This is a genomic window from Pseudalkalibacillus sp. SCS-8 (assembly GCF_040126055.1).
Classification (GTDB): Bacteria; Bacillota; Bacilli; order Bacillales; family Fictibacillaceae; genus Pseudalkalibacillus; species Pseudalkalibacillus nanhaiensis.
Genome location: NZ_CP143541.1, coordinates 3515092 through 3572762 on the forward strand (window position 1 = coordinate 3515092; position 57671 = coordinate 3572762).

Sequence of the window (57671 nt, forward strand, 5' to 3'; positions counted from 1 at the left end):
ACATAATTTTCTAAATATTAATGTAATATTTTTTATATTATGGTTAAATATTGGTGAAAGGCAGGTGAAAAATATGGTTAAAAAAATGCTTACCGTTATGTTTATGTTGTCTCTTATGACTGTAAGTGTGGCGACGATCAATCCTCCATCGGCAAGTGCTAAGGAATACACGGAAGCCTACTCAGGACCTACAAAGTATTGGAGAGAAAGTTCGTATTCTAATTATCAGGGAGAGTATGTATACTTTCAAGAAGCACGGTATGATGCAATCTATCGTGGATACTTATATTTTGATCAGGAATTTTATGGCCACTACAGGTATTCAGGCTATCTCTATCGTGAAGATCAGCCACTTCCAGCTCCTTAAATTCTCAGGTTAAATATTAGTGAAAGCAGGTAATAGATATGATTAAAAAAATGCTTACCGTTATGTTTATGTTGTCTCTTATGACAGTAAGTATGGCGACAGTTAACCCTCCATCAGCAAGTGCTAAGGAAGCTAAGGAATACTCTTCATCTTACTATGGACCTGAAAGGTTTTGGGCTGAAAGAAACTACCGTGGATCCCCTCAACCGTATGTATTTCATTCAGAAACAGCGTATGGAACAATTTATCGTGGGTACTTGTATTGGAAAACTGGTGCAATGAATGTACAAACATATGAGGGTTATCTCTATCGCGAAGATCAGCCATATCCAGTTCCATAAAACTTACATAAAAAGCATAGCCTTTGGCTATGCTTTTTTGCGCGCTGAAATGGGCTTTTTTACTATATATGGGAGGTATAGTTGAACTCATTTTTTCTTTTTATTCATCGGGATTCCATGTTTCTTTCCATGTGTAATAATCTTTTTAGCAAGTCGGTTCATGAGAGTTGAATCACTCCCTGTTATATCTTTTCGGAATATACGAATAAGCGATTTCGTAAAAGGGTAAACATCTATCATAAACGTCTTTATTTCCTTATACAGTATGGAGGTACTTATGCGATCCTTTCCAACTCCTAAAATCGTCGTTAGTAAATGTTTAGAATTCGATGCGTGCCGGTATAATGGCGACGTCTTGAAAGATATGACCGTGCAAACCCTCATGCCTTATGTCGAATTTATCCCCATCTGTCCGGAGGTCGAAATCGGTCTGGGGACACCAAGGGAAACGGTACGTCTTGTTTCGCAAGATGGAGAGACAAGAATGATCCAGCCCTCATCTAAAAAAGATCTGACAGAGGATATGAATACGTTTACCAAGGGCTTTTTAAAATCCATTCCGGACGTGGACGGATTCATTTTAAAGAATCGTTCACCTAGCTGCGGGACGCGGGATGTGCGGATCTATAGCGGGATTGAAAAAGCACCGGTCAAAGAGAAAGGAAGCGGACTGTTTGGAGGAATGGTCCTCGATCAGTTCGGTATGCTTGCTGTAGAGGAAGAAGGACGGCTGACGAATTTCACCATCAGAGAGCATTTCCTTACGAAGTTATATACCCTGGCTGCATTTCGGGAGTTAAAGAAAGAGCCAACAATCCAAAAACTGATTCAATTTCAGTCTGTAAATAAATATTTGTTCATGGCTTATAATCAGACACGCCTCAAGAATATGGGTCGGATCATCGCAAATCACAAAACGTACGATACCATCGACCAGGTGTATGAGGAGTATGAAACTGAACTCCATCGCATGTTCCAAAAAGCTGCACGGTACACATCCAACATCAACGTCTGTCAGCATATCATGGGCTACTTTTCAGATGATCTGAGTAAGAAGGAGAGAGATCATTTCCTACACTTGCTTGAACGGTATAAGTCCCGGAAGATTCCACTCAGCAATTTATTAAGTATATTAAAATCATGGGTACTACGATTTGATAATGACTATCTCCTGCAACAATCCTTTTTCGAGCCTTACCCCGAGGATCTCGTCGAAATGGCGGACTCAGGTAAAGGAAGAAGCTATGCCTGAGTAAACAAGAATGGTACCCCAGAAGCTCTAGGGCACCATTTTTTTGTGTTATTTTGTCTCCTCTTCAATCGGTGGAATTTCCCAATCGATTTCCTCAAGCCCCTGTTCACGTAAGAATTGGTTGATCCTTGAAAATGGTCTGCTTCCGAAAAAGCCTTTGTTTGCAGAAAAAGGACTAGGATGAGGAGATTTAAGAATCAGATGGTGATCATTCGTGATCAACTCTTCCTTCTGCTGAGCATGTCTTCCCCATAATAAGAAGACAAGTGGAGTTTCTCGTTCATTCAACGATTGGATGACTGTATTCGTGAACTGTTCCCATCCCAATCCTTTATGGGAATTCGGCTCCTTTTTCCGTACGGTGAGGACTGTGTTCAATAATAAGACCCCTTGCTTCGCCCAATGGACAAGTGATCCATGGTCAGGAATGTCATGCCCTAAATCGGATTGAAGCTCTTTAAAGATGTTCTTCAAAGACGGGGGCTGCTTGACGCCTGGCTGAACCGAAAAGCTGAGCCCGTGCGCCTGTCCAGGCCCATGGTAAGGATCCTGCCCGATTAAAACCACCTTGACGTCGTTGTAATCCGTATAATGGAGCGCATTGAAGATCTCATACATATCCGGAAATACAGTATGATTACCATACTCCACCTTCAGCTGTTCTCGTAAACGTTGATAATAGTCTTTTTCAAACTCACTGTTAAGGACATCTGCCCACTCATTTTTCAATATTTCCATGAATACTCACCCGTGTTATAACGTTTTTTCCACCCGTAGTATATCATAGAGATCATCTACTTCCGATCTTTGGAGATTTAATACCTATTAGATATTACTGTGTAACACCCTTAAAGATATAAAGAGCAATTTTTAGAATGACCAGACCTAACACTTATTGGACTAACATATAATTTAAAGAACTAAATTAAGGAGGTATTTCTTATGTACAGAATAAGTGAGCGATTAAGTTTAACAAATAAAGAATTTATATTGAATGGGCAAGATGAAGACAGGGAAAGGGACAAGGACAAAGACAAAGATAAAGATAAGGATAAGGATAAGGATAAAGAAAGGAAAAGAATGTGGTTACCTACTATGCCCCCTGAGGGGTGTTTTGCAGAAGACACCAAAGTACTTATGGAAAATGGTGAGACTAAACCCATTCAATCTCTAAAAATCTTTGATAATAATACAAAAACCGGAGATAGAGTTAAAGTCTTAGGTGGAACTTCAGCAACTGTTATAGATTTAATAAGGGGACCTGAAGAGATCCCAATGGTTAATTTAACTATAAAAGTATACGATGGTAAGAAATTTAAAGATGTATATATCAGTATAACTGAGAAGCACCCAGTCCTAGTACGTTTTAATTATCTAATCCAAGCCAGCTGGATTGAGCCCAACGAGGTTGTTCACACACAATGGGGACCAGGTACAGTTAAAAAAATTGAACGAAAAGAGACAAAAAAAGATGTATGGAATTTTGTTTTAGGTAGTGAAAAATTCCTAGAGCAGTCCTTATATGGAGACAGAGATTTACGCTTTGCTTTTTCAGCAAATAGTCTTCTTGGTTTACCTCCAAAAGATCATATAATTTTTGCTGAAGGGGTTGCTCTAGCAACCTGGTCTCTTCAAACTCAGTTATCTGCGGTTCTTAAAAACGGAATTAATATTAATGAATTTGTCTAAGGAGAGTATGTTATTGATGTGAAAATTTATTACTCATGCAAAAAACAGGTACAGAAGAATTCTGTGCCTGTTTTTCAATGATTTATAGGATATTATCAATCTTTGAGATAAATATCTTCGATTATGATAACTAATACTTTTACATGGAAAAGACTCTTGTATTCACTAGCCTTTACGACGGAATTCGACTTGAAAAGAATTTCCCAGAAAATATTCGTCATGATTCTACATGAAAAATTCCTTACGCTCACACCATGAACTTCTTAATGACACTTGATGAATCGGCTCGCAAATAACGGGAACGGCCGAGGTAGAGCGGTATGTCCAAAATATCAAAGTCTGGTAATCCTTTTTCATCAAAAAACGTATCGTCTCTGTAAAATTTCGTGATATCCGCTACGAACCAATCATGATCTCCATATGTATTCACATCGATCGTCTTACACTCATACGCGACATAGGCATCGTGCAGAATCGGTGCATCGGTTGTGATCCCTCTGTCGAACGACATGTTTCCAAGCTCGAACTTGTCTGTATTGCTTCCTGAATAGGTTCCGCATTGCTGAATGAACTCGGCATTCTCGTAAGACAAAAAATTGATGGCGAACGAACCCGCTTTTTTTACGAGCTTGTGGGTATGGCGTTCACGACCGATCGCAACGCCGTAAATTGCTGGATCATAGGATATGTAAGAGTGCCAGCCTGCCGCCATGACATTATCCTCTCCACCATAGGATACCGTCACAATGGCTACCATTCCAGGATAACTATGCATGACCATTTTATCTGTCGGTTTCCTCAACTTGTTTTCCCCCTTCTCTCTTTTCTTTTTTTATTATCACACGAAACCGATTGAATTGTCACAATTTTGTTATAATGGTTTCATCTGTTTATTTGTGAGGGGGGATCCCATGGAAATCAGAAGGTTGCCAGTTGAAGATATCAAATCCTTTATCGAGCTGGTGAGTCGTTCCTATCCAGGTATGAAGGTTCGTACTGAAGACGAAATACAGAAGATGGCGGACCGTTTCATTGAATTACAAGAAAGTGATAAGACGACTGCCCTGTATGGCGCTTATCAATCTGAGAAACTGGTCGGCGGAATGCGTCTTCATGATTTTGAAATGACGTTTTACGATCAAGCTGTGCCGGTGGGTGGAATCGGCATGGTAGCAGTCGATTTACTCCATAAGAAAGAACGGATTGCGAAAAGACTGCTTGAGTATTTTCATAATCACTACTTGATGCAAGGTACATACATGACCGCCCTTTATCCTTTCCGGCCGGACTTTTATCGGAAAATGGGATACGGGTATGGAGCGAAAAAGAACCGGTTCCGAGTGAAGCCGATGCACTTGCCAAAAGGCGGATCGAAATCCCACCTATCCTATCTTACGGTTGAGCATGCAGATGACCTTACTGCTTATTACAATAAAACGGCCTCTCATACACATGGGCTTTTTCTGCGGACGCCATCTGATTTTGAAAGGTCGATGAAACAGCCCGGCCATATTATGGTTGGTTTTATTGAGAACGAGGAAATCAGGGGATATGCCGGCTTTTCTTTTCATGCTGAACCGGAAGACAGCTTTCTTCAGAACGATATCATCGTCCATGAAATAATGTATGAAAATGATACGGTGCTTTCGGAATTGCTTACATTCTTCCATAGCCAACAGGATCAGGTGCGTTCCATTTATTTCGACACACAGGATGAACATTTCCATCACCTGCTTGAAAATCCCAGCAATGGTACAGAGCAGTTGATACCGCATGTCTTCCATGAGAGCAACACTCAGGGTGTCGGGGTCATGTATCGGCTTCTCGATGCTAAGAAATTCCTTGAGAAGGTGTCGGAGCATGATTTCAATAGGATGACTCTATCACTGGACATCAACCTGACAGACACCTTCCAGCCAACCAATCACAAGAAGTTTCAGATGAATGTGGTAGAGGGTCATCTGACCACAAAAATTGTCTCTGGAAAAACGACAGAGATTTCACTGGATGTGTCAGATTTCACCTCCATGCTGATGGGTGTCGTGCCTTTCGATGCGTTGCACACATATGGTAGGGCAACCATCTCCGATAAAGGTGATGTAGACACAGTAACAAAGCTGTTCCATACACATAAAAAACCGATCTGCATGACTCGGTTTTAAAGAAAGGCTATGTTAGCTTTTATTGTTGATATTTAAAGAAATAGAAGCGTAAGGCGGCGACTCCAGGAAAAGCAACAGCTGAAGACCCCGCAGAGTGAGGAATTAAGGTTCTTCGACTAACAACCACCACGTCCTGTGGTGAACGTCGAAGCCACCACATCCTGTGGAAGTGAGGAGGCTGAAGCGTTGCCCGCGGAAAGCGTCCGCCTGAAGCTGTTCAACATCAACAACATTCTTTAACTGAGCTTAAGAAAAAAAGATTTGAGGGTTTTAGATATGATTACGAAATCGTTACGTAAAGGGGAAAGAGTTTATTTAGGCCGTTTCACTGAGGAGGATTTGGATAAAGTATCTGAATGGTACCATGATGATGAGTATATGCGGTGCATGGATGCTGCCCCATCCTTTCCCTTATTGAAACGTGACTTCAAGGATTGGGTCGAATTGAAACCGAGAGAGCAGAAGTCCTATCTGTTTGCGATCCGGATGATCGAGGACGATCGTGTTGTCGGATGGGTCGATTTAGATGATATCCTTTGGCCCCACAGAAATGCATGGCTCGCAATTGGAATCGGAGAACGCAGCTTATGGGATCAAGGCCTCGGATACGAAACAATGGAGCTTGTTTTGAATTTCGCGTTCCTTGAACTGAATCTGCACCGGATACAGCTGACCGTTTTCAGCTACAACAAAAGAGCGATCAAACTATACGAACGTCTCGGCTTCCAATATGAAGGCGCACAGCGTGAATTCCTCCAACGGGATGGAGAACGCTATGACATGCTTATGTATGGCATTTTAAGCCGAGAGTGGAGTAATCGAACAACACAATAAATAATTAAGAGGGTGTTCTAATCAATGATGTCTGATTTAGGATCACCCTCTTTTTCTATAAGCATTTCATGAAACATCGTGTCCTATTTTTAGTACAATAGTAAATACTAGTGGTTACGTAGGAGGGATCTTGTTTTGGATTTGATTGATATCGCCAAGGTACAGCCGCTCATCGAACGGTTTACAGGAAAAGACGTCTATATCCATCTGGAGACGACCAACGGAGCTTATGCCTCTCATTTTAATGAGAAGACGTTCTCTGCTGGAGCATATATCCGGAACGGCAAAATACGCTATACACGTGGGAAGATTACTGGTGAGGGTCCATACAGAGTCGGTTTGAAAATGGATCTCGGGTGGATCTATGCAGAAGGAATTACCCATTGGGAGTTGGACGCGAGGAACCGTTTGTTAATGGCCGGTCATGATAGAGAAGGAAAGCTCGCTGTCGCTCTTCAAATCAGCGAAACACCTTTTGAATAAAAAGAATATCCTGTTCCAAGATGGAAGAAAGGAGAATAAAAAATGGAAAAGCACGTGTTGATTATTTTTCCTCATCCTGATGATGAAGCCTTCGGTGTTTCTGGTTCGATCGCGCAATTCACTGGAAGTGGAACACCGGTCACGTATATGTGTCTGACATTAGGAGAAATGGGACGGAATATGGGGAATCCGCCATTTGCGACACGGGAATCCCTGCCTGAAGTACGGAAACAGGAATTACTTAAGGCTGCTGATGTACTTGGAATTAAGGACCTGCGTATGATGGGACTTCGGGATAAAACAATCGAGTTTGAAGATCCTGAAAAGCTGGTAGGTATTTTTATAGATGCAATCAATGAGCTCGATCCATCGTTGATCATCACCTTTTATCCAGGGTACAGCGTCCATCCCGATCACGATGCGTGCGGGGCAGCTGTCATTGAAGCGGTCCGACGTCTTCCTGAATCGAAGCGTCCGAAAGTCGAGTGTGTTGCCTTCTCCCACAACTGTGAAGAGGAGCTCGGAAAGCCCGATGTCATCCGCGACGTCAGTAAATTCATGAATAAAAAGCTGGATACGTTGGATGCTCATAAAAGCCAAACCGCCGGATTGATGGCTGGAATGAAGAAAAGACTGCAGGCGAACGAGGAAGAATTGATGAATTGGATTCAATTTGAACGATTTTGGACTTATCCATTCGAAAATAACGATGAAAAAACGGGCTCCTGATGGTCAGGCCCGTTTTTTTACTGGTCTGGATGAGGCAGATGAACCTAGTTGCGAGATTATGAACCTATTTGAGGAATTATGAACCCAGATTTGAAATTATGAACCTAGTTCAATAATTTTGAACCTACTTGCTGAAATTATGCACCTCTCCCAGCAGACTAAACTAAAAAAGAGCCGCCCTCATCCGGGGCAGCTCTTCCTTCCTTTTATTCAAACAGTTGCTTGTACTCGCCGTATCCTTCTTTCTCTAAATCCTCTTTCGGAATGAAACGGAGTGCGGCTGAATTGATGCAGTACCTTAGGCCATCAGGACCTGGACCGTCGTTGAAGACATGACCAAGATGGGAATCGCCCTCTTGACTGCGTACTTCTGTACGGATCATGAAATGACTCAAGTCCTTCTTTTCCTTGATTCGTGAAACATGGATGGGCTTCGTAAAGCTCGGCCATCCGCAGCCCGCATCATATTGGTCTTTGGAACTGAATAATGGTTCCCCAGAAACGATGTCGACATAGATGCCTTCCCGCTCATTGTTCCAATATTCATTATTAAAAGCCGGTTCTGTACCATTTTTCTGGGTGACCTTATACTGCATGTCTGTCAGTGTCTCTCGCAGCTTTTTGTCATCCTTTTCAACGGTCCAGTTTTTCTCTTTGAAATCCTTACGACCGGAGCCTTTATAATACGCATTATAATGGCCAGGATGCTTTTTATAATATTTCTGATGATGCTCTTCTGCCGGATAGAATTCAGAAGCAGGCAAAATATCCGTGACGATCGGCTTGCTGAATTTTCCGCTCTCTTCTAATTCCTTCTTGGATGCTTCGGCTAGTTTCTTCTGCTCTTCATTGTGATAAAAGATTGCGGTTTTATAAATGTGGCCGCGGTCATAGAATTGCCCGCCAGCATCCGTCGGGTCGATTTGCGGCCAATAGATATCCAGTAATTTTTTATATGGAAAAATATCCGGATTGAACGTGATCTGGACGACTTCACGATGCTTATCTTGTTTTGCAACGATTTCTTCGTATGTCGGGTTTTCGAGCGTCCCGCCCATGTAGCCGGATACGACGTCTTCAATACCAGGCATTTCATCGAAAGGCTTTACCATACACCAGAAACACCCACCTGCAAAGGTCGCTTTCTGTAAGGGCGTGTTATTCTCAGCCATACTTCATCCCTCCAAAATACTCATCTCTCTTTTAACATATCCTGTTTTGAAAAGGACTTACAAAAATTTTGCTTAAGAGGCTTTCAGTTATTCCGATTTCCGAGCGACTAACGTGAATGTTTTTGGCAGCCCGATGTCATGGATCTTCTGATTGGGCTCTTCCTTCAGCAATTCAAGGACAAGACCTTGTTGAGCGACGGCTGTGACGACTTCACCTAGCGTCCATTTCCGCTGCAACACTTCTTCTGTCGTGTCATTCCGGTCTTGTGCATATTTTGAATAGGCGACTTGCCTTCCCTTGATCGTGGGATCAAAATAATTTCCGTCCACCTTATGCTTCTTACCCTTCGAGGTGATGAGTTTGGTTGAGACCGGGTGGAATTCTTGAAGGATGAACGTCCCTCCTGGCTGTAAAAGCTGATGAATGACCCGGAATAAGGGCTTCAAATCAATGAAATAATGAAGAACGCCTAACTCCATCACCACATAGTCGAATTGACCTTTATAATTCGTCTTTGTTTCCAGAGACAATACGTCTGCAACTTCATAGGTTAGTGGAACGTCAGATGCAGCAGCAACTTCCTTCGCAAAAGCGGCATTTTCTTGGGAGAAATCAACGACGGTCACGTCCGCTCCAAGTAGGGACATCGCCACGCCTTTAATTCCGTTTGATCCCATTAAATGGGCTATGCTCTTTCCTTTCAAGGGATCAAGGAAAGGATAAAGGGGACCAAGCCTTCCTTCCGGATAAGACTGGATTTTACGAGCCACTTGTTCAGGGGTACCATAACGGTTGATGAGTGCCTGGTAATTATTTTGGTTCCAGGCTGCTTGGTTCTGCATTGTCATTCGTTTTTGTTCCTCTAAGAGAAAATCGTCCACTTGAGCTGTGTACCGTTCTTCCTCCCGTATGCCATAAAGAGATTGGCACCACAGCTTTAGCCCATCCACTTCCATCTCAATTCGATAAGGATCGGTTCGTAAAGCCGTTTGATAGGTCCAGCTAATCGCTACTGACAAACCTTCCATCATGAACGCAAAAGACCCTTCACGATTGGTCTTTCTAATCTCACCCGGTCCGTAAGGTGTGAAAAGCTCATATGCTTTTTCATGGAGATCCCATTGAATTTCAACTTGAATGTCACTGACTTCTCCAATTCCTTGAAGATGAAGTGCCGTACCGCCGATGTATTGATAGGGAATTGCATGTTCGTCCAATATCGCTGTTAAATTGGTGATGTTCGTCCAAAATGTGTTCATGTTCGTTCCTCCGTCATCTGTCTACCTCATTTAAAGATGACAGAATTTCAGCGTAAATTCAAACGAGTAGAAGGAACATCTTCCACTCACCGATTTTCCATTGTTTCCAGGTGATCCAGAAGCAGATGAATCAACCTCTCATACGTGTAACATTCCTCTGCATCCTCACAATCCATCAACTCTCCTTTAAGATGATGGATCCAATTCCATATCACTTCAGGTGGTTGTGATACTGCTGTTCTCAATTCCACCCTGTCCAAAAGCTGATGTGCTTGTGATGCCGCAGCCTGTATTTCGACTTCATCATTAGCCTCATAGATCATGTCCCTCAGCATCTTCAATTGGTCCTTCTCTTTTTCAGTCATCACGATTGCATCCCCTCTTTTCAGCTCTGTTTAAGAGTACTTTACATGTATACGAAAAGACTGCAGATGAGTAGCATTCATCTACAGTCCTAACGTTATGTGTTTTTATAAGCTTGATGGATTAAGTCGTCTGTTCGGACATCGAGATCCGCTTGATTTCGGTCTCGATTCCAGCCTTGAGATCCTCTACTTTATTAAAATCCATCGCATCCACATAGTATTTCTCCAGTTGGTCATGATATCCTTTCGCATCTGCCAGATATCCGATCGCTTCTTTCATATAGGAGGAATAACGCCCTGTGATATCTAGAAGCTCTGTAGCATATTTTTCATCGGTTCCAGGTGTGATGGCGCGTTTATACATATCGACGATCTCATCGTTTTCCCGCTCCGGAAAATATTCGTGCGGAGCTGTACTGTCGAAGATCGCAATACCAAGCTCGCGGATGATGACCATATCGAGACTGTTCGGATCAAAGCCACAATGATAGATTTCCGTATCAAAGCCTTTTTCTTCTGATATCGCAGCGATTTTCTTAAGCATGGTCGACTTTCCTGAACCAGGCCTGCCTTTGATGAAGTAACGCTTATAGATGTCTTCCGTCAAATTCGGGACAAAATCAACTGCTCCCTTCGGTGTAGCTGCCCCTAAATAGCGATGACATACTTTCGCTTTCTTATGAAGGCACTTTCCAGCAAAGAATTCTTCAATAAGCTCTTGTGTCAATTGGTCGGCCTTTGAAAAATCCATATTTTCAATATAGATCGCTTCCCATTCATCATGGACAGCAAGAGCCTTGGCAAAGCAGCTGTAAGCTTCTTCATAAGCGCTCTGGATCTGGGCATTCAGCTTATAGATTTCTTCCCGATAGTCTGTGAGCTTCGTTGAATCCCAAGCTTCACCAAGGTTGACGTATTCCTCGATCACCCCTGGGTATTTCGGTTCAATGATCTGAGGATCCGTCCCGTTCACGATTCCGAATTTCAATGCCGGGATGATGACCCCATCAACGGATTGATTATCCCTAGGACAATGGAGGAATTCGACATCATAGCCTTTATCATTCCATTCGTAACCTATGGATTTCATTAATGAGGATTTCCCGCATCCGGGACCGCCTTTTAAGATATATAAACGATCCAATCCCTCAAGACATGAGTCATAAAAGCTATAAAAACCTTTGGCTGTGTTGCCGCCTGCATAATAATTGATGATTTTACCTGGCACACCACACACTCCCTCTTCAGATCTTCAGTATTTCCTAGCCTATGATATGCAGAGAGGCTTTTATAGGTGAATGCCTAAGTAAAATCAGACTTCTTGTAGAGCGTTTTCACAAAAAATACGCTGCGTGTTATACTATTTGTAACAAAATGTTCACAAATTCCGGCGCGAACTTTTTAAAAAGGAGTCGTTAAAGAATGAGCGTCTTTCTCGTTTATTTACTGGTAGCAACAGCGACCCCGTTATTTTTATGGCCAGAGCGTAAAAAGCTTGCCATCTTCCAAATCCCATTCATCTTGTGTATGTGGCTTTATGTCGTTTTATATTTATCATTTGAATTAAGCACGCTTGTCCATATCATCCTTGGATCGATCTTTGTCGCCAATGTCATCTTTGCGCACGTGGCAGCATTTCTGATCTTCAAATCACACGTTTTTGATAAAGTGAAAAAAATATAAGAAGGTGGCGATTTCGCCACCTTCTTTTTTTCATATTGATATCAGATTACCACGCATAAGGGTATGGATATGGGTACGGATAAGGATACGGGCGGAAAAGGGTGACACCTGCGATCGTTCCAAGACCTAATCCGATTAATCCAGCCCCAAGTAACGGAAAGAAACGCCCTTCCCTTTCTTCAAACGGCTGTAAATAAACCTTCTCCGAATCCACTCCTTTAATAACCCCGATATATACTTCTTTTTCATAGGTTGTGATCATGACCGGCTTTTCGATATGCGCGACACATTGATGGTGGATATATTTTTGCAACTAAGCCACCTCCCCAAAATCTTGTTATGACCTCTTTTTTATAGTATGTATGGGGCGGTGAATTGACAGAAACATTTCAAACCGTGGAAAAGATTAACTTTTCGCACCCGGTCCATTTAGTGTTATCGTAACCACTAGGCATGTTCATAGAATAAAGGATGATTTTAAATGAGTTGGATTGGACAATATGAGGGATTGATCTTCATGCTTACGAATTTTGTCGTATTCGTATTGCTCGTATTACTTGCCGTTTATGTGCTTTTCACAGAAGAGGGAAGAAGATTCCGAAAAGCAAAGAAAAACAGGGAGCCGATTAGAAAAGAGGAGTATCCATCGACGTTAAGGAAAGTGATTTTAGTGTTAGCTGGTGGCGTTGCTCCGTTGCTCTTTGTTCTTGGTATCCTTTCACATATGATGTAGGACTTCTTAATAAGGAGGGTGGCTGACTCGATCGTTCCAGTCACCCTCTTTGTCATGTTAATGGAAACCATACGAGACGACCCATAGGGTTCCGACGACGAGAACAACTGCAATGAACGCGGAATGGAGCATGATATGGGTCTGGTGTCTTCCGTTACTGCTTTCGGTCATGTGCATGAACATGAGCAGCTGGATGATGGCTTGAACAATTGCTAAACCGACGATGATCACGATGATCATTGTCATTGAAAATCCGGCGTATAAGGCTGCCCATAATGCAGCGAGTGTCAGCACGATCGATAGCAGGAAGCCGATTACATGCTGCCATGGAAATTGCGTACTCTTTTTAGCCATGATGTATCACCATCCCGTATAAATAAACGGCTGTGAAAATGAAGATCCAGACGACGTCTAGAAAGTGCCAGTACAAGCTTGCGACGAACACTTTACGGGTCGTTTGTTTCGTCAATCCTCTCTGGAACAATTGAATGATGATTAAGACGATCCAGGCGATTCCCATCGTGACATGAGCTCCATGCGTTCCGACAAGAACATAGAAGCCTGACCAGTACGCACTTGTGGTGAGGCTTGCTCCTTCATGGATGTAATGGATGAATTCATAAATCTCGAAGCTCAAGAATGCCACACCTAAGACGAGTGTAATGCCGAGCCAAGCAACCAACCCTTTTAGGCTGTGCCTGCGCATTTCATGTATCGCCAGTCCACATGTGAAGCTTGAGGTCAAAAGCAGGAACGTTTCAATCAAGACCCCTTTCACCTCGAACAATTCCCATGGAACAGGCCCGTCCGCATAACGGCCGATGAGAACGAGATATGTTGCAAATAGCGTTGCGAACAGCGCGATTTCTGCTCCTAAGAAAATCCAGAATCCTAAAATATTCAGCCTTCCTGTTTCAGACTGATATTCCAAGGGCGTGTCAGGAGCGTCGTGCTTATTTGCTTCAGATTGCACATATTCCATTGTTCACGCCTCCTTTATTTATACGCGTTCTCAATTCTTTCGATTTCCTCCACTTGAACGTAATAGCCCTCGTCATAATCAAATGATCTTAGCACCAATGTGACAAGAACCCCGATCAAGCCGATGATGGCGATCCACCACCACTTGAAAACAAGTCCGAACCCGCTTATAAAAAAAGCCGCAGACATGATGATCGGAAGTCCAGAGTAGCTTGGCATATGAATGGGTTTGTACGTTTTCTCCTGTTGCTCTCGGTCTTTTTTCATGATGATATAGGCATCAAGACCTTTTACCGTCGGAGTGATGGCGAAGTTATAGAACGGAACCGGCGTAGGGGTCGACCACTCCAATGTGCGACCATCCCATGGATCCCCTTCGTTTTCACGCTCTGCATGCCGGAAGCTCCAGTAGATGTTGTACACAAGTAGGACGAAACCGATTGCCATCCCAACACCGCCGATCGACGCAACGACATTCAGATTGAACCACCCGTCAGCCCATTCGTACGTGTAGATTCTTCTTGGCATCCCGGCGAGACCCAAGAAATACATCGGAAAAAAGGTGACATTGAAGCCGATCATGAAGAACCAGAAACCCCATTTTCCAAGTCGTTCATTCAGCTTATAGCCGAACATTTTCGGATACCAGAAAAACAAGCCAGCAAAACAGGCAAACACCGTACCTGAAATCAATACGTAATGGAAATGCGCCACGAGGAAATACGTATTGTGATACTGGTAATCCGCTGCAGCCATCGCGAGCATGACCCCTGTCACACCGCCAATCGTGAAGTTTGGGATGAAAGCCAAGGACCAGAGCATCGCCGTGGTCATTTTGATCCGGCCTTTATAAAGTGTGAACAGCCAGTTGAAAATTTTCACCCCAGTGGGAATGGCGATCATCATCGTTGTTATCGAGAAAAACGAATTAACGGCGGCATTCGCTCCCATCGTAAAAAAGTGGTGAACCCAAACGACGAAGCTGAGACCTGCAATCGCTACGATCGACCAGACCATCGCTTTATACCCGAATAACGTTTTTCGCGCAAATGTACTGATGATTTCAGAAAAGATTCCGAACGCCGGCAGAATGACGATATACACTTCCGGGTGACCCCATATCCAGAAAAGATTCGCCCAAAGCATCGGTAACCCGCCATCGGCTAACGTAAAGAAATGACTCCCGAACAAGCGATCAAATGTCATCAACGCAAGCGCTACGGTAAGCACCGGAAATGCAAAGATGATCAGAATCATCGTGATCAAGGTGGACCAGGTAAACATCGGCATCCTCATCCAGGTCATCCCAGGGGCCCGCATTTTCAGGATTGTGACGAGGAAATTGATCCCTGTAAGAAGGGTTCCGATTCCTGCAATTTGCAAGCCGATCAAGTAAAAGTTTTGTCCCGGGTCAGGGCTGAGCTCGTCTCCAGCTAAAGGAACATAGCTCGTCCACCCAGCAGACGGAGATCCTCCAATAATGAAAGATATATTGAAAAGCATCGCACCCATGAAGAACGTCCAAAAGCTGACGGCGTTCAAGAACGGATAAGCGACGTCTCGCGCTCCGATTTGAAGGGGAACGACAAAGTTGATCAATCCAATCAAGAAAGGCATCGCCATGAAGATAATCATGATGGTCCCATGGGTCGTGAAAATCTCATTGTAGTGCTGCCCTTCTAAGATTTTTGAATTTGGAACAGTAAGCTGCGCTCTCATGAGCAATGCATCCACACCCGCACGGAACAGCATCAGCAATGCAGCGAAGATGTACATGATCCCGATTTTTTTATGATCAACGGTCGTCAGCCACTCCCTCCACAGCCATTTCCACTTTTTGAAGTAGGTAAGGACGAAGATGATTGCAATGGTGGTCAGGACAATGGACACATCCGCTGCATAGATCAATGGCTCTCCCGTTACGAAAAATTCATCCCATTCCAGGTTCAACGCAATATCCCCCTTCCTCGATCAAAATGGTTCATCATGATCAGGGTTTAACTTCTCTCGTACCTTGATGGCGTAATCCGGCTGTTTCGCATGGTCGACCCACTCGAGGTGAGTTGAAGAAAATGTATGTTTTCCGGTATGCCCTTTCAGCATCAAACGGTCGTATTTTTCCTTAGTCAGCTTAGGAGCAGAGGCTTGGGTCTCTTCAACCCATTGCTCGAACTCTTCCTTTGTTTGCGCAGTAACCGTGAACTTCTGTTCTGCAAAACCTTCTCCCGTAAAATTGGCGTTCCGTCCCTTATAGGTTCCCGGTTCATCGGCTTGCAGATAAATTTCGGTCTCCATCCCTGCCATGTTGTATTCTTGACCCCCAAGACGCGGAATCCAAAGTGCCGCCATCGAATCTGCTGATGTGAGCTTGAACAGGATCGGCCGGTCTTCAGGAATGTGAAGATAATTGACCGTTTCAATCTCCTGTTCCGGATAAGTAAAGATCCATTTCCAATCAACGCTTGTCGCATGGATGACAAGCGGATCCTTATGGGAAGTCGCTTTTGGAGGCTCTTCCAATGCATAGATCGTTTTTACCGTCGGAACAGATAGCGCAATGACGATCAGAACAGGAACGACAGTCCATATAACCTCCAGCAGCTTGTTTCCTTCATCTTGAGGTGGTTCGTAGTCTTCATTTTCAGGACGTTCACGGTAACGGACGATAAAAAGGGTGAACAGCACGAACACCACCGTTACGATGAACAACATGAAGCCGATCGACCACATGATCAAGTCTTTTTGCTGCAAGGCTACGGGTCCCTTCGGATCTAAAACGGCCAGCTCACTGCAGCCTGTTAGGAATGCTATGGTCGTCATTATGAGAAGGCCTTTTAGCAGTGGTTTTAACTGTGTTGGCAACCAAGCCACCACCTTTTCCGCGTGTGTTTGTGTTCCTTTTACCCTTAGTTGCTCAACCGCAAAACGTTTCAACCAGCGTTTGGCACAAGTGTTATCAGAATGTAAAAAACGAAAAGAAGCTGATCCGATTGGACAGCTTCTCCTTTTATATGGATTTATCTTGGCGTTCTGGAAATTATGACCTAAATGAACAATTTATGCGCACATTTTGAAAAAGATAGACCGATTTGAGAAATTATAGCCCGATTTCCCGAATTATAGACCGATTCCGCTGAAATATAGACCAATTGCAAATCAAGAGAGCAGCGTCGGATCAAACCTGCTTTTCTTTCATGAAGTGGATCGTCTGACGAAGCCCTTCTTCATAAGGCGTCATTGGCACAGGGCCTACCTTACTTTCAAACTTTTCACCAGATAACACCACTGGAACTTCATTCAAATACATCATTTCCGTCAATTCACGCATTTGCGGATTGAAGAGTCCGACGAAACGAATCATATTCTTTGTCACAACAGAGACCTTCTTCTCATAACCCGTTAAGGCCCTCACCAACCGGATGATCTCTTCCCCTGATATGGCCCCTGCAGAAGGAATGTTCCAATTCTGTCCATACGCTTCGTCTCTCAATGAAAGATCGACGATGGCTTTTGCACCGTCCGAAGTATAGAGAAACTCTCTCTTCACCTTCTTGTCTCCTACATAATTGGCCTTTTTGTTTTGCAACACGTCCTTTAAAAGGATGTGGAGATACGTATTTTCCGCGTTCGGTCCATAATAATCCGGAAAGTGCGCCACCAAAACAGGTACTTCGGCTTTAAAAGCGATCCGTTCCAACTCAAGGCGAATCTTCCCTTTTTTCGTGTGAGGCATTTTCTCTGTCTCCTCCGTTACAGGTCGACCATCCCCTCGTCCATAAGCATAAATGTTGTCAACGATTGCGAGCTTAGCCCTCGCTTTTTCTGCTGTTCCTACTATATTTCGGAGGAGCTGCGGCTGCTGCTTTTCCCAATGATGATATGGAAGATTGATGGCATGAAAAATGAGATCACAACCTTCCACTGCTCGGAGCAGATCATCCTTGTGAAAGACGTCCCCTGCGTGCGCCTCAACTCCCACCATGCCTCTGAAAAGACGGTCGAGTTTTTCCCGATTCCGCGCAAATGCGTTAACTCTAATCCCTCTTTGGACTAATTCACTTACGATTGCATACCCCATTCCTCCTGATGCACCTAAGACCAACGCTTTTTTCATCGTAACTCCTCCTTTTATTTAACCAATGGTCAATTAATGCACAATAAAATTATGCCGTTTGCTCGAGTGCTTTCAATATGAAAGAGACATGTGCTTCAGCTAAGGATTGGACCTCGTTATAAGGTGTCCCGTGTCTCCAATAATGAGCGACAAATCCATGAAGAGACAAAAAGATCGACCAAATCTGTTGGACCGTCGGAGACCCTTGACTTAACGTTGAGACAGCCTCGGCAAACTTCCGATAGCTTGTATCCGGTGCCGCTTGGACATGGTACTGGACCTCTTCATCCTTTATGAGAAACATGATTTCGTAATGACTCGGATGCGTCAATCCGAATTCAATGAAGCCGAGCAGAATTTCCTTCAATTTTTCCGAGCGTTCCAATGGGAGCGATAGGATCCGTTCGACTGTCAGGTCAAGTAAATGAAAATCTTGATCCACAAGGGCATAGAACAGCTCTGCTTTGTTTTGGAAATGATAATAGATTGCACCATGACTGTAATCCAATTCTTTGGCAATCTTTCTCATCGATACATTCTGATACCCTTCCTGCGAGAACAATTCACGAGCTGCATCCATTATCATTTCTCGAGTCAGTTCTTTCTCCACTTTCTTTCTAGGTGCCATGACAAAACGCCTCCAATTAATTGACCACCGTTTAATTAATACCATTATATTCCTACCATAACGGAATGACAACACAAATTCGTTAATTCATGGAAATGAATTGAAAAACTGATCTTATTATGTTACCTTATAGTCACATATAAAATACTAATTTTAAGAAAAAGGTGACGAGTATGATAAAAGTTGTCGTCAGCAATACGATTAACCGGCCTCATGATCAGGTTTTTTCTTACATCGCAAATTTTGAAAACAACCCGAAATGGCAAGGTGGAATGGTGGATGCAAGATTCACCTCACAAGGTCCATTAGGAGTTGGCTCAACCTATGAACAGGTCGCAACCTTTCTCGGAAAGGAAATTAAGACCACCTTCAAAGTCGTCGAATACGAAGAAAATAAAAGAATTAAAATTGAGAGCATAAAGAGTACGTTTCCCATTACAGTCACTCGGATCGTCGAGCCCCAAACAGAAGGAACAAAGGTAACGGCCATTGTCGAGGGAGATGCGAGCAAGGTCTTTAAAATTGCTCAGCCTTTCATGAAGCTGATGGTGAAACAATCGGTAAAATCCGACTATAAAAACCTTAAGAAACAATTGGAGCATTCGTAAAAATTACGAAGGTGATCCTCACAGTCAGGATCACCCTTTTTCATTCATTTGAATTTAACCTTCAAACGGTCTCTACTCCTGCTAGTGGGCGGTTCGTCCAATTGGGACGTACAATTCGGGCAGCGTGATGCCAGGCTCGAAATCGTCGAGTAACAGTAAGAACACGTCTTAAACCGCGTTTGTTCAATTGGCACATTGCGCATTTTATTCACTTGCGTAATAAAAAGATAAACAGCAAATGCGACGATAAGGAAATGGATCAGTGTTTCGATGAATAGACCAATGTTGATCGTCGCCGCACCTGCAGCTTGTGCTTCCTGCAAAGACGCATATTTCGTCTTACTTAAATTCAAATATAACTCAGAAAAGTCCGTGTGTTTCAGCAGCAGGCCGATCGGCGGCATGATAATATCCGAGACGAATGACTGGACGATCTTACTGAACGCCGTCCCGATGATAATACCAATTCCCATATCCACTACATTCCCACGTAAAAGGAACTCCTTCCATCCATACAAAAACCTCACAAGTTGTCCCCTCCCCCTTACTATCTATATGAACCTTTCAAAAAGTTATGTTTTTCTACAAAACTATTATTTTCCAAGTTGTTAGACCTCTTATGTCGTGTTATACTCGTAAAGGATTGAAATCGCTTTCATACCAATACTTTGAGGAGGTTCTTACTAATGAGCAAACCATTTATCCGCACATTGAATCTGAAAGATTACACACATGGAGATTCGCAATCTCGCAAAGCATTCTCAGAAGAGTTTGCAGCTGGATTGAAAGATATCGGATTCATCATCCTGGAAGGTCATGGTGTCGATCATAAGTTGATTGATAAGAACTATGAGCTTTGGGAAGAGCTATTCAGCCTTGACACTGAAACGAAGCAGAAATACGAAGGAATCGATGGAGGTCAACGCGGCTACACCGGTTTTGGTAAAGAGCACGCGAAAAACCGTTCTGTCGGAGACTTGAAAGAATTCTGGCATACCGGACAAGAGCTTCCTCAAGGTCACCCATTGACTTCCGAGTACCCTGCGAACGTATGGCCAGCTGAAGTTCCAGAGCTTCGCAAAAATGCATTGAACTTCTACCGTGAACTAGAGCGTGTTGCTCGTAACATGCTTGAAGCATTAGCGATGCACTTTGATCTTCGTCAAGATTTCTTCTCTGACATGATCAAGGACGGTAACAGCATCCTGCGTTCCATCCATTATCCAAAACTGGATGATTCTATGGATCCAAATGCAATCCGTGCAGCAGAGCATGAGGACATCAACCTTATCACATTGCTTGTCGAATCAACTGCTTCAGGCTTGGAGCTATTGACACGTGATGGCGAGTGGATGGAAGTTAAAGCTGAGAAGGGTCAAATCATCGTAGATGCTGGTGACATGCTTTCTCGTATCACAAACGAAGTCATCCCAGCGACGACTCACCGTGTAGTTAACCCTGTCGGTGAAAACACATCTCGTTATTCAATGCCATTCTTCGTACATCCATACAGCAGCTGTCTTCTTGAGACGATTCCTGCTTGTATTACAGAAGATAACCCTGAGCGCTACCCAGCGATCACAGCAGGTGACTTCCTGTACGAAAGACTCGTTGAAATCGGCTTGATCAAGGTTTAAAAACTTCATCTTGAAAATGAAAGAGGTAGCTGTATGCTACCTCTTTTGCTTATTAAGAAAAAAGATTTGTGGTTGGTTTTGAACAGCTTCAGGCGGACGCTTTTATTTATAAGTCAACAAAGCAAATATGTAATAAGCCGCTTAGCATTTCTTTCAAAATAGCTCTACAAAACTTTTGTTGATTGTAACGTAAAGGTGCGAGACTCCTGCGGGAAAAGCGAGCCAGGCAAGACCCCACAGTGAGCAATAATAGGATCTTCGACTAAAAGCCACCACGTCCTATGGTGAACGTCGAAGTCACCACCTCCTGCGCCTGCGGTTACTCGGCGCAAAACAGCATTGAAGTAATTGAAATCCGTAGTCTTGTGGAAGTGAGGAGGCTTGCGGATCGCCCGCGGAAAGCGAGCAACCTTGAAGTGAAAATCAACCACCAATAACATACTAAAAAGAGGTAGCGGCTGCTACCTCTTTTTTCAATCCATTTATAATTTACTTCCAACCAAATTCTTCGTATCCTTCTTTGTGATGTCTTTTCCGTTGTTCGGTGGCGTCAGACTTACCACAAGGTCGCCGATTTCAGGATTAAGTTCCTTTTCATCCGTATAGAACGATACTTTCCCTGATTTGACAATATAGAGCAGGATTGTATCTTCATTCCGTTCACTCAAATATTGTTTATACGTGTATTTTTCCGTAAGTTTGGTCTTCCGGATGACATGACCACACTCGACTCGCTTGTTCAACTCTTCCCATGTGGCTCCTTTTCGGAACAACGTCTTACCGCCAATCGTATGGACGAGATCCTCTAGGTCGTCTATATGGTCGTTGTGCAAGCAGAGCTGGTAAACATTACTCCTACCAAACTCCGGTACGAAATTCGTACATACAAGCGCATTGTACGAATCAATTTCGGTCGTCGCAAGCAATTGTTCATAAGGTGTGAAATCCAAATGGTATTCGGTATGACCAGATAGAATTTCCCCATGATAGGAGGAAACACCTGCTTTTCTAGCGGTTATCAGACGCTCCCATGAGGAATCGGCAATCATCGTCGAAATGTTAAGCTCCTCAAACGATTTTGCAAGAGCGGTGCTGAAGCTGCTTCCACCCACAATCAGGACTCCAGGCTTGCCTTCCACTGCGAGATCAAGCTTCTTCGCAAGTGGGACAATGGAAAATCCATGGACAACCACTGTTGCAAATACGAGAGCAAAGGTCAATGGGATCAACAGATTTGCATCTTCAAAGCCCTGTTCAAGCAAGACACTGGCAAAATAACCAGAAACCGTCAATGCAACAATTCCACGTGGCGCAATCCATCCGACGAGCACCTTTTCTTTAAACGTAAGCTCTGTACCCATCGTAGACAAGAAGATGGAAATCGGTCGTACGATGAAGAGCATCAGGACAACGAACAGGATGATCTTCCAGTTCAGGATATCCAATAGCGTTTCAGCCGTAAGAGATGCTGTCAACATGATGAAAATCGTTGAAATGAGCAGCACGGATATGTTTTCTTTGAAATTCCGCATGTCATCGATAGACGAAATGTGCATGTTCGCGAGGACAACCCCCATGACAGTAACAGCGAGAAGCCCCGTCTCATGCATGATTTCATCCGATATTGTAAAACATGCGATAACGACGGTAAACATGATCGGTGATTTCAGGAATTCCGGAACGTAACCCTTTTCGAACATCCAACCGACCAATTTTGCACAAAGCCAACCGAATATTGCGGCAAACAATGATCCTAAGAAGAAAAAGAATAGAATGTTTGCTGTAACTTCTTCAGATGAAAAGAATTTTATGATTTCAAAAGCAAATACGGCAAGCAAAGCCCCAATCGGGTCGACGATGATCCCTTCCCATTTCAGGATCTTGGCTGGTCTTGACTTCAATTTCGCCTGCCTTAATAAAGGCAGTATGACAGTAGGTCCTGTTACGATGAAGAGACCCCCGATGACGAACGCCACAGCCCATGAAAGTCCAGCTACATAATGTGCTGCAAATGATCCCAACAGCCATGCAACGAGTGCTCCACCCGTAACGATACGAAGCACCGAATGCTTCAACCCTCGTACTTCACGAATATCAAGATTCAAGCTTCCTTCGAATAAGATGATTGCGACCGCAATGGATATCGTTGGCCCGAACATATCTCCAAAATCCTCTTTCGGGTTGACGATTCCTAATATAGGACCGACGAGCAGTCCTACAAGGGACATCAATACAATTGCAGGGAAACGATAACGCCAGGCGATCCATTGGGATGCGATCCCTAACGTGATGGTCAACATAAGTAGAAATAATAATGAATCTAACATCCGTTTTCTCCTTTTAGGTCTTCTCTCTTTCAAAACATCATTGTGATCTGTCTGTACTTATCATTGTCTCTCACATGAGATGAGAATAACCGGCTTTAAGACCTTTTCATAAATAATAAACGTTTCAATGATACCGTCACTCTATTTTATCTTGTCGAAATCTAGAAATGCTATTAAATTCTCTTAAATTTCTTATGACTTTTTTTAAAACCTCTATAAAAATCAATCATATAATGTCAGTTCGCACACTGCAACTCATTTATTTCATATTGAAAAAGATTGACTCCAACGAGCCTGACGAAAAGTGCCAGGCTTCATCCATGGAATCAATCTTTTATCATCATGTTCTTACTTTTGTTCTTTTTATTTTGATATTTTTCGGATTCAATCCGTTTCCTAATGAGCCGAACAATGTTCCTTTATGAGGATCGATGAACTCCTTCTCATGATAATACACTCTTGGTGTCTTGAACAATGTAAGGAGAGCGCGTCCGAAAGGCATTTCATGATAACGCTCCGGCCACATCCTCTTGATTTGCTCTTTCACCATCGGATAATACTTAGGACTCATTCCTGGAAACAAGTGATGCTCTGTATGATACGAGAAATTGAAATGCAGAACATCCACCCATTTAGGCGTCGTAACTGTCAAGCTGTTCGCTAACGGGTCGTTGACAGGAACAAGTGGATTTAACCGATGGTTGGTTGAGATATAGGCCATCACGATGAAATTCGCAATCAATAGTGGAAGCAGGAAAGCAAAGAACCACTTTGCAAACCCGACCCAGAACAACAATCCAAGCCAAGTTGCCCATGGTAGTATCGCTTCCAGCCATACACTAGGTTGCTTTTTCGGGTTGAATTCCTTCACATAGACGGTGAACATCTTCAAAGAATGTAATGTAAATGTGACCGCAAGTGATGCAAAGCTTGCTAAAGCACGGATCGAAAACGGTACGCGGTACATCCAACGCATGAAACGACTCCGCTTGAACTTCTGTATGCTCGGCCATGCATCTGGGTCCTTTTCTTCATCCTGCGTGTGAACATGATGCGTCAGATTGTGCCACTTTCTCCATAGTTTAGGTCCTGTCGTCAATGGCCAAAAAGCAATAGCACCTAATAGATCACGTAGCCAAGGCTTCCTTACAACAGTCCCATGCAAAATTTCATGACCTAGAAAACCCATTCCTGCAAAGCTTGCCCCAAGAACGAGGCTGATCAAAAGGCTGAACCAAATATTTATGTCGAAAAATATAATCGTTCCTAAACCTGCAAGAGAAACAATCAAGTAGGCTAACCCACCTAATAGTCTTGAGGGTACCGGTTTAAAAGCTTTTTTTGGCAAGTGTGGTGATACACGGGCAGCATACCAACCAAACGAATGATATTCTTTCATAACCATCTTCCTTTCGTTGTCTTCACAAAGGTGTCAATCAGCAATTGATTGGTACGCATATCTCAGAAGTTTTCAACCTAAAGATATCCGCAACAAATAAATTGTTAGACTTCCTTCTATAACTCCATTAAACCTAACAGCCTCGTTGAAGGTTGTCAATCCGTATTTATTACCAGCTCATAATAACAGGTGGTTTCGGAAACGTTATGTAAAGAACATTTATTCTAGGAGGACGAACATGGCAAACAACCCGAATTTCCCTCAATTTCCGGAACCCATTTGGAACGAGGATCGTAAGCTTCCCTCTTTCCGACCTTTAAATGAAAATAAAACTGTGGATGTTGCCATTATTGGAGCAGGGATTACCGGTATCACCACGGGCTATATGCTAGCTAAGGAAGGATTGAACGTCGCCATTATTGATGCAGGTACGGTCGCCCATGGAACAACGGGTCACACGACAGCGAAGGTGACGGCTCAGCATGATATGATCTACGACGAATTCATCCAACATCTTGGAGAAGAGAAGGCAAAACGGTATTACGAAGCCAACCATGAAGCTTTGGAATTCATCAGTCGAACCGTCGATCAAAAAGGAATCGAATGTGGCTTTACACGTGAAGATGCTTATATCTATGCAACCACTGACAGTTCAAGCAAAATACTGCAAAAAGAATTTGAAGCCTATAAAAAGCTTGGAATCGACGGTGATCTCGTTGATTCGATACCATTCAGCTTTCCTGTTCAGTCTGCACTGGTGATGAGAAATCAGGCTCAATTCCATCCCCTTAAATATTTGCAGTCTCTCATTGATGATTTCACAGCTTCAGGTGGTTTGATTTATGAGAATACGACTGCAGTCGATGTCCAGACAAACAGCCAACAACCTGTCGTTGTGACGAAGCAGGGCTGGAAAATAACCTGCGATTACATCGTAACGAGTTCCCATTTCCCTTTTTTCGACGGGCGTGGTTTCTATTTTACAAGAATGCATGCAGAGAAGTCCTATGTCTTGGCAGTAAAGCCTCAAAAGGAATATCCAGGCGGGATGTATTTGAGCGTGGACAAGCCGACTCGCTCTCTGAGAGATACGGTCATCAACGGCGAAAAATACATTCTAGTCGGTGGTGAAAGCCATAAGACCGGCCAAGGGATCAATACGATCAAGCATTATGAAGCTCTTGAAGAATGGGCTGCGGAAACGCTTGGTATAAAGGAGGTTCCGTATCGGTGGTCGACACAGGACTTGATTACGATCGACAACCTTCCATATATCGGACGTATCAGTAGCAAGTATGACAATATCTTTGTCGCTACAGGCTACCGAAAATGGGGCATGACCACGAGTACCGTTGCTGCTCAATTGTTAACGGATCTTATTACAAAAAAGGAAAACCGATATGAAGACCTTTTCACCCCTTCACGGTTTTTAGCAGATCTCGGATTGAAAGATTTCATCGTTCAAAATTCAGACGTAGCAGCGCACTTTGTCGCAGGGAAGCTCGGAATGAAACATAAAAACGTTGAGGAATTGGCGAGTGACGAAGGAGCGGTGGTCAAAGTAAAGGGCAAACGCGCTGGAGCTTATAAAGATAAGAACGGGTACCTCCACCTGGTCGACACGACATGTACGCACCTAGGCTGTGAGTGTGAATGGAATAGCGGAGATCGTACATGGGATTGTCCTTGTCATGGCTCTCGCTTCTCCATTGATGGAAGTGTCATTGAAGGACCTGCAGACCGGCCCCTTAAGAAGATATCACTAGAAGACCCATCATAAGACAATCTTTAAAGAGAGGATTATTTCCTACTTGTTAGGGTATTAGTATAGATAGAAATTACTAAAAAAACGGAGGTCGTCCAGTGAAACAGGTATCGAGTGTTTTTTGGATTTCATTAGTCATCGCTGTCATTTTTGTCATCTGGGGCGCCATCATGCCTCAACATTTGATTGGAACGTTAGGTACGATTCAATCCTTTTTCATGAAAAGCTTTGGATGGTTCTATCAGTTATCAGCAACATTCTTCCTTATCTTTGCATTATTTCTCATTTTCAGCCGGTACGGCAAAATCAAACTCGGAAAGGATGACGATAAGCCAGAATTCAGTCGTCCGACTTGGTTCGCCATGCTTTTCAGTGCTGGAATGGGGATTGGTCTCTTATTCTTCGGTGTATCTGAGCCGATTTCTCACTTCTCCAAACCGCCGATCGGTGAAGGTGGTACGAGTGAAGCAGCAAAAACGGCCTTGCAGTATACGTATCTGCACTGGGGATTCCACGCATGGGCGATCTATGCAATTGTGGCGCTCGCTCTTGCCTATTACAAATTCAGAAAAGGGTATCCAGGTCTTGTAAGTGCGACATTATATCCGATTCTTGGTGAAAAGACGAAAGGGCCGATCGGAATCATCATCGACGTTGTTGCGGTCATCGCTACTCTGTTCGGTGTTGCAGCATCATTAGGATTAGGTGCAGCCCAGATTAATGGAGGGCTCAGCTACCTGACTGGGATTCCGAATAACTTTACGATCCAATTCGCAATCGTTGCGATCGTCACTATCCTCTTCCTGATTTCAGCTGCAACCGGAATCAAACGAGGAATCAAGTATCTTAGTAATGCAAACCTGGGTCTCGCTTTAATTTTGTTCATCGTATTCATTTTCCTGGCACCCACCATTTTCGTTTTGGATCTATTTACGACGACACTGGGGAGCTACCTACAGAATCTTCCGAGTATGGGCTTGAGGCTCGCTCCTTTTGATGAAGAAAATGCAACATGGTTACAATCATGGACCATCTTCTATTGGGCTTGGTGGATCGCCTGGGCACCATTTGTAGGAACCTTTATTGCACGTGTATCACGTGGGCGTACGATCAGGGAGTTCATTACAGCTGTCTTGATCATCCCTACGCTGGTCTGTGCGTTCTGGTTTGCTGTTTTTGGTGGAACAGGAATCTACATGGAATATGAATTGGGGCTCAACGTATCAGGACAAGCACTAGAAGCTGCATTGTTCTATGTCTATCAGCAGCTGCCATTCTCAATCATCCTTGTAGTTGTTACACTACTTCTGATTTTGACATTCTTTATTACATCCGCAGATTCAGCAACATTCGTACTCGGGATGCAAGCCACGTACGGCAGTATCGAACCGCCGAATATCGTCAAAATCGTGCTTGGCCTTGTCTTATCCGCTTCCGCGGTCGTATTGATGCTGACCGGGGGGTTGCAAGGCTTCCAGTCCGCGATTATCATCAGTGCCTTCCCATTAGGCGTCGTACTCTTGTTCACTTCGTATGCACTATTGAAGGCATTCAGTGCAGAATTAGCAGGTGAGAAGAAGCGGAAAAAGGAACGCACTCCTGGTAGGATCCGCGCAACTTTGAAACGTAGCCGCGTCCGCCCTAAAGGAAACAATTAATCCATTCAATTTCATACAACAATGAAAGTGACCCCAGATTTTCTATGCTTTGGGGTCACTTTTTTTACGTTTTCGGGTTATTCAGTCCAATCTACCTATTTTAGAAATTGGTTTCCTCCATCCTTTATTACTAAAGTTGCCATTCTAAAGATAGAAAAAAGGTTTTTTTTGGATAGAAAAAGAAATAGTTTAGGTAGAAGATCCATGAAAATGGAGAATCAAAAAGACGGTCATGTAAGAAAATCTCTATCTGACGAGGTTGATCTATGTGGATTATAGTTAAAGATATATTGGTCAATGTGCTTTTTATCCTGTTCCCTGCGCTGTTTTATATCGTGTTTCTTCGCGAGGACGATCGTATCCGCAGAAGGATCATCGCCTCAAGGTTTTTTTTCGTACTGTTCATTTCAATTATCCTTACAATGTCTTTACCGGCGGTTTATTCAGAGGAATTCAAATATGATTTAAGAATCATTCCGATTATCATCGCCTATTTGTATGGAGGGATCCGGCCAGGCTTATCCTTGACAGCTGCTATGTTAGGGCTGACTGCGTTTCTTTATCCGAGTGAAATTTTCACGACTTTCCTTAATTATTTAATTGTCTCGATCGTCTTACTTCTTATACATACGTATTACCACGGACGTTCTAAAAAAGGAAAAATCCTTATCGTGTCAGGAATATACCTTATCATTGCAATGGTAAGGGCTGTTTATATCACCGTTAACGGCTATACTGATCAAATTCTTGTAACGTTTTATCTTGTCTTGATTACCCTCATCACTTTGGTTTCTGTCATTGCCTTGATTGAAACCTTTAAGAGGCAGCTGAGCTTGCAGCGGGAAATCGAACATATCGAAAAGATGAATGCCATCAGTCAGCTGGCAGCATCCGTCGCACATGAAATCCGGAATCCGATGACGACTGTGCGAGGCTTTCTTCAAATTTTAAGCAACAGCAAGCATATACCAGAGTCAGACAGGTCATTCATCTCGATATCCATTGAGGAATTGGACCGTGCACAAACAATTATCAATGAATACCTTTCACTCTCAAAAAAGCAGGAGAGTGCTTATGAACGAATCGATCTGACGAGAGTCATCAACGATGCGACCCAGGTCATCTCCACATACGCTGTTATTCATAATGTCGAAATCACGACATCCATTGACGAAGATCTTGAGGTGAATTGCTATAAGCATGAAATCCAACAAGTGCTGATCAACATCATGAAAAATGGCATTGAGGCGATGCAGGAGAATGGCAAGATGCACATTTCTGCTACTCGCAAGGATCAATACATTGAAATCATCATTCAAGATAATGGGTGTGGAATCGATAAAGAGCATTTGAAGCGGCTTGGTACCCCTTATTTTTCGACAAAAGAAGAAGGTACAGGATTAGGACTGACGGTAAGCTTTGAAATCATAAAACGGATGAAGGGATCGATTGATGTCCAAAGTCAAATCGGGCAAGGAACAACCTTCATCATCTTACTTCCTGCTTCACCTGACCGACAGAATGACAAAATTTAAGATAGAGGTCCCGTTGGACGGTTCCTCTATCTTTTTTATGGGCTTTGTTAAAGATCGTTGTTAATTTGTTGAATCCGCTCTTTGATCTTTCTGATTTGGTTTTTCAGTTCCGTTTCATCCTCTACGTTCTCGGTTGACATTAAATTGGACAGCAGAAATTTCAATCGTTCCAATTCATTTTCCATCCCCTGCTGCTCAGGTGATACACGATCATGTGTCAGCCATTCCTTATAGGTTCCGCAATAATCATAGAACCCATCATTCAACGAAAGGACTCGGTTGGCGACTTGATCAAGAAGATAGGTGTCATGGGAAACCGTTACTACAGTGCCAGGATAGATCCTTAAGGCTTCTTCAATCCGTTCCCTCGTATCAATATCCAAATAATTCGTCGGTTCATCAAGCACAAGCAAGTTCGCCTCTGAAAAATAAAGCTTTACGAATGCAACCCGGCATTTTTCACCCATGCTTAAATGCTTGATTTGCTTATGCACATCATCCCGTCTGAATAAAAAACAAGCGAGAATGGTCCGCACTTCGGATTCACTCAGCTCTGAACTCTCCTGAATTTGTTGCAGAACGGATAAATCAGGATCCAGACCCTCAAGCTCTTGCATGAAATAGCCTGGAATCAGCTGAGGGTGCTGCTGGATGGTCCCCTCAACCGGATCCAAGTGGCCTGTGATCAGCTTCAATAAAGTCGTTTTCCCGGTTCCGTTCCGTCCGATGACAGCCATTCGATCTCCTCTTTCAACGGTAAACGAAACCTTATCAAATAATGGTGTATCTCGCTCATAGTGAAACGACATCTTTTCAACTCGAACGAGATGTTTACTTTCAAACGATCCTGTTCCAAACTCGACGTTAATGCGTAGTTGTTCTTCCGGCTTTTCCACCTTATTCTTTTTGATTCGTTCAAGGGCAGCTTCTTTCGCCTTGAACCTCGTTATATTTTTGTTCGCCTTTTTTTTCGCAAAAGGATCTCGCTCACTGGCGGCATTATGGGCCTTCTGGAACCATTGCTTATACGTCGTCACAGCCTCCTGCAGCTTTCGCTTTTCTGTTTGTTGCTTTTGATAGGCCGCTTCCTTCGTACGCCGTTCATGCTCCTTCTGTTTCTTATAGTCAGAATACCCACCTTGATATTTCTTCGTTCCGCCGGGGGTAAGTTCATAAGTAAAATGTGCGACCTGGTCAATAAAGGCACGTTCATGAGAGATGAAAAGTAATGTCCCCTTGAAATTTTGCAGCCAATTCCCCAGCCATTCCATCGTTTCGGCATCTAAATGATTTGTCGGTTCATCTAGAACGAGCAGGTCGGGCTCCGTGCGCATCACCCTTGCGAGCTTGGCGCGTGTCTTTTGGCCTCCACTCAGATGGGCAAAAGGTGTTTCCCAGACCGCTTCATGCAAACCCATACGTTTTAGAGATCTTTCAATTGAAGAGGACCACCCATATCCATCAAGGTCGATATACTTTTGCAATAACTCACTATACGTGGATAACTCTTTCTCCGTATACGTATTCTTCGCCATTTTCTTTTCGAAACTCGCTAAACGTTTTTTGAGGCTGTATCGTTCAGGTGATTCCATCTCTACAAATTCCCGTGCCGTGGTATCTCGATCAACCTGGTCGTATTGTAAAACAACCGCCCAATCTTCTTTTTTACGATAATGATGAACTTTACCTCGTGTACTTTCCACCTCACCCATTAGAACGTTTATAAAAGTCGTCTTCCCGACTCCATTCTTCCCAAGTAAAGCAATATGTTCACCTTTATGGATTTCAAAATCAGCATCTTCAAAAATGAGACGACCATCCCGTTCAACTGCAATATGTTCAGCTTTTAAAATCAGCATACACTTACTCCCTCCATGGATTCGTAAAGGCATAAAAAAACACAGGCCTATGCCTGTGAAAACAGAAAAGTGGATATATACGGTTTACTTCCGTCTTGTCGTAAACCAAACGAATCCCTGGATGATATAACGTATCCAATTCGACATACTTATCCCTTTGCTCTGAACACAGGCAGAGCCATTTTTCGTATTCAACTACGCGAAAAATGTCAGGGACTTCATGGCGTAAGTGTGGATACCTCCTTAGGTTTTGTTTTATCATTATACATAACATTCCTGATTATTCCAACAATTATGATAAAATGTTTCACATGGAACATCTACCTAAAGGAGGCAACGCACTTGCAACCATCGCCATTAGCAAACAACCAACGTATTACGACCATTGATATGTTAAGAGGATTTGCCCTTTTCGGCATTTTCCTTGTAAACATGCCTTCTTTTTTCAGTCCAGCCTTTCAATATGATTACTATTCCCTTCCGATTGCATATGAAGGGGTGGATCAATGGGTTCGGCTGTTCTTCGACTTGTTTGTTCAAGCTCGCTTTTACCCGATTTTTTCTTTCTTATTTGGATTCGGCTTTTTTATTTTTTTATCACGTGCGGAATTGAAATCGGACCATCCACGTAAATTGTTCGTCCGCAGATTGACCATCCTTTTGGTTATCGGTCTCCTGCATCTTGTTTTTCTCTGGTATGGAGACATTTTACATACGTACGCTTTGACAGGATTTCTCTTGTTCCTGTTTTACTCGCGTAAACCGCGGACAATCCTGATCTGGGCTTTTGCATTGCTCGTCTTATTTTATGGTTTGACGGCAGCCCAATTGCTCGTTCCTGACACCTTGATGAAACAGGTACAATACATGAACGAAACGGTCGGTAATAAGAAAGTGGAGGAATCGATCACGACTTATACGGAAGCAGGTTTTGGGGAATTGATTGCCTATCGTTTTTCTGAAGAGGTTCTTCCTATCTTGCAGCTTACAATCTTTAGCGTCCCCCTTATCCTTGCTTTATTCCTATTCGGACTTTATGTGGCAAAGAGAGGCATTATCGCTGATCCAGCCAAACATATACGTCTCATTAAAAAAGTCTGGATCACCAGCGGGGTATTCGCTGTACCATTTACATTGTGGCTTGGAGCCGTCCAATTGAACGTTGTGGATTATGGCTATAAGGAGGATACGGCTGAGTTTTTACTGCAACAGATCAGTGGCTTGTTCTTGGCAGCTTTCTATATTTCTTCCTTTGTCTTATTCGTGCAAAAGGTTCCGATTACAAAAGGATTACGTGCATTGGATGCAGCCGGAAGAATGGCACTGACGAATTATCTTCTGCAGACCTTTTTTGCGGTCATCCTTGCACTCGGGTTTGATTTGTTCAACCGCATCAGTCTTTCGATCGGACTATTGATATGTTTGGCCTTTTTCTCACTTCAGCTCATTTTCAGCCTGTATTGGCTGAAATACTTTCAATACGGACCGTTCGAGTGGGTATGGCGTTCGTTGACCTATCGACAAAAACAGCCATTCTGGAGGACAGATCGATTCGAAAAAACGGGTGACATGTAAAAGGCGCTCATGCCTTTTATACGTCACCCTTTTATTATCCATTCAGCCAATCAATCTCTTTTCTGAGCAGCTTTTGCGTCTCGGCCTCTTTACTTCCAGGCTGAGGCTGGAAGTTATACATCCAGCTCACTTCTGGCGGCAGGCTCATAAAGATCGACTCGATCCGCCCTCCTGAATCCAATCCGAATTTTGTTCCTCTGTCATAAATGAGATTGAACTCAACATACCGGCCTCTTCTAATCCGCTGCCATTGCTTCTCAGCTTCCTCATAGGGAAGATGACGGTTTGATTGGATGAGGGAGGTATAAATCGGTGCAAACGCCTCTCCCACCTCCTTGACGAAATCGAACCGCTCTTCAATCGTAAACGTATCATCTACCCCTAATCGATCAAAGAAAATGCCTCCTACCCCCCTCGTTTCATGACGATGTTTGATATAGAAATAGTCATCCGCCCACTTTTTGAAGGTTGGGTAATAGGAGGCGTGATGACGATCACAAATCCCTTTCAATTTTTGATGGAATCCTTTCGCTTGTGGCACATCAATATATATTGGAGTCAGGTCGATTCCTCCACCAAACCATTTTTCTCCGTTGGATACTTCAAAGTAACGAACGTTCATATGGATGATCGGTACCATCGGACTGATTGGATGCATGACGATGGAAACGCCAGTGGCAAAAAAAGTGCCTCCTCGCTGGATCTGCAACACATCCGCCATCTGATCAGAAAGAACACCATAGACCTCTGAAAAGTTGACGCCACCCTTTTCGATGACGGATCCATTTTCGATGATCCGTGTCCTCCCTCCACCTCCTGCTTCCCGGTGCCATAATTCCTCCTGAAACCGGCCTGTCCCATCACTTTCCTCAAGCTTTTTACAAATTTCGTCCTGAAGTGTCTTGAAGGTATCGCGAATATACGTTTTATCAACCGTACGTGATTGCGGTGAATGTATGCTGTTCATCGTAGATGCTGGTATTCGAGGGAATCCCCCGCCAGCAACGAGCCTCCTAACATGCCTTTACCGACCTAGAACTACCACTTTTGCGACCAGTAAAAGGGAATTTTTTCTACACAAACAAAAAGATACACCATATTCAGAATTTTGTAAAATTTACCCCTTAAAAGGTGAATGGGAGAAGGAACAACGTTTTAAAGGTCGTGAAAACGCGAAAAACTTGAAATGAGGACAGTGAAACACTGTTTATTTGCCCTGAAATCTCAAAAACTTGAGAATGAGGGCACAAAAACCATGTTTATTTGCCCTAATAACCCAAAACCTCGAAAATGAGGGCACTGAAACGATGTTTATTTACCCTCAAAACGCAAAATTACGATTATGAGGGCAAAAAAAGCCATCTATACTGTTACCAAAAGAAAAAAAGCTGTCGCCCCATCGAGGGGTGCGACAGCTTTCATTCCATCAGCCTTTTATCTTTTTAATGAATAGGACCTTCAAATAATCTCCTTCAGGGAATTCTGGTATCGTCTTGAAATCATCTGGTAAGGAATGTTCCTGAATGATCTTATAGGTTCCGTTCATTTCCTTAAAGGCCTTCTCCACGAACGACTTGAACTTTTTCATATTGAAGCCTGCATAATTGGTGGAAGCGACGATTATGCCATCATCCTCCGTAATCGCAATCGCTTCTTTTAGAAGATCTTTGTAGCCTTTTGCGACACTAAAGCGATGCTTTTTTGATCGGGCAAAACTCGGCGGGTCAAGAATGACCATATCGAACTTGATGTTCTTCCGTACCGCATATTTGAAGTAGTTAAACACATCCATAACGCGGATTTCATGTGCTTCATAATCGATTTCATTCAAACTGAATTGCTCGATGGTCTTGCTGTGGCTTCGGTTCGCAAGGTCTACACTCGTCGTTTTCGGTGCACCACCCAGGGCTGCGAAAACAGAGAAAGCTCCTGTATAGGAAAAGGTATTAAGGACGGTCTTTCCAGCAGCGAATTGATCACGGATACTCTTTCGTACCTCCCTTTGATCCAAGAACACACCGACCATCGCACCATCATTCAAGTAAATGGCGAAATGAACACCATTCTCCTGTACGACAATTGGAAATTGAGCCCGCTCCCCGAGTACAAAATCATCATCGTCTATGTATTGTCCTTTTTGATCGAAACGTTTCTTCTCATAGATTCCTTTGAATTCCAGGCTGTTCTTCAGCGCTTCAAGGATCGGCTCCTTGAACCGGAAGATCCCTTCGCTATACCAATTAATAAGCAGGTACCCATTGAAGTAATCGATTGTCACCCCGCCAATTCCATCGCCTTCCCCATTCACAAGGCGGAATGCATTCGTGTTCGGATCATCGAAAAAAGACTGACGAGCTTGGATGGCGCTTTTGATTTTTCGCTCAAAGAAAGAAAAATCGACTGGTTCATCCTTTCTTGTCAGCACCCATCCGTATCCTTTGTTCTGAATGCCGTAATAGCCTTTTCCAAGGAAGCGTCCTTTTTCATCCACCAGCTTTAATACAGTACCTTCCTCCTTCAGCTCATGGATGTTCACGATCGCTTCTTTCAACAAGAGGGGGTAGCCACCGTCTAAACGATTTGCATATTTCGATTTTATCGTCACTTTCTGTTCTTCCATCATTGCGTTCACATTCCTAACTTTACAGATTGTTCGTAACTCCTACCATCATATCATGTTCGCACTGCAGAATTCTAAATCATACATAGGCGGACTGTCTGCTGAAGCATGACAGGATCCTAAATCTCCTTACATTCAGCTATTCTCTCCATCCTCATCTTCATCATTATTTTGTTTGGGAACCGATGTACCAACAGCAGTAAAGACGGAACCTAATGCTTGAATCCAGCTTCCATTCACCCCTAAATTGGTGCTTGTTACCTGATCGCCTTGAAGGCCAAGGATCCCACCGATTGCCTGAAGCGAGTTCCCCCACGTTTGTAGGGTGTTCCCGAGAACGTTCAAGAACTCCTCTCGTAAATTCTGGATTTGTTCAAACACTGCCAACAGCGCACCCAAAGCCTGGAGCCAGTTTCCTGCGATTTGAAATTCTTGTTTCTTAACATCGGGGAGGTCGGCTACAATCCCGTAGATGACGGTCAGGTTTCCGACTACCTGGATGGAATTTCCTGTCGATTCTAAGGTGATGGTTGGGGAGCCTGCTGCTTGAATTGCATTCCCTAAAGCTTGGAGTGCATTTCCGACAATACGAAGCTGTTTGTTGACTTCCTTCGGCAGGTAGAAGCTTGGTGTACTGCCGATTGCCGCGAGAATCGTACCGACCGCTTGCGTCCAGGAACCGGATATCTCAATAATCTGCGTGCCCACCATCACCACCTGCCTCTCTCGAAGATCGTCTCTTCACATCGTATTCATGTCCGAAAGAGACCGTTCGAGTTCCAACAGGTATGAAAAAAGAGAGAGGCTTCTATACCTCCCTCAACCTATTTCTAGCTTGTTTTCATTTGAATTTCTTCGGGAATTGTTTGATGATACCTTCTGATAGTTCATCAGCCAGCATGATGATGTGGACTTCCCCTTTATCAAAGGCCTGGATGTCTGCCTCCCAGTTTTTCTCTAACCTTGCTACAGCTTCATCCAATGTGAGGACAAGGTGTTCATCGAGCAGCTCTTTCAAGGTCTTTTTCGACCAATTAGGGTTCGCCGAGCTTAAAAAAGTAGCAATATCATCTGCGTTACGGTACCATTCCTTGTTATATTTCTTAACGTTAGCCTGGTCGTTGTTTTTAGCAGCTTCAACGAGTTGACCTGCAATAACGATATGCTCCGTCAACAATTCAGCAAGCTTGTTGCCCGCCTTCTCGCCATAGTAAGGCTTGATTGCATTACCGATATCCTTCTGGTTTTGCAAAAGCCTCGCCAACGCGGCATCCTGATCCTCTGCACTTGCAATTGCACTGACGATATAATTTCGTGTCCAGATCGTATGATCGATCCATAGCTTTCGTAAATCGAATATCAGTTTTGCTTCCTTTTCTGTATAACTGTGTTGCGTTCGATCAGCTTTGGCCTCTGCCTGCAATGGTGAAGAAATGATAATTGCAGTGACGAAGACGAGAGCGATTCGGATTAGGATCTTTTTCATCCTGCTTGGTCTCCTTTATCGTAAATTCTCTTATTCTTGATTATTTTGGCTTTCTACCACTATTTCATTCGGTTTTTAATCATACTAAAAATGACATTCCTAAGAAGTCGAATCGTTTTTAAAAAAGACCCTGCTATGCTATAGTTTTTCGATGATGTTCGAAAAGAAGGAGCAAAATCATTATGAATCATCCAACAGAAAATCCATCTGTTACGTATAAACGCATTATTCTGATCCTCAGTATAGCGGTCTTGTTAGTTGTGATGAACACGACAATGTTCAATGTCGCTTTGCCTACTATTCTGAAGGATTTTGATTTGACCGCCTCAGAAGGGGCCTGGATCGTTTCCGGGTACTCGATCGTGCTTGCGATCTTTACGATCACATATACACGTCTTTCCGATTATCTGCCGATCCGCGGCTTACTCATAACTGGAATTGTGATATTCGGTCTTTCCTCTATCTTAGGATTCTTTGCGATGAACTTTGCATGGCTGATGGTTGCAAGGCTTTGTCAGGCAGCAGGTGCTGCAGCGATCCCGGGTCTTTCCATGGTATTTGCCGGGAGGTTCATTCCGAAGCGTAATCGGGGCCGTGCGATGGCCATGATCGCTTCAGCCGCTTCGTTCGGCTTCGGGTTAGGTCCTGTCACTGGAGGCTGGATTACAAACTCTCTCGATTGGAATTACTTATTTATCGTCACACTTTTTGTTTTGCTGGTCATTCCCGTTCTCTTTCGAAAGCTCCCGATTGAGGAATTTCGAAAAGGCCAGTTTGATGTGCTTGGGGGGATCCTGACAGGGCTCACGATTACCTCATTCCTCCTCTACATCTCAACAAGAGAATGGTATTATATCGGACTTTTCTTCATCCTTGCTTATGCACTATGGATGCGGATTACGCGGGTGAAGATTCCGTTCATCCAGCCGAATCTGCTTCAAAACAAAGGCTATCGAAAAATTTTATATATCAGCTTTTTAGGTTTTTGCACACACTTTGCCATTCTATTATTGATGCCGATTATGCTGGAACAAGTCTTTGAAAAATCGCCTTCGCTAGTCGGAATGATCATCTTCCCTGGTGCGATGTTCTCTGCCTTTGCCGCGATTTACGTAGGACGGTTGATCGATCGATATGGCAATATCCGCGTCATGGTCTGGGCGACCTTCTTACTCGGTTTGTCGACATTGATCTTCGGCTTCCTTTCGCCATTCAGCGCATACATGATCATGTTCGGGTATATGTTCACGAGCTTCGGATTTTCCAGTCTTTCATCAAGCTCAACGAATGAGGTTTCTCAAATTTTACCGAAGGAGCAAGTGGCAGCTGGCATCGGGATGAAGCAGCTGACCCAATTCGTAGGGAGTGCAACAGGAGCGGTCCTTGGTGGAATTCTATTGGAATTGAGTGGTGGTCCGTATACCGTATTCGACTTCCAATTTACGTTCTTTACAACCTCCGTACTTATGCTGATTGCATTCGCATTCTTATGGCTCTACCGGAAAAATGCTGTTCCAAATTAAATATTGACTCAAAAAAAGTGTGTGCCAACATCATGGCACACACTTTCTGTTTGTCTATTCGTTGACGACCTCAGCACGACTCGTTTGCGTATGAACAAGATCCGCATAGAAGCCGTTTTTGCGAAGTAATTCATCATGATTTCCTTTTTCAATGATACGTCCGTCGCTCAGTACGAGTATGCAGTCTGCATTACGGATCGTGTTCAGCCTATGAGCGATAACAAAGCTTGTGCGCCCTTCCATCAATGTATCGAGGGCATCCGTTATCTTCATTTCCGTCACCGTATCGATGCTGCTCGTCGCCTCATCCAAAATCAACAGTGCCGGATCGGCCAGCATTGCTCTTGCGATGGAGAGCAATTGTCTTTGGCCATGGCTAATCCCTTTTCCGTCAGAATCCAAAACAGTGTCATATCCATCAGGAAGCCGCATGATAAACTCATGCGCATGGGCAGCTTTAGCGACTTGTTCCACCTCGTCATCTGAGGCATCCAGTCTTCCATATCTTATGTTTTCACGAATGGTCGTATGGAAGAGGATCGAGTCCTGGAGCACGACGCCCATTTGTCGTCGCAAGCTTTCCCTCGTTATCGTACGGATGTCTTTCCCATCGACGAGAATGTCACCATTATCATGCTCGTAAAACCTTGAGAGTAAGGATAATATCGTCGTTTTTCCAGCTCCAGTGGGCCCGACGAGCGCGACTGTTTCCCCTTGTGAAGCATGAAAGCTGATGTCCCTTAGAATCGGCTGATCCTCTTCATAAGAAAAATTGACAGACTTGAAGGTTATATCTCCCTTGATCCGATTAAGGTCTTCCGCTTTTTCATCGTGAATTTTTTCATCTGCCTCGTCGAGGATTTGAAATACACGCTCTGCTCCAGCAACAGCAGATAAAATCATATTGTACTGGTTCGCTAAATCATTCAGTGGTCTTGTAAACTGCCTTGAATAAGTCGTGAACGTGACAATGATTCCAATTGAGACCAAGCCGTTCAATGCGAGCAGACCTCCAGCTCCGACTATGATTGCGAAGCTGACATTATTAAGCATGTTCATGAGCTTCGGGATGAACCCTGTGTACGTTTGTGCCCAGTAGCTGGCTTCCTTCAACGATTTATTTTTATGAGAGAATTCCTCGATTACACGTTTCTCTTGAGAATACATCGTGACAATTTGCTGTCCTGAAAACATTTCCTCGACATATCCGTTCATATCCCCTAGCTGCTTTTGCTGTTCTTTAAAGTACCGTCCCGTCCGTTTCGTAATCCATTTCATCCCGAAATACATGACAGGGACGATCGTTAGCGTTAGAAGGGTAAGAAGCGGACTTAACCAAAGCATCATCCCGACTGTACCGGCTATCGTCAGCATACTTGTCGTAAACTGGATGATGGCAGAGTTCAACGTCCTGCTGATGTTTTCGATATCATTCGTGTGCCTGCTCATCAACTCGCCTTGTTGGCGCTTTTGATAAAACAATAACGGCAATTGCTGCAGATGAGAAAACAAATGATTCCGGATAGCATAAACCGTGTTTTGTGAAATGTCGATCATCCAATAATTTTGTAGCCAGGAAGTTACGGAATGTAGGAGATAAACGGCTAACAGGATACTCACCATAAAAAAGAGCGTATCCCCAGCAGGGTCTGCAATGATCGAGTCAACTGCAACCCCAAGTAAATAAGGGCCTAACAACGACAAAGCAGAACTGATCACAACGATGGAAAGTATAAGGATGAAACGTTTCTTCTCACCCGCCATATACGTCCAAATCCGTTTCATCGTCGCTCCCATATTCTCTACCTTTGGTGGCTTTGCTCCAATCCCCCGATGACGCCGCGGAGGAGGCTGCGTTGACTGATTCTTTTCATTCAGGTCACGTTTCATCTAGATGACATCCTCCTCCATTTGGGACTGGTAGACACTTTGATAATACGGATGATTGTTCAGCAATGTACGATGGTTCCCCTCTCCGATCAGCTCCCCATCATGCAGGAGGAAAATCTGGTCCGCATTCTGAATTGAACTGATCTTTTGAGCTACAAGAAAGACCGTGCAATTTTGACGCCTTAAAGTACGTAGCAGCCTGGCCTCAGTATGGGCATCCAACGCACTCGTACTATCATCCAGGATCAGGATTCTCGGTTTCCGTATGAGTGCACGAGCAATGGACAAACGCTGTTTCTGTCCGCCTGAAAAAGTGATTCCCTTCTGCCCGAGTCTCGTCTCATATCCGTCAGGCAAACCCTTTATAAAATCATGGATTTGCGCATCCTTCGCAGCAGCAATGACTTCTTTCATGGAAGCATCATTTTTCCCCCATCGGATGTTTTCCGCTAAGCTTCCTGAAAACAGATGTGCTTCTTGGGGGACGACACTGATCTGGTTTCGTAAATGCTCGACATCCAAATCACTGATTGGGTGGTCATCGACATAAATTCGGCCTTCCGTTTCCATCAGTAACCGAGGGATTAGATTCAGGAGCGTCGACTTCCCTGATCCGGTTTCACCTAATATTCCAACCGTTTGGCCTGGTTGAACATTGAACGTAATATCATTCAGAACCTTTTGGTGTCCTTCATATTCAAAAGAAACATGTTCAAAGCGAATCCCACCTTTTATGTCTGGCCGGTAACTGTTCACGTTCTTTTCTATGGGAGCCGTATCGGCTTCTAAAACAGACGTGATTCTTGATGCAGAAGCACTCCCTCTTGAATAGTTCATGATGAGGAACGTGAATACAGAGAAAGTGAACATGATCTTTGTCGCGTAATTGATGATGGCTACAAGCTCACCAGCTTTAACAGTCTCCATATTCAGCTGCATGGCGCCTGCCCAAAGGATGATTAAAATGACGACATTCATCCCGAGCATGACAACAGGCATAGCAACCTCCATGATCCACAAAGCTTTTTTATTCTCATCCATCAACTCACGATTGACACCTTGAAACCGCTCGTTCTCATAGGAGCCGCGGTTGAAGCTTTTAATCAGACGAATGCCTGAGAGGTTTTCACGGATCACGGTGTTCATCCGATCTAATTTACTCTGGACCTTCCTGAAGAGAACGATTCCCTTTCTTAAAATCCATAACAGAAATAAAAGGAGGAATGGAACGGATAAAACAAGGATAGTGGCGAGACCCGGATGGACGATAAACGACATAACGATTCCACCGATGATAAACAATGGTGCACGGAGCGCAATTCGCATGAGCATGAACAATAAGCCTTGTACCTGCGTGACATCGTTGGTCATCCGCGTCACAAGTCCAGGAGTCGAGAACGATTGAAAGTGTTTCGTGGAAAATGCTTGAACCTTTTCAAATAGATCTCTCCGAAGATCATGCCCGACTCCCTGACTCGCATTCGCTGCAAAGAAGGAGTTGATGATGCCTGACGCAAAAGCGATTAAGGCAAGCCCGAGCAGCACACTGCCCCATACAGCTACAACGGTCATATCCCCCGCTACGATCCCTTCATCAATGATTTTTGCCATCAGCAAAGGCTGGATGAGCTCGACGATCAGCTCTAAGATCATCAAGAACAAAGCGACGCCAACAGAAATTTTGTATGTAGGTAAATAAGAAAATACTTTTCGCATGGTATCCACCGATCCATTCTGGGAGTTGGTACAATTATACAGGATATCGAAAAAAGAGCGAACCAATAAGGTCGCTCTTTTCAGTTTATTCAATGACGCCTGTTCCTATGTTTAAGTCTCTGTACAGCGGGAAACGCAAGTACCAAACAGAAAATATCCATCAACACCGATAAAGGAGTGTGTTCAATATGGAACAAGTTCTGTTCATTCAAACGGGTATGGGAATTGATGTCCATGGTCAAAATGTGACAAAAGCAGCTGTACGTGCAGTGGATAATGCGATTTATACGAATTCTATGCCGGGTATCAATGAATCCTTACCAGAAAAATCAACTGAAAATATGAAGGTGAATGTCAAACTAGCCGTTCCACGCGACCAAGACCAGATCGACAAGGACGAAATCAAAAACGCAATCCCTTATGGCACTGTATCCGTGGAAGTGATGGAAGGTGGCATGGCAACAACAAGTGGAATCGTATTAGAGGAGAAGGATGACAAAAACGACCTGATGTATATCGTCAATGCTTCAGTTGAGGTTGGGTATTAAGTGAATCCTTAAACGAATATAAAAACGCAGGGTTTAGCTAACCCTGCGTTTCTTATGGATATTTACAACGATCGCTTCAAGATGCTGTTCAATTTGGTTTTTTCCTATATGTCTCCCTTAGCGCCATACCGCGTGTAGAATGCCTAGAAGACAGAAAATGATCACGTGATCACCGACAGCAATCGCAAATACCTTTTTGGATGTCATACCGAAGACTGTATTTTTAAAGAGCCCTAGGAATAAGAGGATGCCCACTAAAGCTCCGATAAGAAGTCCAGATCCAACATCGTCTGCACCTGTCAAACCAACGATGAGAGCCATTACGAATGAACTTGCAAATGCGACGACCCCTGACCAGACGAAATTGATTGGTCTCATGCCTTCTTCTCCAATATTGTTCAATTGCCCCCATGTGTTTCCGAACAAAATCGGAGAATAGTAAAATGCACCAAATGCCATATACAAAAATCCACCTACAATGATTGCGAGTATGTTCAATTCCATAATTATCCCTTCCCCTTCTTTATTATTTTGGTTGGATCGGTAATCCGATTTTTATAATTTTCGGGTGGATGTCAAATGCCCCTCCGCTTGGTTTGATCTGGATGATTTCAATCGGACTGCTTAAGCATTTATAACCCTTTTTCGGCAGCCAATAGCTATACAACTCCGAATAGCACTCAATCAAGAAATTTCGTTCATTGAAGCTGATAGGCTCCTCTAGTTCATAAAAAACGTACTTCCCCTCTGCCAATTGTGTTGATTTAATCGGTGCTGTGATCTCAGCTTCCTTAGGAAGTGCTATACAGCAGTCATATCGGCACCGATCCGATGGCGTAAGATAGGGATTGTTATGGGGAATGCCGATCCACGTCGTATCGTCCGTTATCAAGTCCCTTGTTTCCGAGAATTGATACACCTTTTCCCACGTCTGTTCAATCGTATCGGTATAGGAGCCGATATGCTGGAGATAGGCAAGCTGCCGTTCAGGGAGTCTTTCCACCTTCACCCGTGATAAGTCGACCCACTGGAATTCATTATAGACGTTGTTATTCTCGGTTTCTTTCGGATTCGTGCTTTGTTGTTTCGATTTCTTGCTATCTAAGTATGCTCTTGGGAACTTTTCCAAATAAGCCCCTTCCCTCCATACTTTTGGGCTATGTTGATAATACGCCTTAAAGGCATATGTAAAGTAAGATAAGGTGGAAAAACCGCATGCCATAGCAATATCCGTCACAGATCGATTCGGCTCATAAATCAATAAATGAGCGGCTTCTTCCATTCTGATCCGTTTTACATAATCAGATGGTGTCTCCCCCATAATATCCGTGAACAAACGATGAAAGTGATAAGGTGAATAGGTCGACACTTCAGCTAATTTATCTAATGATAAATCGCATTCTAGGTTCTTTTTTATATAATCCAATACATTATAGATCTGTCTTTTTTGTTCATCTCGATCTGTCATTTAGGCATAACTCCTTACAGTCCTGATACGTTTATTATCGACGATGTAAGCAGATTTATAAAAGGATGGATGAAGGCCATAGGAAAAACCCAGGCGGCGACAAAGCCGTCCTGGGTTTTTGTTGTAAATTTAAAACTTTTTATGCATTGACGTGGGACTTGATGCCTGCCTTCAGCCCTTTGATGCAACCGATATGTTCGCTCTCGTGGAACAATGCGAATAGAAGCATTTCTCCAACTGTATGGAACTCAAATGGGCCACCCTTGAATGGTTCAGGCAACTTTTCGTCTAGACGTCCATCAAACGTTGCTCTTACTCGCCCCATCTGTTCGGATAATTGAGCTTTCAACACGTCGACTTTCGGTGGTTCAGTCGTCCAATCCTTTGGACTTGTACCTCTGCTGAACATTTCAGCATAACCTTCTGGAAGATTCATTTTCTCTCCAGCTTGGTGGAAAACCAGATACTCGACAGAGACAAGAATGTGTCCAAGCTGCCAACGAAGATTGTTCGGAAATCCTTCCGGAATGATATCTGCGTTCTCTTCTGTAATGTGTTCAGCACCCATCATCAAAAACTTTCGTCCCATTTCAAACTGATTAAAAATTAAATTCTGTTCCATTTTTTCATCAACCTTTCCCCATTAAAATTTTTTATGATTAAGCTAGATATGCTTTCAGACTGCCTTCAAGTGAGCTGCTCCAGCCTTGATTGTGTCCTTCTGCAGCTTCTTCGCTTGGAAGTTGTTCATGTGTGACTTTCACTTCAGTTGAACCATCTTGATCGACATATTGGATGGTAACCTTCGTTTCAGGAAATTGACTTTCTGGGTCATCCCATTTCCATGTGAAAACAAGCTTTTCATTTGGCACGATTTCCACATAACGTCCTACGAGAACCTTGGACTCTCCTTCAGGAGGCGTCATAATGAATTTATACTCTCCATCAACTTTTACATTCATCTTTTCAACCGTGGTTGTATATCCTTCCGGCCCCCACCATTTCGCAAGTTCCTCTGAGTTCGTCCATGCCTTATACATGCGGTCGACCTTTACTGGATAGACCTTGCTTACTTCCAGTTTGTAATTCTGTTCCGTTTGCATTGTAATCATGCATGTTCCTCCTTATTCATCTTCATCATCTAAACCTTCAAAATATGTTTCCAACCTTGACAATTGACTTTCCCAATACGTTTTCCAGTGGTTCATCCACTGAATGGCGCCATCCAGCGCTTCTGGTTTCAGGCTGTAGTACTTATAACGTCCCTCCTTTTTAAACGTTACTACACCGGCATTCTCAAGAATTTTCAGGTGTTTCGTAAAAGCCGGTAAGGACATGTCAAAAGGCTCTGCAAGGCTTTTGACTGTTTTTTCGCCTTTGGACAGCTCCTCTACAATCTTCCGCCTAGTTGGATCCGACAGTACGGAAAATACTTGATCAAGGTTATCCTTATAATAGTTAACCATATGGTTAACTATAAAATATTTTTTACAGGCCGTCAAGGTGATAGGTAGATCTTTTAGGATAAATAAAAAAGGCTGCTATCATGCAGCCTTTTTAAAACTAATTTATGAGAGTTAATACATATCCACCTAATGCTCCGATTAATACAACGAGCCACGGTGCGTATTTCCAGAAAAATAATAAGCCGAATAGTACGAGTGCCAGTATGAAATCCTGTGTCGTTTTGATTGAGCTCGTCCAAACTGGATCATAAAGTGCAGCCAGCAATAATCCGACGACAGCTGCATTAATTCCAGTTAATGCCGCTTGAAAACGCGGTCTTTTTCGAACTTCATTAAAGAACGGTAACGAACCGATGATTAAAAGAAATGATGGTAAAAAGATGCCAATCGTAGCAATAACAGCACCGCCAATTCCATTGATCATCGCACCGAGATAACTTGCGAACGTAAAGAGCGGCCCCGGTACAGCCTGTGCCATTCCATAACCAGCTAAGAACTCGTCTGTATTCACCCATCCAATAGGTACCACTTCACGTTCTAATAAAGGTAAGACGACATGACCACCACCGAATACAAGAGACCCAACACGGAAAAACGTATCGAACACATCAAAAGCGCCATTTTGAATGATCGGTCTCAAGAGCGGAAGCCCGATAAGCAGGGTGAAAAATAATCCCCAGGCAATAATCCCCGTCCTTTTGCTAATTGATACATCCATTTCCTGAATTTCCGGTACATCTTGTTTTCGGTATAGAGCCAAACCAGCCATGCTTGCTGCAAGGATGATTAAGATCTGCCCTAGAGCTGATGGCCATGCAAGTGTCATCACTGCTGCAACAATCGCAATTGTTATCCTCGGTTTATCTGGTGTGAGCTTCTGGCCCATTCCGATGACAGCTTGGGCAACAACAGCTACAGCGACAATTTTCAGCCCGTGAATCCACCCAGCCTCTCCTAGTGCTGTACTTTGATAAAAGAAGGCGAATAGGACAAGTGCAAGGATGGATGGTAAGGTGAATCCAATCCATGAAATGAGACCGCCGAGCAGTCCGCCTCGGAGCATTCCGATAGCAATCCCGACTTGACTGCTCGCGGGACCAGGGAGGAATTGACAGAGGGCGATAATGTCTGCATACGTTTTGTCATCCAGCCACTTCCGTTTATCAATATATTCATTCTTAAAATAACCAAGGTGGGCGACTGGTCCTCCAAAGGAAGTGAAGCCCAACTTTGTAGAAGCACTGAAAATTTCTAGCCATCTTTTTCGCTTTATACTTTTTGCCATGAATTTACCTCATCTATGATGTTTTTTATAACCTAAATGTAATAGAAAAACCCCCTTGTATACAAGAGGGCAAAAGGGTTATCTGTTCATACGGGAGAAGAAATCCCCAAGTGGGTCATCCTCTTCCTCAGGTTCCTCTTCTTCTGCATGCGTATGAATGTCATTTTTCAGTGTATCTAAGCTAATGTCATCCAAGTCCGCTTCGCTTGTCCAATTCCGCTCCTCTTCCACAGGTTCTTCTGTTGAAAGGTGTGGCATCGATGCAGCTTCTTCTTGGAGATAAAGGGCTTGGTCGATATCAACGGCGTTACTGTTCAGGGAAGCTAATAACGTTGTAGCCCGCATCGGGTCGTTCAGCAGCTGATAAACGATCGTTCCGATTAGAGCCTCAGAATGTTCATGCTTCATCCAATTCCGCTGTTCTTTTGACAACTGCTTTGGTAAGGGAATTGTTATGGTTTCTCGATCTTTTGCAAGGGAATCATTCACGCCTTGCAAAACAAACTGAGCGATTTTACTGGAAAAATTCCTTCTCTCAGTCTCTTTCAACTTTTGGAGTTGTTTTAAAAGATAATCAGGTGTATCTGATGGAACACGAAAGGTTATCGTTTGTCCACGTTCCACACCTTTTTTGGAATCTCTCATACAATCACCCTACTTAGCAGCGGTAGTCTCTTTCTCTTTCTTCTCAGACTTCGTTTCTTTTTCCATTTTACGGATATAATCGGAAATCAGCTTGTAATACGCATTCGCCATCATCCAAATACTTTCATTCTCATCTTCGAAGAATTCGATGTTGAACCCGTCTAAATTGTTGTTCAATGTTTTCAAATAATCCTTCAGGACAGCAGATCCGCCCCCGACGAAGTAGCAAATTTCAGATTGGGAGTTTCGTTGCCATACATTTCTGAGATAGCGATATTGTTTCTTCGCTAGCTCTAATAGAATTCGGTCTGTAATATCATGCACATTCGTACGGCTTCCTTTTACCATGATGTGATGACGATTATTCTTCCTAGTAATGATATCGACAACATCGCGACGGCTATCCAGTTCGACGCCATGCTTTGTAAGGATTTCGTCACGGATTTGTTCCAACGATTCAGCAACACCTAAGTTGAAGCCTTGTGCTTTATCATCGTCCACATTACGGTTACGGATTACTGCGATATCCGTAGATAAACCACCAATATCCTGGATGAGGATTTGTTTGTCGATCAATTCTTTATTGATGATATTGAGATCGTTATCCATAACCAGGTTCACATAAGCTGCGAAGCCTTCCGGATATACCTTCACTTCATCGAATTTAATGTTCACTTTCTTACCTTGGAATTGTGGTGTTACCAAGAACTCCACTTGATGGACGGATCCTAACAATTGTGAGCGGTAACCAACGTCCTTACCTTCTTTCACTTCTCTTAGTGGCAAGCCTGTCCCAAGTGTGTAGTTTGCCTCAACGACATTGTTAGCCGTTTTAAAGGATGTTGCTCCTTTATTGTAGCCAACTGCATCCAATGCAATCGCCGCAAACAACATGACGAGAGTTTGATCTTCTTCTGACTTATTGCTTCCTGGGTCCAACTCAGTGGAATTCGTCGTTTTCGTTGCTAGATTACCAACACGATAGATAACATTGTTTTCTTTTAGTGCTGGGGAGTGTACTCGAATATGTAGATTATCTAGTGGGTCTTTTTCATCTAATTCTTCAATACCGATAACAGGGCGGTCTTCCATATCACGTGCAATGACATTTGGAATATACAACTCATTTTCTAGTTTTCCGAAGTTTGCTTTAACAGCATCGTTCCCGACGTCCACTGCAGCAATTCTTGATTTTGTCATAATTCATTACCCCTCTCAGAGAATGTGTGTTACTAGATTAAAGGTATTAGAGAATGGATGAATAGTCAATGCGCCTTTCGATGTGTTCTTTTTCGTTTACATGTGTACAAATTGTAAACAGTTGATGCAACAGCATGTGTACGTATTTGTTTACATGTACACATCATTGAAAACATTTTGTTTACTTATTGTGTACATGTATATATTTTTGTTTACATCCTAATTATTGGGAATGTGCGCCTCTCCCCTACCCTGTTTTTAACATGTTCCACCCGTGTGTTTTTGTAAATGTTTGGTGGGTCCAGAGATTAATAAAACGTAGAATTACGAAAATCTGACAAGAGTAAGGTGAAGGAGTGAAGAGAAGGATTACGAAGAGAGAAAGGTTAGGCTGAGAACAAAAAGGGAGAGGGTTTATAAAATAAGCATCACAGGAGTAAAATACATTTGTTTTGGAGAAAGAAGGGTTTGGAAGAAGGAGTAGAAAATAAATGGAGGGCTATTCTCGTAAGAGCGATTTCTCTAGGGGTGAGCAGGAGCAGGTAAATGCATGAGATCCAATTGCACTCAATAAAAAGACCGTAGGAATCGCTCCCACTTAACAGCATTTAACGAAGATTACTGTCGAAAGGGGAAGAAGATTCCTACAGGTCGTTTACACAAGGTTACTTTGCAGATTGGAATTGCTCGGCTTCTGTCGAACCATTCAACGCAGTGGTAGAGGAGGTTCCACCTGAAATGACCTTCGCCACTTCATCAAAGTATCCTGTTCCTACTTCACGCTGATGGCGTGTAGCTGAATATCCGTATTGTTCACTCGCAAACTCTGCTTGCTGAAGCTCAGAGTATGCTGCCATTCCTCGGTCTTTATATTGCCTTGCAAGCTCGAACATGCTGTGATTTAACGCATGGAAGCCAGCTAGGGTAACGAATTGGAACTTATAGCCCATTTTTCCGAGTTCCTTTTGGAATTTAGCGATCGTCACATCATCGAGCTTCGCTTTCCAGTTGAACGATGGTGAGCAATTGTAAGCTAATAGTTTGCCAGGGTATTTCTCATGGATCGCATCCGCAAATTGCTTCGCTTCTTCTAAGTTCGGTTCAGATGTTTCACACCATACAAGGTCTGCATAAGGCGCATACGCAAGACCTCTAGCAATCGCTTGATCGATGCCTGCTTTTGTTCGGAAGAAGCCTTCTGCAGTCCGTTCACCAGTGATAAAGCTCGCATCCTCAGGATCGATGTCACTCGTAATAAGGTCGGCTGCATTCGCATCCGTTCGAGCGACGATGATTGTCGGTACGCCCATCACATCCGCTGCAAACCTTGCTGAAATCAAGTTCCGTACTGCCGTTTGGGTTGGAAGTAAGACCTTCCCTCCAAGGTGACCGCATTTCTTCTCAGAAGAAAGTTGATCCTCGAAATGCACACCTGCTGCACCAGCTTCAATCATGCCCTTCATCAGTTCAAAAACATTCAACTGTCCGCCAAATCCAGCTTCTGCATCAGCAACAATCGGCGCAAACCAATCGATGTCGCCTTTCCCCTCCATACACTGGATTTGATCGGCACGCTGTAAGGTCTGGTTAATCCGCTTAACGACTTGCGGCACACTGTTTGCAGGATATAAGCTTTGGTCAGGGTACATTTGACCGGACATATTCGCATCTGCAGCAACCTGCCAGCCACTTAAGTAAATCGCCTTCAGCCCTGCCTTCACTTGCTGCATCGCCTGGTTACCCGTCAACGCTCCAAGTGCGTTTACGTAATCCTCTTTATGCAAGAGATCCCATAGTTTTTCTGCTCCTCGGCGGGCTAATGTATACTCAATGTCAATCGATCCTCTTAATCGGATAACATCTTCAGGTGTATAAGGTCTCGTTACACCCTTCCATCTCTCATTTTGGTCCCAGTCCTTCTGAATTTTCATTGCTTTACCTTGTGTCATCTTATTTTCCTCCCTAACCCTTTTTATAATTTTTGATATGCTGGCAGTGTTAAAAATTCTTCAAAGTCGTCCTGTACGATCAAATCTTCAAACAGGATGCGTGCTTCATCAAAGCGTCCTTTTTCATATTGTTCCTTACCGAATTCAGATTTGATTTTCAACACTTCTTCCTCCAATAGTTCCTTGCATAGCTCCACCGTCACTTTACGTCCATCCTCTAAAATCCCTTTCGGATGCCGAATCCATTGCCAGACTTGTGCGCGAGAGATTTCAGCTGTTGCAGCATCCTCCATAAGGTTGTTGATCGGTACAGCGCCACGTCCGCACAACCATGCAGCAATATACCGGATCCCTACATTCAAATTCGTACGAACGCCTTGTTCTGTTATTTCTCCTTCTGGGACATGAAGCAGATCTTCTGCTGTAATCTCCACATCGTCTCTTTGTCGATGAATTTGATTGGCTGTCGGAAGGTGCTCATCAAACACATCCATCGCAATTTGAATCATTCCTGGATGGGCAATCCATGTACCATCATGGCCATCCTTCACTTCCCTTTCTTTATCTGCACGTACTTTTTCGAACGCTGCCTCATTGGCTTTAGGATTGTTTTTGACAGGGATCTGAGCCGCCATACCCCCAATCGCCGGAGCGTTCCGTTTGTGACACGTTTGAATAGCCAATAAGGAATACGCTCTCATATTCGGTACCGTCATCGTGACGAGCGAACGGTCTGGGAGGATGACTTCCGGTCGATTCTTGAACTTTTTTATAAAGCTGAAGATGTAGTCCCATCTCCCACAGTTCAACCCTGCTGAATGGTCCTTCAGCTCATAAAGGATTTCATCCATCTCGAAGGCTGCAAGAATCGTCTCAATCAACACCGTAGCCTTGATTGTTCCTTGAGGGATACCTAGCTCATGTTGGGCAAATACGAACACATCATTCCATAGTCGCGCTTCCAGATGATTTTCGAGCTTCGGTAAATAAAAATAAGGACCGCTTCCCTTTTCAATCAACGTTTTCGCGTTATGGAAGAAATATAATCCGAAATCGAACAAGCTGGCTGATATTGGTCGTCCATCGATATGTGCATGCCGCTCCTCCAGGTGCCAGCCTCTAGGTCTTACTTTAAGTACAGCAGGGCGATCATTCAGTTGATAGCGCTTTCCTTTTTCATTAACGAAGGAAATCGTACCTTTTATCGCATCCCGCAAATTGATTTGTCCTTCTATACAATTCTCCCACGTAGGTGAGTTTGCATCTTCAAAATCCGCCATGAATACCTTTGCACCGGAATTCAATGCATTGATGACCATTTTCCGGTCGACCGGCCCTGTAATCTCAACGCGTCGGTCCTGGAGATCTTCAGGAATAGGAGCAATCGTCCAGTCTCCTTGTCGAATATGTTCCCTTTCCGTTAAAAAATTCGGGTTTTTTCCAAGATCAATCTCATGTTGGATTTCAGTTCTCTTTTGCAATAATTGAAGTCTTTGTTCACCGAAACGGCGCTCCAGCTTTTCGACAAACTGTAGCGCTTCAGGGGTCAATATTTTTTCGAATTCACTCGTTACGGGTGCAAGGATTTGAATTCCTTTTGCATCTGTACGCATGTAACCGACACTTCCCTTCCATCTGTTCAGATCAAGCTTCCCTTATTTGTCCATAGAAAAAGACGAGGTCTCTCCCTCATCCTTTTACTCTTCTCTTTTCGCTAAGCATCTTTCACATTCCATGAAATAGGATTCAGCTTGCTCAACGATATGCTCCCCACACTCCGGGCACTTTTTCTTAGGCAGGTTTCTGAAAAACTTCATTGGGCTCTCCAACTTGCTCATTGTTCATCCTCCTTTTTGTAGAACACTCAATTAATCTTTGTTTCTGTTATAGTACAGTATACATAAAAACAAAACGAATGTGTACCCATTTTTTTAAAAATCTGAAAATTATACGTTTGTACGTGGTATGAACCTTGTAGTGACGGGGGTTTTTTACGAAATTCTGTACTAAAACAGACGTGTTGTAGTACAGAATGCATCTTTTGTTCTGTTTATGAGGTTCCGCCTGGTTGAAGTAGAAGTAATTAATGAAAAAACGTGGCCAAACTAATGTTTTTTACCTGATTTGTCGCTAATTATCTTTATTTTTAAGGAAAGACACTGAAATTTTCATTTTGAGGGCTGGATAATGGCTTGAATCCGAATTTATCTACGAAAAATGAGGATTTTTATACAAAAATTGAAAATTATCTACGAAAAATAAAAATTATCTACGAAAATAACGAATTATCTACAAAAACGAGAAATTATCTACAAAACTGAAAATGCAGGTCAGCAGGCTCAGGATCATCTACAGACCAACAAAAAAAAGACTGGCCACTGCCAGTCTTTCCAATAAACGGGTTATCCTTTTAAAATAAATTCATTTCCATCTTCATCAGTAAATTGAACGAACGTTCCCCATTGCATTTCTTTCGGCTCCTCCTTAAACGAGACGCCATTCTCCATCATCGTTTCATATGTTTTTATAACATCATCACATTCAAAAACAATGGATGCTTTCATCTGTTCATGCCCTTGCATCATCGCTTTCGGATAGAGCACTAAACGAGTCGGTGCATTTGCAGGGGCCACCTCTAGCCAAAATGTGTCTGGACCCATCGGCATCTCCTTCACTACCTCGAAACCGACTTTTTCCGTCCAAAAGGTTTTCGCTTTTTGTTGGTCTTCAACATAAACCGCTACAGTACCTAAATTTTTGATCATGATTATGGCTCCTTTTTCTGTTTGATTGGTCTTATCATACCATCGTCATTCAGGCTCATCATGTAAAAAAACGACGTCTTCCTTCGGTTTATTCGCTTTATCTAAAATCCACCTTTGATACTCCTTCGGTGTAAGGCCGAGACTTTCCTTGAACTCCTTGGAAAAGTGAGCATAATCAAAATAACCGAATTCATACATGCAATCATGAAGATCGACATCCGGATCAAAAAAGATCCTAAGCCTGACCTGGTTGAAGCGAGCAACCTTACTTAGCTTTTTCGGAGTAAGCCCTGTCCAATCACTGCATTTTCGTTCATACTGTCTTTTCGAATAGTGACTCTTCTCAACAACGGATTGGATATCTGTTCCCTTCGGATCCTCATAAATTTCTTCAAGAGTAGATAAGAAAACTGGATCAAGCTCGTTATGGGACAAACCTTTCAGTAAAAAGCTTTCTAAATGGGGAAGCCCTTCTTCAAATGAAGCGTGGGCGAGTTTTTGTTCGAGTTGATTGACCTTATCAGACCTAAATACATCCTTCAGGGCAATGAAGCCATCCTTTAACTCTTTTACATTCAAATCCTTAAAATATTTAAGTCCCCATGGCTTCAAGCGGATTCCAAACAGCTTGATGGTTCCCATTGCTTTTATAATGTGATAGTGAGTCAAAGTTCCGATCAAAAAGGAGGTCTCCATCGGTTTGCCTTTGACTTGATAGGATGCACCGAAATGAAAGATCATTTCAATACAGCCGTCCGGCCATAAAACTTCTTCATCGTCACGCTCGTCATATTCCCTATGAAGAAGCCAGAAGCATTTTACATAAGGCTCCAGCTCTTTTGGCGGCTTTCTCTCTTCATACTTCACACGCTTCACACCTATTTCTCATAATCGAAATTCCAGCTGCATATCTAATGGCTCTTTTTCATATATTCTTTGATTGATTTCCTCAGCATATGTACAACCTAGCGAACGGTAAAAGTGCTGGGTTTCAACTGCAGGGTGAGCACCAATGTATACTTTCTCCGCTCCTAAATCCGATGCTTTCTCGCAACATCGTTTAAACAATTCCTTACCTATACCGTGCTTACGGTACTCATTTGAAACATGGATGTAGGGAAGCTCAACATACTGATTCCTGGATCCGAACCTTTCGCCTTCCACATTTGCAAAACCAACCAACTTATCATCCGCAAATGCTCCTATTACCGCTCCACCTTTTTCGATACACCGTTTCAGGTCTTGAATGACTCTTGCTTTGTGCGTATCATCCCACTCATCAATGAAATGATCGTCTCTTACGGAGAAATTTCCTTCCTCCTTATGCCAGACCTGTTGCGTCACTTGATAACGATTGAAAACCTCCAATAGCCGGTTGTGCAAATCTTTTACCTGTAAGTCTTTATATCTAATTTTCAAACTGCTTTACCCCTTTTCTCAACTTGAATGGATCAACTTCTTCGACAAAGGATAGACACCCAGACTTTGAATGACTAATGAGAGGACAACTACTGAAAAGGATAAGGATAATAACAGATCCAAGTCACCCGTTGCCTTTTCATGCAGGCTGAGTATGAGGACGACGGACATCGTTCCGCGAATTCCTGACCACGTAATGAGAGCTGCCTTTTTCAAACCGATGTCCCGACGCCAAGGACCAAACATCTGAGTAGTGCCATAAATGACAACGAACCGTACGAGCATAGATAAGAGGAATATGATGAACGCGAGTCCCCAAAGATCCATATAGAGATGTTCCGTAGCCACGATACCGATCAGTAAAAACACTAACGATAAAATGGAAGGTTCAACAACATCCCAAAATCCTGAAAGTGCCTCCTGATAATGATCTTCCTTGTTCGTATGGTTGAACTCCCACGCTAACATCACGCCTGCAGCAACAGTTGCAAGAACACCGGAAAAGCCGAGATGCTCTGCAATATGAAATACACCATAGGCAATGATGATACTTAACATCACTTGATAATCCTTATGGTGGGTAATATGGATCGCCTTACTGAAAATCCAGCCGATCACGAGGCCAAGGACTGCACCGCCTACACCCATATATAAGAACTCACCGAGAAACGAAAGAAAATCGAATGATTTGTTCTCCATATATATTCCTGAAATGACACCGAAAAGGACGACACTTGTCCCATCGTTGATCATGGATTCCCCGTCTACGACATCCGCCACATTCGAATCATCAGAAGTCGCCTTTTTCAAAATCGACACAACCGAAACGGGATCTGTCGGTGTTAGAATTGCGGCGATGACAAGCGCTCCGACAAAGGAAATGCTCGTAAACAAGCCTCCTATGAAAGCGATCAAAGCACCTAAAAACAGTGTGGTTACGATGATGCCGATCGTACTCAACATCCCGATGATTCCTGCATTAGCCTTCAACGCCTTTGGGGAGAAGCTGTAGGCCGCTTTAAACAATAAACCAGGCAGGAAAATGCCATAAATGACTTCCTTAGTTACCTCTATACCAGAAAAGTAAGGGATGAACGATAAACCGATCCCGATCAATACGAGTAGAACTGGGACAGGAACGTTTTTTTGCTTTTTATCAATCGTGAAGACGATGTATCCGATGAGGAGTAATAGGATGACCTGCGAGACCGACATAGACTTGTCCTCCTGGTTGGCATAGGATGGGTAGTATATTTATACTCTATCCTTTCCTCTTCTCCACGAAACTCCCGCAATTAGAATTATTGGTGTAAAAGTACATTCAACTAATGCCTCGTTCATCTCCTCTTCATTATATACTTCGGCTAGCCGCCTCGCCTTTTTGAAAAATCCTAACAAGTTCCACCCCGCTCCTAAACGCTGCTTTCATCCAGTCGAAAGCGAACAACGAAATTTTTTCAGAAGGATATTCCATCTCACGAATATAATAGATAGACAAGGTTAAGGAATGACCATCGGACAGGAGGTAATCGGCTTGAATCTCAATTTTGAACGGTTGAAGAAGCGTATCGAAGCTGCCGGAAAACAAACGACCGCAGATTTGGTCATAAAAAATGGGAGAATTATCGATGTCTTTAACGGAGAAATCCTGCTTGGCGATGTTGCCATTACAGATGGGTTTATCGTCGGAATCGGAGAGTATGAAGGCAACCACATCATTGATGCTGCAGACCGCTATATTTGTCCCTCCTTCATAGATGGACATGTTCATATTGAATCCTCAATGGTAACCCCATCAGAGTATGCGAAAGTTGTTTTGCCTCACGGGGTAACGACTGTCATCACCGACCCTCATGAAATCGCCAATGTATCCGGTAAAGAGGGAATTGAGTTCATAATACAGGATTCTGAAGACATCCCGTTAGATGTCCTTCTCATGCTCCCCTCGTGTGTACCGGCTACACCCTTTGAAAACTCAGGTGCAACGTTAACAGCACAGGATCTTGAACCTTTCTTTGAACACAGACGTGTCTTAGGGTTGGCAGAAGTGATGGACTACCCTTCTCTTCACCAGGCGAAAAAAGAAATGCTAGATAAGCTTTTAACAACATGGAAGCACCGGAGTCATATCGATGGTCATCTAGCTGGTTTAGACCAAACCGCTATCAACACCTACAGAGCAGCTGGAATTTCGACGGATCATGAATGTACGACGGCTGCAGAAGCATTGGAACGGCTTCGGAGAGGCATGTACGTCCTCATACTGGAAGGATCCGCAGCCAAAAACCTGTCGGCACTCATCCCAGTCATAAACGAACAGAACGCGCGCAGATGCCTGTTCTGTACAGATGACAAGCATTTGGACGACCTAGTTGAAAACGGCAGCATCGACCATAACGTAAGGCTTGCCATTCAGAAAGGTATCCAACCAATTGTAGCGATTCAAATGGCCTCCCTAAATGCAGCAGAATGCTATGGCTTATCTACGAAAGGCGCGATTGCACCAGGTTATGAGGCTGACTTCCTTTTATTAGA

General features: G+C 43.3%; 57 protein-coding genes (1 of these 57 running past the window's edge). 19 read left to right on the top strand and 38 right to left on the bottom strand.

Annotated features, from left to right (window positions below):
- Positions 1-73 precede the first annotated feature (73 nt).
- The 3 genes from V1497_RS18140 to V1497_RS18150 all read left to right on the top strand — a co-directional run bounded on the left by V1497_RS18140 (position 74) and on the right by V1497_RS18150 (position 1960).
- A complete protein-coding gene (locus V1497_RS18140) occupies positions 74-367 on the top strand; it encodes a hypothetical protein (RefSeq protein WP_349408912.1) in 294 nt (97 codons plus the stop codon).
- Positions 368-405: 38 nt separating this feature from the next.
- A complete protein-coding gene (locus tag V1497_RS18145; RefSeq protein ID WP_349408913.1) occupies positions 406-708 on the top strand; it encodes a hypothetical protein in 303 nt (100 codons plus the stop codon).
- Positions 709-985: 277 nt separating this feature from the next.
- Complete coding sequence (locus V1497_RS18150) at positions 986-1960, top strand: DUF523 and DUF1722 domain-containing protein (RefSeq protein ID WP_349408914.1); 975 nt, start codon at positions 986-988, stop codon at positions 1958-1960.
- A gap of 48 nt (positions 1961-2008) precedes the next feature.
- Here V1497_RS18150 and V1497_RS18155 read toward each other — a convergent pair whose 3' ends face one another.
- Positions 2009-2698 (bottom strand): uracil-DNA glycosylase, encoded by a 690-nt coding sequence (locus V1497_RS18155; RefSeq protein WP_349408915.1) that lies wholly within the window; start codon positions 2696-2698, stop codon positions 2009-2011.
- 204 nt (positions 2699-2902) lie between these two features.
- On the opposite strand from V1497_RS18155, the gene V1497_RS18160 reads away from it, so the two are divergent.
- Positions 2903-3649, top strand: coding sequence for a Hint domain-containing protein (locus V1497_RS18160; protein WP_349408916.1), 747 nt, complete (start codon positions 2903-2905; stop codon positions 3647-3649).
- A gap of 247 nt (positions 3650-3896) precedes the next feature.
- Here V1497_RS18160 and V1497_RS18165 read toward each other — a convergent pair whose 3' ends face one another.
- Positions 3897-4451: a flavin reductase family protein gene (locus tag V1497_RS18165; RefSeq protein ID WP_349408917.1), complete on the bottom strand. Its 555-nt coding sequence runs from the start codon at positions 4449-4451 to the stop codon at positions 3897-3899.
- Between the two features lie 109 nt (positions 4452-4560).
- Here V1497_RS18165 and eis point away from each other — a divergent pair, with 109 nt between their 5' ends.
- The 4 genes from eis (at position 4561) to bshB2 (ending at position 7857) form a co-directional block, all read left to right on the top strand.
- Positions 4561-5811, top strand: a complete 1251-nt coding sequence (eis, locus tag V1497_RS18170) for an enhanced intracellular survival protein Eis (protein WP_349408918.1) — start codon at positions 4561-4563, stop codon at positions 5809-5811.
- A gap of 276 nt (positions 5812-6087) precedes the next feature.
- Positions 6088-6645 (top strand): GNAT family protein, encoded by a 558-nt coding sequence (locus tag V1497_RS18175; RefSeq protein ID WP_349408919.1) that lies wholly within the window; start codon positions 6088-6090, stop codon positions 6643-6645.
- Between the two features lie 135 nt (positions 6646-6780).
- Positions 6781-7128, top strand: coding sequence for a YojF family protein (locus V1497_RS18180; RefSeq protein WP_349408920.1), 348 nt, complete (start codon positions 6781-6783; stop codon positions 7126-7128).
- A 42-nt stretch (positions 7129-7170) separates the two neighbouring features.
- Positions 7171-7857 carry a bacillithiol biosynthesis deacetylase BshB2 gene (gene bshB2, locus V1497_RS18185; protein WP_349408921.1) on the top strand — a complete coding sequence of 229 codons (687 nt, stop codon included), beginning with the start codon at positions 7171-7173 and terminating at the stop codon, positions 7855-7857.
- Between the two features lie 206 nt (positions 7858-8063).
- Here bshB2 and msrB read toward each other — a convergent pair whose 3' ends face one another.
- The 4 genes from msrB to V1497_RS18205 form a co-directional block, all read right to left on the bottom strand.
- Complete coding sequence (msrB, locus tag V1497_RS18190; RefSeq protein WP_349408922.1) at positions 8064-9029, bottom strand: peptide-methionine (R)-S-oxide reductase MsrB; 966 nt, start codon at positions 9027-9029, stop codon at positions 8064-8066.
- Between the two features lie 87 nt (positions 9030-9116).
- On the bottom strand, positions 9117-10289 hold the full coding sequence (locus V1497_RS18195; RefSeq protein WP_349408923.1) for a class I SAM-dependent methyltransferase: 1173 nt from the start codon (positions 10287-10289) through the stop codon (positions 9117-9119).
- 86 nt (positions 10290-10375) lie between these two features.
- Positions 10376-10657 (bottom strand): hypothetical protein, encoded by a 282-nt coding sequence (locus V1497_RS18200; protein ID WP_349408924.1) that lies wholly within the window; start codon positions 10655-10657, stop codon positions 10376-10378.
- Positions 10658-10775: 118 nt separating this feature from the next.
- Positions 10776-11882 (bottom strand): PRK06851 family protein, encoded by a 1107-nt coding sequence (locus tag V1497_RS18205; RefSeq protein ID WP_349408925.1) that lies wholly within the window; start codon positions 11880-11882, stop codon positions 10776-10778.
- Between the two features lie 194 nt (positions 11883-12076).
- Here V1497_RS18205 and V1497_RS18210 point away from each other — a divergent pair, with 194 nt between their 5' ends.
- A complete protein-coding gene (locus tag V1497_RS18210; RefSeq protein ID WP_349408926.1) occupies positions 12077-12337 on the top strand; it encodes a spore morphogenesis/germination protein YwcE in 261 nt (86 codons plus the stop codon).
- A gap of 46 nt (positions 12338-12383) precedes the next feature.
- Here V1497_RS18210 and V1497_RS18215 read toward each other — a convergent pair whose 3' ends face one another.
- Positions 12384-12650, bottom strand: coding sequence for a hypothetical protein (locus V1497_RS18215; RefSeq protein ID WP_349408927.1), 267 nt, complete (start codon positions 12648-12650; stop codon positions 12384-12386).
- A 168-nt stretch (positions 12651-12818) separates the two neighbouring features.
- Between V1497_RS18215 and V1497_RS18220 the strand changes: the two genes are divergently transcribed.
- Entirely contained in the window at positions 12819-13070 is a 252-nt protein-coding gene (locus tag V1497_RS18220; protein ID WP_349408928.1) for a hypothetical protein, read from the top strand.
- A 57-nt stretch (positions 13071-13127) separates the two neighbouring features.
- Here the strand turns inward: V1497_RS18220 and qoxD are convergent, their stop codons facing one another.
- The 6 genes from qoxD to V1497_RS18250 all read right to left on the bottom strand — a co-directional run bounded on the left by qoxD (position 13128) and on the right by V1497_RS18250 (position 18793).
- Positions 13128-13424 carry a cytochrome aa3 quinol oxidase subunit IV gene (gene qoxD, locus V1497_RS18225; protein ID WP_349408929.1) on the bottom strand — a complete coding sequence of 99 codons (297 nt, stop codon included), beginning with the start codon at positions 13422-13424 and terminating at the stop codon, positions 13128-13130.
- Positions 13417-14052, bottom strand: coding sequence for a cytochrome aa3 quinol oxidase subunit III (gene qoxC / locus V1497_RS18230; RefSeq protein ID WP_349408930.1), 636 nt, complete (start codon positions 14050-14052; stop codon positions 13417-13419). The genes qoxD and qoxC overlap by 8 nt, the downstream gene beginning before the upstream one ends.
- A 14-nt stretch (positions 14053-14066) precedes the next feature.
- Positions 14067-16001, bottom strand: a complete 1935-nt coding sequence (gene qoxB / locus V1497_RS18235; RefSeq protein ID WP_349408931.1) for a cytochrome aa3 quinol oxidase subunit I — start codon at positions 15999-16001, stop codon at positions 14067-14069.
- 21 nt (positions 16002-16022) lie between these two features.
- Complete coding sequence (qoxA, locus tag V1497_RS18240; protein ID WP_349410881.1) at positions 16023-16871, bottom strand: cytochrome aa3 quinol oxidase subunit II; 849 nt, start codon at positions 16869-16871, stop codon at positions 16023-16025.
- Positions 16872-17226: 355 nt separating this feature from the next.
- Entirely contained in the window at positions 17227-18165 is a 939-nt protein-coding gene (locus V1497_RS18245; protein WP_349408932.1) for an SDR family NAD(P)-dependent oxidoreductase, read from the bottom strand.
- A 49-nt stretch (positions 18166-18214) separates the two neighbouring features.
- The gene (locus V1497_RS18250) at positions 18215-18793 is read right to left on the bottom strand and encodes a TetR/AcrR family transcriptional regulator (protein ID WP_349408933.1); all 579 of its coding nucleotides are present in this window, start codon (positions 18791-18793) and stop codon (positions 18215-18217) included.
- 173 nt (positions 18794-18966) lie between these two features.
- On the opposite strand from V1497_RS18250, the gene V1497_RS18255 reads away from it, so the two are divergent.
- Positions 18967-19401, top strand: coding sequence for an SRPBCC family protein (locus V1497_RS18255; protein ID WP_349408934.1), 435 nt, complete (start codon positions 18967-18969; stop codon positions 19399-19401).
- A 44-nt stretch (positions 19402-19445) separates the two neighbouring features.
- On the opposite strand, the gene mscL is transcribed toward V1497_RS18255, so the two are convergent.
- Entirely contained in the window at positions 19446-19928 is a 483-nt protein-coding gene (mscL, locus tag V1497_RS18260; protein WP_414703586.1) for a large conductance mechanosensitive channel protein MscL, read from the bottom strand.
- Between the two features lie 159 nt (positions 19929-20087).
- Between mscL and V1497_RS18265 the strand changes: the two genes are divergently transcribed.
- Positions 20088-21038 (top strand): isopenicillin N synthase family dioxygenase, encoded by a 951-nt coding sequence (locus V1497_RS18265; protein WP_349408935.1) that lies wholly within the window; start codon positions 20088-20090, stop codon positions 21036-21038.
- Between the two features lie 482 nt (positions 21039-21520).
- Here V1497_RS18265 and V1497_RS18270 read toward each other — a convergent pair whose 3' ends face one another.
- Both V1497_RS18270 and V1497_RS18275 read right to left on the bottom strand, forming a co-directional pair.
- Positions 21521-23365, bottom strand: a complete 1845-nt coding sequence (locus V1497_RS18270) for a sodium:proton antiporter (RefSeq protein ID WP_349408936.1) — start codon at positions 23363-23365, stop codon at positions 21521-21523.
- A gap of 340 nt (positions 23366-23705) precedes the next feature.
- Positions 23706-24764, bottom strand: a complete 1059-nt coding sequence (locus V1497_RS18275) for an acyl-CoA desaturase (protein ID WP_349408937.1) — start codon at positions 24762-24764, stop codon at positions 23706-23708.
- A gap of 238 nt (positions 24765-25002) precedes the next feature.
- Here V1497_RS18275 and V1497_RS18280 point away from each other — a divergent pair, with 238 nt between their 5' ends.
- The 3 genes from V1497_RS18280 (at position 25003) to V1497_RS18290 (ending at position 29722) form a co-directional block, all read left to right on the top strand.
- Positions 25003-26544 (top strand): FAD-dependent oxidoreductase, encoded by a 1542-nt coding sequence (locus tag V1497_RS18280; protein ID WP_349408938.1) that lies wholly within the window; start codon positions 25003-25005, stop codon positions 26542-26544.
- 83 nt (positions 26545-26627) lie between these two features.
- On the top strand, positions 26628-28187 hold the full coding sequence (locus V1497_RS18285; protein WP_349408939.1) for a glycine betaine uptake BCCT transporter: 1560 nt from the start codon (positions 26628-26630) through the stop codon (positions 28185-28187).
- A 266-nt stretch (positions 28188-28453) separates the two neighbouring features.
- A complete protein-coding gene (locus V1497_RS18290; protein WP_349408940.1) occupies positions 28454-29722 on the top strand; it encodes an ATP-binding protein in 1269 nt (422 codons plus the stop codon).
- Between the two features lie 47 nt (positions 29723-29769).
- On the opposite strand, the gene abc-f is transcribed toward V1497_RS18290, so the two are convergent.
- Positions 29770-31581 carry a ribosomal protection-like ABC-F family protein gene (gene abc-f, locus V1497_RS18295; protein ID WP_349408941.1) on the bottom strand — a complete coding sequence of 604 codons (1812 nt, stop codon included), beginning with the start codon at positions 31579-31581 and terminating at the stop codon, positions 29770-29772.
- Positions 31582-31923: 342 nt separating this feature from the next.
- Here abc-f and V1497_RS18300 point away from each other — a divergent pair, with 342 nt between their 5' ends.
- Positions 31924-33156 carry a DUF418 domain-containing protein gene (locus V1497_RS18300; RefSeq protein WP_349408942.1) on the top strand — a complete coding sequence of 411 codons (1233 nt, stop codon included), beginning with the start codon at positions 31924-31926 and terminating at the stop codon, positions 33154-33156.
- 34 nt (positions 33157-33190) lie between these two features.
- On the opposite strand, the gene hemF is transcribed toward V1497_RS18300, so the two are convergent.
- The 4 genes from hemF to V1497_RS18320 form a co-directional block, all read right to left on the bottom strand.
- Complete coding sequence (gene hemF, locus V1497_RS18305) at positions 33191-34123, bottom strand: oxygen-dependent coproporphyrinogen oxidase (protein ID WP_349408943.1); 933 nt, start codon at positions 34121-34123, stop codon at positions 33191-33193.
- 459 nt (positions 34124-34582) lie between these two features.
- Positions 34583-35779, bottom strand: coding sequence for a class I SAM-dependent rRNA methyltransferase (locus V1497_RS18310; protein WP_349408944.1), 1197 nt, complete (start codon positions 35777-35779; stop codon positions 34583-34585).
- Between the two features lie 132 nt (positions 35780-35911).
- Positions 35912-36487: a DUF6944 family repetitive protein gene (locus V1497_RS18315; protein ID WP_349410883.1), complete on the bottom strand. Its 576-nt coding sequence runs from the start codon at positions 36485-36487 to the stop codon at positions 35912-35914.
- Between the two features lie 130 nt (positions 36488-36617).
- A complete protein-coding gene (locus V1497_RS18320) occupies positions 36618-37262 on the bottom strand; it encodes a glycosyltransferase (protein ID WP_349408945.1) in 645 nt (214 codons plus the stop codon).
- Between the two features lie 182 nt (positions 37263-37444).
- On the opposite strand from V1497_RS18320, the gene V1497_RS18325 reads away from it, so the two are divergent.
- Positions 37445-38785, top strand: coding sequence for an MFS transporter (locus V1497_RS18325; protein WP_349408946.1), 1341 nt, complete (start codon positions 37445-37447; stop codon positions 38783-38785).
- Between the two features lie 54 nt (positions 38786-38839).
- Here the strand turns inward: V1497_RS18325 and V1497_RS18330 are convergent, their stop codons facing one another.
- Together V1497_RS18330 and V1497_RS18335 are read right to left on the bottom strand one after the other, a co-directional pair.
- Complete coding sequence (locus V1497_RS18330; RefSeq protein WP_349408947.1) at positions 38840-40675, bottom strand: ABC transporter ATP-binding protein; 1836 nt, start codon at positions 40673-40675, stop codon at positions 38840-38842.
- Complete coding sequence (locus V1497_RS18335) at positions 40676-42391, bottom strand: ABC transporter ATP-binding protein (RefSeq protein WP_349408948.1); 1716 nt, start codon at positions 42389-42391, stop codon at positions 40676-40678.
- Between the two features lie 188 nt (positions 42392-42579).
- Here V1497_RS18335 and V1497_RS18340 point away from each other — a divergent pair, with 188 nt between their 5' ends.
- On the top strand, positions 42580-42939 hold the full coding sequence (locus V1497_RS18340) for a Lin0512 family protein (protein ID WP_349408949.1): 360 nt from the start codon (positions 42580-42582) through the stop codon (positions 42937-42939).
- Positions 42940-43056: 117 nt separating this feature from the next.
- Here the strand turns inward: V1497_RS18340 and V1497_RS18345 are convergent, their stop codons facing one another.
- From V1497_RS18345 to V1497_RS18415, 15 genes are all read right to left on the bottom strand, one after another.
- Positions 43057-43443, bottom strand: coding sequence for a DUF1761 domain-containing protein (locus V1497_RS18345; RefSeq protein ID WP_349408950.1), 387 nt, complete (start codon positions 43441-43443; stop codon positions 43057-43059).
- A gap of 22 nt (positions 43444-43465) precedes the next feature.
- Positions 43466-44407 carry an AraC family transcriptional regulator gene (locus V1497_RS18350; protein ID WP_349408951.1) on the bottom strand — a complete coding sequence of 314 codons (942 nt, stop codon included), beginning with the start codon at positions 44405-44407 and terminating at the stop codon, positions 43466-43468.
- Positions 44408-44546: 139 nt separating this feature from the next.
- Complete coding sequence (locus tag V1497_RS18355; RefSeq protein ID WP_349408952.1) at positions 44547-45029, bottom strand: DinB family protein; 483 nt, start codon at positions 45027-45029, stop codon at positions 44547-44549.
- Positions 45030-45066: 37 nt separating this feature from the next.
- Positions 45067-45519, bottom strand: coding sequence for an SRPBCC domain-containing protein (locus V1497_RS18360; protein ID WP_349408953.1), 453 nt, complete (start codon positions 45517-45519; stop codon positions 45067-45069).
- Positions 45520-45531: 12 nt separating this feature from the next.
- Positions 45532-45873 carry a metalloregulator ArsR/SmtB family transcription factor gene (locus V1497_RS18365; protein ID WP_349408954.1) on the bottom strand — a complete coding sequence of 114 codons (342 nt, stop codon included), beginning with the start codon at positions 45871-45873 and terminating at the stop codon, positions 45532-45534.
- A 97-nt stretch (positions 45874-45970) separates the two neighbouring features.
- Positions 45971-47158 (bottom strand): chromate transporter, encoded by a 1188-nt coding sequence (locus V1497_RS18370; RefSeq protein ID WP_349408955.1) that lies wholly within the window; start codon positions 47156-47158, stop codon positions 45971-45973.
- A gap of 78 nt (positions 47159-47236) precedes the next feature.
- Positions 47237-47803, bottom strand: coding sequence for a hypothetical protein (locus V1497_RS18375; protein ID WP_349408956.1), 567 nt, complete (start codon positions 47801-47803; stop codon positions 47237-47239).
- 9 nt (positions 47804-47812) lie between these two features.
- Positions 47813-49003 carry a ParM/StbA family protein gene (locus tag V1497_RS18380; RefSeq protein WP_349408957.1) on the bottom strand — a complete coding sequence of 397 codons (1191 nt, stop codon included), beginning with the start codon at positions 49001-49003 and terminating at the stop codon, positions 47813-47815.
- Positions 49004-49668: 665 nt separating this feature from the next.
- Positions 49669-50952, bottom strand: a complete 1284-nt coding sequence (aceA, locus tag V1497_RS18385; protein ID WP_349408958.1) for an isocitrate lyase — start codon at positions 50950-50952, stop codon at positions 49669-49671.
- 23 nt (positions 50953-50975) lie between these two features.
- Positions 50976-52565, bottom strand: a complete 1590-nt coding sequence (aceB, locus tag V1497_RS18390; RefSeq protein ID WP_349408959.1) for a malate synthase A — start codon at positions 52563-52565, stop codon at positions 50976-50978.
- 84 nt (positions 52566-52649) lie between these two features.
- Positions 52650-52790 (bottom strand): protein YhfH, encoded by a 141-nt coding sequence (gene yhfH, locus V1497_RS18395; protein ID WP_349408960.1) that lies wholly within the window; start codon positions 52788-52790, stop codon positions 52650-52652.
- A 564-nt stretch (positions 52791-53354) separates the two neighbouring features.
- Entirely contained in the window at positions 53355-53717 is a 363-nt protein-coding gene (locus tag V1497_RS18400; RefSeq protein WP_349408961.1) for a VOC family protein, read from the bottom strand.
- 45 nt (positions 53718-53762) lie between these two features.
- A complete protein-coding gene (locus V1497_RS18405; RefSeq protein ID WP_349408962.1) occupies positions 53763-54584 on the bottom strand; it encodes a helix-turn-helix domain-containing protein in 822 nt (273 codons plus the stop codon).
- An 18-nt stretch (positions 54585-54602) separates the two neighbouring features.
- Positions 54603-55136 carry a GNAT family N-acetyltransferase gene (locus V1497_RS18410; protein WP_349408963.1) on the bottom strand — a complete coding sequence of 178 codons (534 nt, stop codon included), beginning with the start codon at positions 55134-55136 and terminating at the stop codon, positions 54603-54605.
- 18 nt (positions 55137-55154) lie between these two features.
- A complete protein-coding gene (locus tag V1497_RS18415) occupies positions 55155-56351 on the bottom strand; it encodes a sodium:proton antiporter (protein ID WP_349408964.1) in 1197 nt (398 codons plus the stop codon).
- A gap of 292 nt (positions 56352-56643) precedes the next feature.
- Between V1497_RS18415 and ade the strand changes: the two genes are divergently transcribed.
- A protein-coding gene (ade, locus tag V1497_RS18420) for an adenine deaminase (protein ID WP_414703587.1) crosses the window boundary here: on the top strand, positions 56644-57671 show its 5' portion. Its footprint extends 733 nt past the window's final position; only the first 1028 of its 1761 coding nucleotides appear in the window; it begins with the start codon at positions 56644-56646; the stop codon falls past the right edge of the window.

What these genes read in the sequence shown, in the direction of transcription:
- V1497_RS18220 (WP_349408928.1), top strand. Translation starts at nt 12,819, where the DNA reads ATGAGTTGGATTGGACAATATGAGGGATTGATCTTCATGCTTACGAAT.
- V1497_RS18160 (WP_349408916.1), top strand. Translation starts at nt 2,903, where the DNA reads ATGTACAGAATAAGTGAGCGATTAAGTTTAACAAATAAAGAATTTATA.
- V1497_RS18325 (WP_349408946.1), top strand. Translation starts at nt 37,445, where the DNA reads ATGAATCATCCAACAGAAAATCCATCTGTTACGTATAAACGCATTATT.
- V1497_RS18250 (WP_349408933.1), bottom strand. Translation starts at nt 18,793, where the DNA reads ATGGCACCTAGAAAGAAAGTGGAGAAAGAACTGACTCGAGAAATGATA.
- eis (WP_349408918.1), top strand. Translation starts at nt 4,561, where the DNA reads ATGGAAATCAGAAGGTTGCCAGTTGAAGATATCAAATCCTTTATCGAG.
- qoxA (WP_349410881.1), bottom strand. Translation starts at nt 16,871, where the DNA reads ATGACGACCATAGCATTCCTAACAGGCTGCAGTGAGCTGGCCGTTTTA.
- V1497_RS18335 (WP_349408948.1), bottom strand. Translation starts at nt 42,391, where the DNA reads ATGCGAAAAGTATTTTCTTATTTACCTACATACAAAATTTCTGTTGGC.
- V1497_RS18400 (WP_349408961.1), bottom strand. Translation starts at nt 53,717, where the DNA reads ATGATCAAAAATTTAGGTACTGTAGCGGTTTATGTTGAAGACCAACAA.
- qoxD (WP_349408929.1), bottom strand. Translation starts at nt 13,424, where the DNA reads ATGGCTAAAAAGAGTACGCAATTTCCATGGCAGCATGTAATCGGCTTC.
- V1497_RS18140 (WP_349408912.1), top strand. Translation starts at nt 74, where the DNA reads ATGGTTAAAAAAATGCTTACCGTTATGTTTATGTTGTCTCTTATGACT.
- hemF (WP_349408943.1), bottom strand. Translation starts at nt 34,123, where the DNA reads ATGAACAGCATACATTCACCGCAATCACGTACGGTTGATAAAACGTAT.
- qoxC (WP_349408930.1), bottom strand. Translation starts at nt 14,052, where the DNA reads ATGGAATATGTGCAATCTGAAGCAAATAAGCACGACGCTCCTGACACG.
- msrB (WP_349408922.1), bottom strand. Translation starts at nt 9,029, where the DNA reads ATGGCTGAGAATAACACGCCCTTACAGAAAGCGACCTTTGCAGGTGGG.
- V1497_RS18315 (WP_349410883.1), bottom strand. Translation starts at nt 36,487, where the DNA reads ATGGTGGGCACGCAGATTATTGAGATATCCGGTTCCTGGACGCAAGCG.
- abc-f (WP_349408941.1), bottom strand. Translation starts at nt 31,581, where the DNA reads ATGCTGATTTTAAAAGCTGAACATATTGCAGTTGAACGGGATGGTCGT.
- V1497_RS18265 (WP_349408935.1), top strand. Translation starts at nt 20,088, where the DNA reads ATGAGCAAACCATTTATCCGCACATTGAATCTGAAAGATTACACACAT.
- yhfH (WP_349408960.1), bottom strand. Translation starts at nt 52,790, where the DNA reads ATGAGCAAGTTGGAGAGCCCAATGAAGTTTTTCAGAAACCTGCCTAAG.
- V1497_RS18375 (WP_349408956.1), bottom strand. Translation starts at nt 47,803, where the DNA reads ATGAGAGATTCCAAAAAAGGTGTGGAACGTGGACAAACGATAACCTTT.
- V1497_RS18370 (WP_349408955.1), bottom strand. Translation starts at nt 47,158, where the DNA reads ATGGCAAAAAGTATAAAGCGAAAAAGATGGCTAGAAATTTTCAGTGCT.
- V1497_RS18280 (WP_349408938.1), top strand. Translation starts at nt 25,003, where the DNA reads ATGGCAAACAACCCGAATTTCCCTCAATTTCCGGAACCCATTTGGAAC.
- V1497_RS18360 (WP_349408953.1), bottom strand. Translation starts at nt 45,519, where the DNA reads ATGATTACAATGCAAACGGAACAGAATTACAAACTGGAAGTAAGCAAG.
- V1497_RS18245 (WP_349408932.1), bottom strand. Translation starts at nt 18,165, where the DNA reads ATGAAAAAAGCGTTGGTCTTAGGTGCATCAGGAGGAATGGGGTATGCA.
- bshB2 (WP_349408921.1), top strand. Translation starts at nt 7,171, where the DNA reads ATGGAAAAGCACGTGTTGATTATTTTTCCTCATCCTGATGATGAAGCC.
- V1497_RS18155 (WP_349408915.1), bottom strand. Translation starts at nt 2,698, where the DNA reads ATGGAAATATTGAAAAATGAGTGGGCAGATGTCCTTAACAGTGAGTTT.
- V1497_RS18145 (WP_349408913.1), top strand. Translation starts at nt 406, where the DNA reads ATGATTAAAAAAATGCTTACCGTTATGTTTATGTTGTCTCTTATGACA.
- V1497_RS18320 (WP_349408945.1), bottom strand. Translation starts at nt 37,262, where the DNA reads ATGAAAAAGATCCTAATCCGAATCGCTCTCGTCTTCGTCACTGCAATT.
- V1497_RS18345 (WP_349408950.1), bottom strand. Translation starts at nt 43,443, where the DNA reads ATGGAATTGAACATACTCGCAATCATTGTAGGTGGATTTTTGTATATG.
- V1497_RS18350 (WP_349408951.1), bottom strand. Translation starts at nt 44,407, where the DNA reads ATGACAGATCGAGATGAACAAAAAAGACAGATCTATAATGTATTGGAT.
- V1497_RS18210 (WP_349408926.1), top strand. Translation starts at nt 12,077, where the DNA reads ATGAGCGTCTTTCTCGTTTATTTACTGGTAGCAACAGCGACCCCGTTA.
- V1497_RS18150 (WP_349408914.1), top strand. Translation starts at nt 986, where the DNA reads ATGCGATCCTTTCCAACTCCTAAAATCGTCGTTAGTAAATGTTTAGAA.
- V1497_RS18330 (WP_349408947.1), bottom strand. Translation starts at nt 40,675, where the DNA reads ATGAAACGTGACCTGAATGAAAAGAATCAGTCAACGCAGCCTCCTCCG.
- V1497_RS18365 (WP_349408954.1), bottom strand. Translation starts at nt 45,873, where the DNA reads ATGGTTAACTATTATAAGGATAACCTTGATCAAGTATTTTCCGTACTG.
- V1497_RS18340 (WP_349408949.1), top strand. Translation starts at nt 42,580, where the DNA reads ATGGAACAAGTTCTGTTCATTCAAACGGGTATGGGAATTGATGTCCAT.
- V1497_RS18355 (WP_349408952.1), bottom strand. Translation starts at nt 45,029, where the DNA reads ATGGAACAGAATTTAATTTTTAATCAGTTTGAAATGGGACGAAAGTTT.
- V1497_RS18255 (WP_349408934.1), top strand. Translation starts at nt 18,967, where the DNA reads ATGATAAAAGTTGTCGTCAGCAATACGATTAACCGGCCTCATGATCAG.
- V1497_RS18270 (WP_349408936.1), bottom strand. Translation starts at nt 23,365, where the DNA reads ATGTTAGATTCATTATTATTTCTACTTATGTTGACCATCACGTTAGGG.
- V1497_RS18310 (WP_349408944.1), bottom strand. Translation starts at nt 35,779, where the DNA reads ATGATGGAAGAACAGAAAGTGACGATAAAATCGAAATATGCAAATCGT.
- V1497_RS18175 (WP_349408919.1), top strand. Translation starts at nt 6,088, where the DNA reads ATGATTACGAAATCGTTACGTAAAGGGGAAAGAGTTTATTTAGGCCGT.
- V1497_RS18275 (WP_349408937.1), bottom strand. Translation starts at nt 24,764, where the DNA reads ATGAAAGAATATCATTCGTTTGGTTGGTATGCTGCCCGTGTATCACCA.
- aceB (WP_349408959.1), bottom strand. Translation starts at nt 52,565, where the DNA reads ATGCGTACAGATGCAAAAGGAATTCAAATCCTTGCACCCGTAACGAGT.
- V1497_RS18290 (WP_349408940.1), top strand. Translation starts at nt 28,454, where the DNA reads ATGTGGATTATAGTTAAAGATATATTGGTCAATGTGCTTTTTATCCTG.
- V1497_RS18195 (WP_349408923.1), bottom strand. Translation starts at nt 10,289, where the DNA reads ATGAACACATTTTGGACGAACATCACCAATTTAACAGCGATATTGGAC.
- V1497_RS18380 (WP_349408957.1), bottom strand. Translation starts at nt 49,003, where the DNA reads ATGACAAAATCAAGAATTGCTGCAGTGGACGTCGGGAACGATGCTGTT.
- V1497_RS18415 (WP_349408964.1), bottom strand. Translation starts at nt 56,351, where the DNA reads ATGTCGGTCTCGCAGGTCATCCTATTACTCCTCATCGGATACATCGTC.
- aceA (WP_349408958.1), bottom strand. Translation starts at nt 50,952, where the DNA reads ATGACACAAGGTAAAGCAATGAAAATTCAGAAGGACTGGGACCAAAAT.